The sequence below is a fragment of the Nocardioides sp. Soil774 genome (genome assembly GCF_001428125.1).
GTDB lineage: Bacteria > Actinomycetota > Actinomycetes > Propionibacteriales > Nocardioidaceae > Nocardioides.
Window position 1 is genome coordinate 112,125 of the sequence record NZ_LMSM01000012.1, and the last position, 44,342, is coordinate 156,466.

General features: G+C 73.7%; 43 protein-coding genes (1 of these 43 only partly in view). 12 read left to right on the plus strand and 31 right to left on the minus strand.

What is annotated here, in order from left to right:
* The 18 genes from ASG76_RS18395 to mraZ form a co-directional block, all read right to left on the minus strand.
* Positions 1-6 carry the 5' portion of a YggT family protein gene (locus tag ASG76_RS18395; protein WP_056607042.1) on the minus strand. Its footprint begins 288 nt before the window's first position, so only the first 6 of its 294 coding nucleotides appear in the window; it begins with the start codon at positions 4-6; its stop codon lies beyond the left edge, outside the window.
* A gap of 14 nt (positions 7-20) precedes the next feature.
* A complete protein-coding gene (locus ASG76_RS18400) occupies positions 21-506 on the minus strand; it encodes a cell division protein SepF (RefSeq protein ID WP_056607045.1) in 486 nt (161 codons plus the stop codon).
* Positions 507-567: 61 nt separating this feature from the next.
* On the minus strand, positions 568-1,269 hold the full coding sequence (locus tag ASG76_RS18405) for a YggS family pyridoxal phosphate-dependent enzyme (protein ID WP_056607048.1): 702 nt from the start codon (positions 1,267-1,269) through the stop codon (positions 568-570).
* Positions 1,266-1,976: a polyphenol oxidase family protein gene (locus ASG76_RS18410; RefSeq protein WP_082587674.1), complete on the minus strand. Its 711-nt coding sequence runs from the start codon at positions 1,974-1,976 to the stop codon at positions 1,266-1,268. The genes ASG76_RS18405 and ASG76_RS18410 overlap by 4 nt, the downstream gene beginning before the upstream one ends.
* 10 nt (positions 1,977-1,986) lie before the next feature.
* The gene (gene ftsZ / locus ASG76_RS18415; RefSeq protein WP_056607050.1) at positions 1,987-3,243 is read right to left on the minus strand and encodes a cell division protein FtsZ; all 1,257 of its coding nucleotides are present in this window, start codon (positions 3,241-3,243) and stop codon (positions 1,987-1,989) included.
* A 208-nt stretch (positions 3,244-3,451) separates the two neighbouring features.
* Positions 3,452-4,186, minus strand: coding sequence for a cell division protein FtsQ/DivIB (locus ASG76_RS18420; RefSeq protein ID WP_056607053.1), 735 nt, complete (start codon positions 4,184-4,186; stop codon positions 3,452-3,454).
* Positions 4,187-5,599, minus strand: a complete 1,413-nt coding sequence (gene murC / locus ASG76_RS18425; RefSeq protein ID WP_056607056.1) for a UDP-N-acetylmuramate--L-alanine ligase — start codon at positions 5,597-5,599, stop codon at positions 4,187-4,189.
* Positions 5,596-6,675, minus strand: coding sequence for an undecaprenyldiphospho-muramoylpentapeptide beta-N-acetylglucosaminyltransferase (gene murG / locus ASG76_RS18430; RefSeq protein ID WP_056607060.1), 1,080 nt, complete (start codon positions 6,673-6,675; stop codon positions 5,596-5,598). The genes murC and murG overlap by 4 nt, the downstream gene beginning before the upstream one ends.
* Before the next feature lie 10 nt (positions 6,676-6,685).
* Positions 6,686-7,987, minus strand: a complete 1,302-nt coding sequence (ftsW, locus tag ASG76_RS18435) for a putative lipid II flippase FtsW (protein WP_056607063.1) — start codon at positions 7,985-7,987, stop codon at positions 6,686-6,688.
* 38 nt (positions 7,988-8,025) lie between these two features.
* Positions 8,026-9,510, minus strand: coding sequence for a UDP-N-acetylmuramoyl-L-alanine--D-glutamate ligase (gene murD, locus ASG76_RS18440; protein WP_056607065.1), 1,485 nt, complete (start codon positions 9,508-9,510; stop codon positions 8,026-8,028).
* Positions 9,503-10,615 carry a phospho-N-acetylmuramoyl-pentapeptide-transferase gene (gene mraY, locus ASG76_RS18445; RefSeq protein ID WP_056607070.1) on the minus strand — a complete coding sequence of 371 codons (1,113 nt, stop codon included), beginning with the start codon at positions 10,613-10,615 and terminating at the stop codon, positions 9,503-9,505. The genes murD and mraY overlap by 8 nt, the downstream gene beginning before the upstream one ends.
* Positions 10,612-11,994, minus strand: coding sequence for a UDP-N-acetylmuramoyl-tripeptide--D-alanyl-D-alanine ligase (locus ASG76_RS18450; protein WP_056607074.1), 1,383 nt, complete (start codon positions 11,992-11,994; stop codon positions 10,612-10,614). Before ASG76_RS18450 ends, mraY begins: the two co-directional genes overlap by 4 nt.
* Complete coding sequence (locus tag ASG76_RS18455) at positions 11,991-13,457, minus strand: UDP-N-acetylmuramoyl-L-alanyl-D-glutamate--2,6-diaminopimelate ligase (protein WP_414858338.1); 1,467 nt, start codon at positions 13,455-13,457, stop codon at positions 11,991-11,993. The genes ASG76_RS18450 and ASG76_RS18455 overlap by 4 nt, the downstream gene beginning before the upstream one ends.
* Before the next feature lie 86 nt (positions 13,458-13,543).
* On the minus strand, positions 13,544-15,328 hold the full coding sequence (locus ASG76_RS18460) for a peptidoglycan D,D-transpeptidase FtsI family protein (protein WP_235529752.1): 1,785 nt from the start codon (positions 15,326-15,328) through the stop codon (positions 13,544-13,546).
* A 90-nt stretch (positions 15,329-15,418) separates the two neighbouring features.
* Complete coding sequence (locus tag ASG76_RS18465) at positions 15,419-15,985, minus strand: hypothetical protein (protein WP_056607080.1); 567 nt, start codon at positions 15,983-15,985, stop codon at positions 15,419-15,421.
* The gene (gene rsmH, locus ASG76_RS18470; RefSeq protein ID WP_056607083.1) at positions 15,982-16,986 is read right to left on the minus strand and encodes a 16S rRNA (cytosine(1402)-N(4))-methyltransferase RsmH; all 1,005 of its coding nucleotides are present in this window, start codon (positions 16,984-16,986) and stop codon (positions 15,982-15,984) included. Before rsmH ends, ASG76_RS18465 begins: the two co-directional genes overlap by 4 nt.
* 4 nt (positions 16,987-16,990) lie before the next feature.
* The gene (locus ASG76_RS19205) at positions 16,991-17,152 is read right to left on the minus strand and encodes a hypothetical protein (RefSeq protein ID WP_157559201.1); all 162 of its coding nucleotides are present in this window, start codon (positions 17,150-17,152) and stop codon (positions 16,991-16,993) included.
* 275 nt (positions 17,153-17,427) lie between these two features.
* Positions 17,428-17,856 (minus strand): division/cell wall cluster transcriptional repressor MraZ, encoded by a 429-nt coding sequence (gene mraZ / locus ASG76_RS18475; RefSeq protein ID WP_056607086.1) that lies wholly within the window; start codon positions 17,854-17,856, stop codon positions 17,428-17,430.
* A gap of 342 nt (positions 17,857-18,198) precedes the next feature.
* Between mraZ and ASG76_RS18480 the strand changes: the two genes are divergently transcribed.
* From ASG76_RS18480 to ASG76_RS18490, 3 genes are read left to right on the plus strand one after another with little or no spacing between them, the layout of a single operon-like run.
* On the plus strand, positions 18,199-19,197 hold the full coding sequence (locus ASG76_RS18480) for an AAA family ATPase (RefSeq protein WP_056607089.1): 999 nt from the start codon (positions 18,199-18,201) through the stop codon (positions 19,195-19,197).
* On the plus strand, positions 19,190-20,458 hold the full coding sequence (locus tag ASG76_RS18485; RefSeq protein WP_056607092.1) for a DUF58 domain-containing protein: 1,269 nt from the start codon (positions 19,190-19,192) through the stop codon (positions 20,456-20,458). The genes ASG76_RS18480 and ASG76_RS18485 overlap by 8 nt, the downstream gene beginning before the upstream one ends.
* Positions 20,455-22,821, plus strand: coding sequence for a transglutaminaseTgpA domain-containing protein (locus tag ASG76_RS18490; RefSeq protein WP_056607096.1), 2,367 nt, complete (start codon positions 20,455-20,457; stop codon positions 22,819-22,821). The genes ASG76_RS18485 and ASG76_RS18490 overlap by 4 nt, the downstream gene beginning before the upstream one ends.
* Before the next feature lie 69 nt (positions 22,822-22,890).
* Here the strand turns inward: ASG76_RS18490 and ASG76_RS18495 are convergent, their stop codons facing one another.
* The 7 genes from ASG76_RS18495 to ASG76_RS18525 form a co-directional block, all read right to left on the minus strand.
* Positions 22,891-23,331 carry a DUF3040 domain-containing protein gene (locus ASG76_RS18495; protein ID WP_056607099.1) on the minus strand — a complete coding sequence of 147 codons (441 nt, stop codon included), beginning with the start codon at positions 23,329-23,331 and terminating at the stop codon, positions 22,891-22,893.
* A gap of 131 nt (positions 23,332-23,462) precedes the next feature.
* Complete coding sequence (gene dinB, locus ASG76_RS18500) at positions 23,463-24,641, minus strand: DNA polymerase IV (protein ID WP_235529755.1); 1,179 nt, start codon at positions 24,639-24,641, stop codon at positions 23,463-23,465.
* 36 nt (positions 24,642-24,677) lie between these two features.
* Positions 24,678-25,415, minus strand: a complete 738-nt coding sequence (locus ASG76_RS18505) for a methyltransferase domain-containing protein (RefSeq protein WP_056607102.1) — start codon at positions 25,413-25,415, stop codon at positions 24,678-24,680.
* 37 nt (positions 25,416-25,452) lie between these two features.
* Positions 25,453-29,220 carry a DNA polymerase III subunit alpha gene (locus ASG76_RS18510; protein WP_056607105.1) on the minus strand — a complete coding sequence of 1,256 codons (3,768 nt, stop codon included), beginning with the start codon at positions 29,218-29,220 and terminating at the stop codon, positions 25,453-25,455.
* Between the two features lies 1 nt (position 29,221).
* Entirely contained in the window at positions 29,222-29,635 is a 414-nt protein-coding gene (locus ASG76_RS19465; RefSeq protein ID WP_056607110.1) for an SAV_6107 family HEPN domain-containing protein, read from the minus strand.
* An 11-nt stretch (positions 29,636-29,646) separates the two neighbouring features.
* A complete protein-coding gene (locus ASG76_RS18520) occupies positions 29,647-29,937 on the minus strand; it encodes a DUF6504 family protein (RefSeq protein WP_056607113.1) in 291 nt (96 codons plus the stop codon).
* Positions 29,938-30,152: 215 nt separating this feature from the next.
* A complete protein-coding gene (locus tag ASG76_RS18525) occupies positions 30,153-30,620 on the minus strand; it encodes a hypothetical protein (RefSeq protein WP_056607115.1) in 468 nt (155 codons plus the stop codon).
* Between the two features lie 46 nt (positions 30,621-30,666).
* Between ASG76_RS18525 and ASG76_RS18530 the strand changes: the two genes are divergently transcribed.
* The 3 genes from ASG76_RS18530 to ASG76_RS18540 are packed head-to-tail and all read left to right on the plus strand — an operon-like array spanning position 30,667 to position 33,055.
* A complete protein-coding gene (locus tag ASG76_RS18530) occupies positions 30,667-31,140 on the plus strand; it encodes a YbaK/EbsC family protein (protein ID WP_056607118.1) in 474 nt (157 codons plus the stop codon).
* The gene (locus tag ASG76_RS18535) at positions 31,140-31,730 is read left to right on the plus strand and encodes a DUF4126 domain-containing protein (RefSeq protein WP_056607121.1); all 591 of its coding nucleotides are present in this window, start codon (positions 31,140-31,142) and stop codon (positions 31,728-31,730) included. The genes ASG76_RS18530 and ASG76_RS18535 overlap by 1 nt, the downstream gene beginning before the upstream one ends.
* A gap of 23 nt (positions 31,731-31,753) precedes the next feature.
* Entirely contained in the window at positions 31,754-33,055 is a 1,302-nt protein-coding gene (locus ASG76_RS18540; protein ID WP_056607124.1) for a phytoene desaturase family protein, read from the plus strand.
* Positions 33,056-33,061: 6 nt separating this feature from the next.
* Here the strand turns inward: ASG76_RS18540 and ASG76_RS18545 are convergent, their stop codons facing one another.
* Both ASG76_RS18545 and metF read right to left on the minus strand, forming a co-directional pair.
* A complete protein-coding gene (locus tag ASG76_RS18545) occupies positions 33,062-33,664 on the minus strand; it encodes an SIMPL domain-containing protein (protein WP_056607127.1) in 603 nt (200 codons plus the stop codon).
* A 3-nt stretch (positions 33,665-33,667) separates the two neighbouring features.
* A complete protein-coding gene (gene metF, locus ASG76_RS18550; RefSeq protein ID WP_056607130.1) occupies positions 33,668-34,558 on the minus strand; it encodes a methylenetetrahydrofolate reductase [NAD(P)H] in 891 nt (296 codons plus the stop codon).
* Between the two features lie 64 nt (positions 34,559-34,622).
* Here metF and ASG76_RS18555 point away from each other — a divergent pair, with 64 nt between their 5' ends.
* Positions 34,623-35,687, plus strand: a complete 1,065-nt coding sequence (locus ASG76_RS18555) for a polyprenyl synthetase family protein (RefSeq protein WP_056607134.1) — start codon at positions 34,623-34,625, stop codon at positions 35,685-35,687.
* Between the two features lie 18 nt (positions 35,688-35,705).
* On the opposite strand, the gene ASG76_RS18560 is transcribed toward ASG76_RS18555, so the two are convergent.
* Genes ASG76_RS18560 through ASG76_RS18570 form a run of 3 tightly spaced genes read right to left on the minus strand, consistent with a single transcriptional unit; the run spans position 35,706 to position 36,972 of the window.
* Positions 35,706-36,140 (minus strand): barstar family protein, encoded by a 435-nt coding sequence (locus ASG76_RS18560; protein ID WP_056607137.1) that lies wholly within the window; start codon positions 36,138-36,140, stop codon positions 35,706-35,708.
* 2 nt (positions 36,141-36,142) lie between these two features.
* The gene (locus tag ASG76_RS18565) at positions 36,143-36,601 is read right to left on the minus strand and encodes a ribonuclease domain-containing protein (RefSeq protein ID WP_082587677.1); all 459 of its coding nucleotides are present in this window, start codon (positions 36,599-36,601) and stop codon (positions 36,143-36,145) included.
* Positions 36,601-36,972 carry an Rv2175c family DNA-binding protein gene (locus ASG76_RS18570; RefSeq protein ID WP_056607140.1) on the minus strand — a complete coding sequence of 124 codons (372 nt, stop codon included), beginning with the start codon at positions 36,970-36,972 and terminating at the stop codon, positions 36,601-36,603. Before ASG76_RS18570 ends, ASG76_RS18565 begins: the two co-directional genes overlap by 1 nt.
* A 154-nt stretch (positions 36,973-37,126) precedes the next feature.
* Here ASG76_RS18570 and ASG76_RS18575 point away from each other — a divergent pair, with 154 nt between their 5' ends.
* The 5 genes from ASG76_RS18575 (at position 37,127) to ASG76_RS18595 (ending at position 43,202) form a co-directional block, all read left to right on the plus strand.
* On the plus strand, positions 37,127-37,927 hold the full coding sequence (locus tag ASG76_RS18575; RefSeq protein ID WP_162254139.1) for a family 16 glycosylhydrolase: 801 nt from the start codon (positions 37,127-37,129) through the stop codon (positions 37,925-37,927).
* Between the two features lie 168 nt (positions 37,928-38,095).
* On the plus strand, positions 38,096-38,857 hold the full coding sequence (locus ASG76_RS18580) for a transglycosylase SLT domain-containing protein (RefSeq protein ID WP_157559203.1): 762 nt from the start codon (positions 38,096-38,098) through the stop codon (positions 38,855-38,857).
* A 140-nt stretch (positions 38,858-38,997) separates the two neighbouring features.
* Complete coding sequence (gene pknB, locus ASG76_RS18585) at positions 38,998-41,139, plus strand: Stk1 family PASTA domain-containing Ser/Thr kinase (RefSeq protein ID WP_056607149.1); 2,142 nt, start codon at positions 38,998-39,000, stop codon at positions 41,137-41,139.
* 17 nt (positions 41,140-41,156) lie between these two features.
* Positions 41,157-42,056, plus strand: coding sequence for a DMT family transporter (locus ASG76_RS18590; protein ID WP_056607151.1), 900 nt, complete (start codon positions 41,157-41,159; stop codon positions 42,054-42,056).
* Positions 42,057-42,128: 72 nt separating this feature from the next.
* Entirely contained in the window at positions 42,129-43,202 is a 1,074-nt protein-coding gene (locus ASG76_RS18595) for a zinc ribbon domain-containing protein (protein ID WP_157559204.1), read from the plus strand.
* On the opposite strand, the gene ASG76_RS18600 is transcribed toward ASG76_RS18595, so the two are convergent.
* On the minus strand, positions 43,180-44,181 hold the full coding sequence (locus tag ASG76_RS18600; protein WP_056607157.1) for a threonine aldolase family protein: 1,002 nt from the start codon (positions 44,179-44,181) through the stop codon (positions 43,180-43,182). The two genes, ASG76_RS18595 and ASG76_RS18600, sit on opposite strands and share 23 nt — an antisense overlap.
* Between the last annotated feature and the right edge of the window lie 161 nt (positions 44,182-44,342).

Below are 44,342 nucleotides of genomic sequence, written 5' to 3' on the forward strand. Positions count from 1 at the left end.
CTGCACGGGGAAAGAGTGCCTCAGCTCTGGTTGAAGAAGCCGTCCTCGGCGATCCGCTGCTTGTCCTCGGCGGAGACCGCGACGTTGGGCGGCGAGAGCAGGAAGACCTTGTTGGTCACCCGCTCGATCGTGCCCCGCGTGGCGAAGATGAGGCCGGCGGCGAAGTCGACGAGGCGCTTGGCGTCGTTGTCGTCCATCTCACTGAGGTTCATGATCACCGGGGTGCCGTCGCGGTAGTTCTCACCGACCAGGCGGGCCTCGTTGTAGTTGCGGGGGTGCAGGGTGGTGATGCGGCTCAACTCGGCCACGACTCCCGTCTGGACCGACGCCGGACGACGGCGCTCGGCAAGGTCGGACACAGGGGCAGGACGTCGCTCGCGAGCAACCGGACGCTGCTCGACGGCCTCCTGCGTGGAGGTCTCGGTGTCACCGTCGTAGTCGTCGTAGTGGCCGGTGTCCTCGAGCAGGCCGAGGTACTCGCCGATCTTGCGCATCGCGCCGCTCATGAGACTGATCCTCTGCTAGGCATGGCGTCCGGTTCCGGACGCCTGGTGACTGTCACTGACATTACTGGACCTCGGGCCTCGGACCGAGGACCGCGGACCCGACACGCACGTGTGTCGCGCCGTGGGTGATCGCCGCCTCCAGGTCGCCGCTCATGCCGGCCGACAGCACGGTGGCGTCGGGGTGCTCGCGCACGAAGTCGGCGCGCACGTCGGCCAGGCGCGAGAAGGCCGCCTCCGGGGCCTCCCCGAGCGGCGCGACGGCCATCAGGCCCCGCAACCGCAGCATCGGCGCCTCCTCCACCCGTCGGGCGAGGTCGGCGACGTCGGAGGGGACGGCGCCGGAGCGGTGCTCGGCGCCCGCCGGGTCGAGGCTGACCTGCAGCAGCACCTCGACGTCGCGCCCGCGGGCCTGCGCACCGCGCGACAGCGGGCCGACGAGCTTGGCGCGGTCGAGCGACTCGACGGTGTCGGCGTAGGACGCCACCGCCGCGGCCTTGTTGGACTGCAGCCCGCCGATGAAGTGCCAGCGCAGGCCGAGGTCGGCGCACTCGGCGACCTTGGCCTCCGCCTCCTGGTGCCGGTTCTCGCCGACGTCGGTGACACCGAGGTCGGCCAGCAGGCGCACGTCGGAGGCGGGGAAGAACTTGGTGACCACCACGAGCGACACGTCGTCCTGCGGCCGTCCGGCCTCGGAGCACGCAGTCGCGATGCGCCGGCGTACGACGTCGAGGTTGGCGGCGAGCTCGTCGCGCCGCGCCGTCACGGGTGGCTCCAGATGACCCCGGCGAAGCGGGTCGCGGCCGCACCGTCACGACGGTAGGACGGCCAGGTGGCGTCCTCCCGGGTGCAGGCGTCCACGACGCGTACGTCGGTGAGGCCGGCGGCGGCCAGCTGGGCGCGCACACCAGCGCCGAGGTCGAGCGCGGGGGTGCCCCACGACGTGGTGGAGCGGGCCTCCGGGACGATCGCGGCGACCTCGTCGCACAGGTCGGCGGGCACCTCGTAGCAGGAGCCGCAGACGTGCGGCCCGATCCACGCGACGCTCGGGTCGGAGCCCTGCTCGCGGAGGCGGGCGACCGCCGCCGGCACGACGCCGGCCACGAGGCCGGCACGGCCCGCGTGGGCCGCCGCGATCCAGCCGGTGGCCGGGTCGGCCAGCAGGACCGGCACGCAGTCGGCCGCGCGGGCGAGCAGAGCGACCCGCGGCGCACTGGTGAACAACGCGTCACATGTCGGTGATCCGTCCGGGTCGTGCAGGACGGACATCGACGAGTCCACCAGCGCCGTGTCCGCGCCGTGCACCTGGTGCATGAGGACCGGCATGGCGCCCGTCTCCATCGTGAGGCGTCGCAGCGCCGCGCTGCGCACCGCCTCGTCAGCTCCGTCGCCGAGGCTGAGCGAGACGTCGGTGAAGGCGACCTCGATCACGAGGTCGCCTTCGATCCGATCGCGGTGGCGCAGCAGGGTCACGTCAGGACGGTCACTTCAAGAAGTCGGGCACGTCGAGGTCGTCGTCGTCGAACTGCACCTGACGCGGCTGCCGGGGCTGGGCCGGGGCCGACTGCGACGCACCGGCCGGGGCGCCCTGGCCGGGCTGTGCCTGCTGGCCCGACTGCTGACCGGACGGGGCCGACGGCGCGAAGGTCGGGGCCGCCGAGGTGGTGGCGGGCCGTGCCGGCGCCGAGCCCGACGAGCCGCCCGCGAGCTGCTGGGCGGCGGCCCGGGTCTGCTCCTGCGTCTGCGCGGGCTGGCCCTGTCGCAGGACGTTGCCGTCGGAGCGACGCTTGGGCATGCCGCCGTCGAAGCCGGCGGCGATCACGGTCACCCGCACCTCGTCACCGAGGGCGTCGTCGATCGTCGCACCGAAGATGATGTTGGCCTCGGCGTGGGCGGCCTGCGAGACCAGCGCGGCGGCCTCGTTGATCTCGAAGAGACCCAGGTCGGAGCCACCGGCGATCGAGAGCAGCACGCCGTGGGCACCCTCGATGCTCGCCTCGAGCAGCGGGCTGGACACGGCCATCTCGGCGGCGGCGACCGCGCGGTCCTCGCCGCGGGCCGAGCCGATGCCCATGAGGGCGGAGCCGGCGTTGGCCATCACGGACTTCACGTCGGCGAAGTCGAGGTTGATCAGGCCGGGGGTGGTGATCAGGTCGGTGATGCCCGAGACACCCTGCAGCAGCACCTGGTCGGCCTGCTTGAAGGCGTCGAGGATCGACACGCTGCGGTCGGTGATCGAGAGCAGCCGGTCGTTGGGGATGACGATGAGGGTGTCGACCTCCTCGCGGAGCTGGCTGATGCCCTCCTCCGCGGAGTTGGCGCGACGACGGCCCTCGAAGGCGAACGGGCGGGTCACGACGCCGATGGTCAGCGCGCCCAGCGAGCGGGCGATGCGGGCCACGACGGGCGCACCACCGGTGCCGGTGCCGCCGCCCTCGCCGGCGGTCACGAACACCATGTCGGCGCCCTTGATGACCTCCTCGATCTCGTCGGCGTGGTCCTCGGCCGCCTTGGCGCCCACGTCGGGGTTGGCGCCGGCGCCGAGGCCGCGGGTGAGCTCGCGGCCGATGTCGAGCTTGACGTCGGCGTCGCTCATGAGGAGTGCCTGGGCGTCGGTGTTGATCGCGATGAACTCGACGCCCTTGAGGCCGACCTCGATCATCCGGTTGACGGCGTTGACGCCACCGCCACCGATGCCCACGACCTTGATGATCGCCAGGTAGTTCTGCGCTGCTGCCACGGCTCCGGGGCCTTCCTTGAGTGGTCTGCTGTGAGATCTGTGCTGTGAGATCTGGGGGACGAGTGTCGACCTGCTGCCCTCGGGACCGCGAAACCCTAACCGTGAACCTGAGGGTTATAGTTATGTCAACCTCGCCTTTCGCAAGACCTTAGGCAGGGCGCGCGCCGAATCGGTGGTGGACACGCCCGCGAGTTGCGCGAGTCGCGCCTCAGCGGACGGTCGGGTTGCCCGGGACGCTGACGTCGTAGACGCTCGCCTGCTGCGCGGCGAGCAGCGGGTCGATGACCTCGGCCTTGAGCGCGGACTCCTCCGCGCTCCCCCACATCACCTGGCGGCCGTCGCGCAGCACCAGGGTGATCTGGTCCACGGTGGCGACCTCGACGTGGTCGACGCGGGTGGAGAGGTCCTCGGGCAGTGCGGACACCACCGTGGCCGCCTCCTTGAGCGCGTCGGTGCCGGCGTCGGCGCCCGGGCGGATGCGCGGCATCCCGCGCGGCGCAGTGCGGTACTCGCGGAACACCACCCCGTCGGGGTCGAGCCCGCGCAGGCTGCCGGCGATCTCGACGACCGCGACGGCGGTGCGCTCGACCACCTCGATGCGTACGGCGTCGGGCCAGCTGCGCGTCACGTCGACCGACTTGACCTCCGCCATCGACCCCACCCGCGCGTCGGCGCGGTCGAGGTCGACGAGCGCGAGCTGCTCACCGAGCGGGACGTCGGCGATCTCGCGCACCCGGGCGTCGCTCAGCAGCTCGTTGCCCACGACCTCGACCCGGGCGACCTGGAGCCGGGCGGAGAAGAAGACGAGGTAGACCGAGGTGGACACGAGGGCGAGGACGACCAGCACGACCAGCACGTAGCGCAGCGAGAGCCAACGTCGTGCCCACTGGCGGCGCGCGAAGCGGCGCCGGGTGCGCAGGCTGGTGCGCTCGTCTTGCTCCACTCACGCACCCCCGAGCAGGTCGAGGACCTGCGGGCCGACCGTCGTGATGTCGCCGGCACCGAGGGTGATGACGAGGTCGCCGGGCCGCGACCGCTCGGCGAGCACCTGCGCCGCGGCGCCGAGCCCGTCGACGTAGGTCACCCGCTCACGCGGCAGCGGCACCGCGTCGGCGACGAGTCGTCCGGTCACTTCTGGGTCGGGGTCCTCGCGCGCGACGTAGACGTCGAGCACGACGACCTCGTCAGCGGCACCGAGCGCGACGCCCATCGCCTCACCGAAGATGCGCGTGCGCGAGACGAGGTGCGGCTGGAAGGCCGCGACGACGCGCCCCTCCCCCGCCAGGGCGCGTGCGGCCTCGAGGTCCCCGTGGATCTCCACTGGGTGGTGGGCGTAGGAGTCGTAGACGCGCACGCCCGCGGCCTCTCCCTTGCGCTCCATGCGGCGGCCCGTGCCGGTGAACGCGCCGAGCCCCGCGACGAGGTCGTCGAAGGCGCAGCCGAGCCGCAGGCCCATGGCGAGCGCAGCGACGGCGTCGAGGACGTAGTGGCGCCCGGGGATCCGCAGCCGCAGCTCACCGAGGTCGGTGCCGTCGCGCGCGACCCGGCACACCGAGGTCGAGCCGTCGAGGGCGAGGCCGCTGATGCTCAGGTCGGCGTCGGCGGACTCACCGACGGTGATGACCTCGAGCCCCTGGCTCCGCGCGTGGCGGGCCAGCTGCGCGGCACCGGGGTCGTCGACGACGCAGACCAGGAAGCCGTCGCGGTCGACGGTGGCGGCGAAGTCGTCGAAGGCGCGGTGGTAGGCCTCCTCCGTGCCCCAGTTGTCGAGGTGGTCGGCCTCCACGTTGGTGACGATCGCGGCGTGGGGGCGGTAGACCAGGAAGGCGCCGTCGCTCTCGTCGGCCTCGGCGACGAACAGGTCGTCGGTGCCGGCGTCGGCGTTGCGTCCCGTGGCGGTCAGCACGCCGCCGACGGCGTACGACGGGTCGCGGCCGGCGGCGAGCAGGGCCGAGGTGAGCAGCCCGGTCGTCGTGGTCTTGCCGTGCGTGCCAGCGACCGCGAGGACGCGCGAGCCGGCCATCACCGCGGCCAGCCCGGCCGAGCGCGGGAGGATGCGAAGTCCGCGGCGGCGGGCCTCGAGGACCTCGGGGTTGTCCTCGCGGGCGGCCGTGGTGACGACGAGGGTGTCGGCGTCGCCGACGTGGGAGGCGTCGTAGCCGAGGTGGCAGGTGACGCCGAGCTCGCGCAGCGCCGGCAGGAACGGGGTGTCGTGGTCGTCGCTGCCGGTCACGGTGAGACCGCGCGCCGCCATGATGCGGGCGATGGCGGAGATGCCGGCGCCGCCGATGCCGACGCAGTGGACCCGGCCCAGCTCGGCGGCCGGGAGGATCTCGTCGGGGACCGCGATCCTCACGAGGCCGCGCCCGCGGCGTCGAGGACCATCCGGGCCAGCTTGTCGTCGGCGTCGAGCGGGACGACGCCACGCGCGGCAGCGCCCATCGCCTCGAGCCTGGCCGCGTCGGTGAGCAGCCCGGGCACGCTGGCCGCGACCCACTCCGGGGTCAGCGCGGAGTCGGACACCAGCAGGCCGCCGCCGGCGTCGACAACCGGACGGGCGTTGAGCGCCTGCTCACCGTTGCCGATCGGCAGCGGGACGTAGATCGCGGGCAGCCCGACGCCGGAGACCTCCGTGACGGTGTTGCTGCCCGAGCGGCACAGCACCGCGTCTGCGGCGGCGTAGGCCAGGTCCATCCGGTCGACGTAGTTGACGACGATGTAGGGGACCTCGCCCGACGGCACGGCCAGCTCGTGCTTGGGGCCGACGACGTGCAGCACCTGGACGCCCGCGGCGGCCAGGTCGGGCGCCGCACCGGAGACGGCGGCGTTGATGCGGGCCGCGCCCTGGGAGCCGCCGGTGACCAGCAGCGTGGGCAGGTCGTCGCGCAGGCCGAAGGCGGCGAGCGCCTCGGCGCGCAGCGCGGCGCGGTCCATGGTCGAGATCAGCCGGCGGATCGGCAGGCCCGTGCACACGGCGCGGGGCAGGTCGGTGCCGGGGAAGCTGGTGGCGACGTGGTGGGTCATCCGCGCGCCAAGCCTGTTGGCGATGCCGGGGACCGTGTTGCCCTCGTGCACCACGATCGGCACGCCGCGCTTGCGGGCGGCGAGGTAGGCGGGGACCGAGACGTAGCCACCGAATCCCACGACGACGTCGGGACGCACCCGGTCGACGATCGCGAGGGCGGCCGCGCGTGCGGCGCGCAACCGGGTCGGCGTACGCAGCAGGTCGCGGCCCGGGCGGCGCGGGAGGGGCACCCGCGGGACGACCTCGAGCGGGAGCCCGGCCTCGGGCACCAGCCGGGCCTCCAGGCCCTCGCGGGTGCCGAGGCAGGTGATCTCGGTCGCGGGGTCGAGCCGCCGCAGGGCGTCGGCGGTGGCGAGCAGGGGCGAGGTGTGGCCGGCGGAACCGCCGCCGGCGAGGAGGACGCGCATCAGGGAGAATCTATCGACTGGTGGTGGACGTGCTGGCGGACAGGCCGACCGAACGGTTGCGCCGACGTGCCGCGAGCGCGGCCGCGGCCTCGGGCTCGCGGCGGGCGAAGCCGATCACGAGCCCCAGCGCGACCAGCGAGGGCAGCAGCGCCGAGCCGCCGTAGGAGACGATCGGCAGCGGGATGCCGATGACCGGCAGGACGGCCAGCACCATGCCGACGTTGATCATCATCTGCCCCAGCAGCCAGACCACGATGCCGAAGGTGGCGTAGCGCACGAACGGGTCGGCGGTGCTGTGCGCCACCCGGATCGCGGCGTAGGCGACGGTGAAGAACAGCCCGATGACGAGCAGCGTCCCCACGAGGCCGAGCTCCTCGCCGAGCACGGCGAAGATGAAGTCGGTGTGGGCCTCGGGCAGGTCACCCCACTTCTGCGTGGAGGCGCCGATCCCCTGGCCGAACCACCCGCCGCTCGAGAGCGCGTAGAGCCCGTGGGCAGGCTGCCAGCCCGCGTCGTGGTAGTCCTTGAACGGATCGGTGAAGTGGGTGATGCGCTGCAGCCGCTCGCCGTCGGTCGCGGCCAGCGCCACGCCCGCCACGCCGAGGACCGACAGGCTCAGGCCGAACAGCCGCAAGGGCGCGCCCACCACCCACAGCATCCCGAGCAGGATCGCGGCGAGGACCATCGCCGTGCCGAGGTCACGACCCACGAGCACCAGGCCGATGACCGCGAACAGGCCCGGCACCACCGGGACGAGCAGGTGGTGCAGCTCGCGCAGGCGACGCTCCTTGTGGGCGTAGATGTTGGCCGCCCAGATCACGATCGCGAGCTTGGCGATCTCGGCGGGCTGCATCGTGAAGGGACCGACCGCCAGCCAGTTCTTGTTGCCGTTGACCACGACGCCGAAGCGGGCCACGAGGGCCAGCAGCACGAGGGTCAGGATGAAGCCGGGGTAGGCCAGGCGGCGGACGTGGCGCATCGGGAGGCGCGAGGCGACCCAGGCGCACGGCAGGCCGATGGCCACCCAGAGCAGCTGGCGCTTCACCACGGCGTAGGAGTCGTCGTAGACGAGGTAGGAGCGCACGCTCGAGGCGCTGAGCACCATGATCAGCCCGATGGTCAGCAGCAGCGCCGAGGAGCCGAGCAGCAGGTAGTAGGACGCGAGCGGCTTGTCGAGCGCGTCGCGCACCGATCGCCAGCCCGCGGCGAGGCCCGAGCCCAGCGGGGCGCGGCGAGGGGTGTCGGACGCGACCGGCAGGGCGGTGCTCGTGACGGTGCCCGTGGCCACGTCCCCGGGGTTCGCGGTGGTCATCGGCGCGGCTCCCCTCCGGTGGGCTCTCGGGTCTGCGGTCAGGTCTGGTCGGTGCGGTCGATGTGGGCGTGCACGGCTGCCGCGAACGCGTCGCCGCGCGCGCCGTAGCTGCGGAACATGTCCATGGAGGCGCATCCCGGCGCCAGCAGCACGGTGTCACCGGACCTGGCGAGCCCGGCGGCGGCGTCGACCACGCGCTCCATCGGATCCCCAGTCTCGTCGGCGCCCACATCGATGACCGGCACATCGGGCGCGTGTCGCGAAAGAGCGTCGGCGATGACCTGGCGGTCGCGCCCCAGCAGCACGACCCCGCGCAACCGGTCGCGCGCGGCGAGGACGAGGTCGTCGAAGCGGGCACCCTTGGCCAGGCCGCCGGCGACCCACACGACGGGGTCGAAGGCGCTCAGCGAGGACTGTGCGGCGTGGGGGTTGGTGGCCTTTGAGTCGTCGACCCAGACCACTCCGCCGGACTCGGCCACGTGGGCGATGCGGTGCCCGTCGGGCCGGAAGTCGCGCAGCCCGTCGCGGACCGCCTGCTGGCTGACGCCGTGGGCGCGGGCGAGCGCCGCGGCCGCGAGCGCGTTGGCGACGAAGTGCGGCGCCGGCGAGGCGAGGTCGGCGAGGGTGCAGAGCTCGGCGGCGCTGGTGGCGCGGTCGTCGATGAAGGCGCGGTCGACGAGCAGGTCGTCGACCAGGCCCACGTCGCCCGACGACGGGGTGCCGAGGGTGAAGCCGACCGCGCGGGCGCCCTCGACGACGTCGGCCTCGCGCACCATCGCCTCGGTGGCGGGGTCGGCCAGGTTGTAGACGCAGGCCCGCTGGACCCGGTCGTAGACGCGCGCCTTGTCGGCGGCGTACTGCTCCATGCCGGTGGGGCCACCGGGCTCGTCGACGTACCAGTCGAGGTGGTCCTCGGCGAGGTTGAGCACGACCGCCGACTCCGCCGACATCGAGTGCGTCCAGTGCAGCTGGAAGCTGGAGAGCTCGACGGCGAGGACGTCGTAGGGCTCGGGGTCCATGACGGCCTCGACGATCGGCAGCCCCACGTTGCCGACGGCGACGGCCCGGAGCCCGGCCGCCCGCAGGATCGACTCGAGCATCTGCACGGTCGTGGTCTTGCCGTTGGTGCCGGTCACGGCGAGCCACGGGGCGGGGTGCTCGGGGTCGCGCAGGCGCCAGGCCAGCTCGACCTCGCCCCAGACCGGGACCCCGCGCTCCGCGGCCTGCACGAGCAGCGGTGCGCGTGGCGTCCACCCCGGCGAGGTGACCACGAGGTCGACGTCGTCGGGGAGCACCGCCGTCGCACCGGGCTCCAGACGGACGGTGGCCCCGAGGGTCTCGAGCAGCTGGGCCTTCTCGGCCTTCTCCTCGCTCGAGGCTTCGTCGAGCGCCGTCACGTCGGCGCCGAGGAAGAGCAGGTTGTCGGCGGCCGCGAACCCGGAGACGCCGAACCCGGCGACCACCACGCGTACGCCGGACCAGTCGCTCGTGCGACCGAGCGAGGCGACGTCCTCCTCAGCCAATGCCGGCGACCCACTCGGCGTAGAAGATGCCCAGGCCGATCGCCACGGCCAGGCCGGTGACGATCCAGAAGCGGATCACGATCGTGACCTGCTCCCAGCCGAGCATCTCGAAGTGGTGGTGCAGCGGGGTCATCCGGAAGACGCGGTGCCCGGGCTGGACCTTGAAGATGCTGCGGAAGAGCCCGCTCGCGCGGCTGGCCTTGAACACCGAGACCTGGATCATCACCGAGAGCGTGATCACCACGAAGAGCCCGCCGATGACGAGCAGCAGGAGCTCGGTGCGGGTCATGATCGCGAAGCCGGCCATGGCGCCGCCCAGGGCGAGCGAGCCGGTGTCGCCGAGGATGATCTGCGCCGGCGAGGCGTTCCACCACAGGAACCCGAAACAGGCACCGGTGAGGGCCGCGGCGACGACGGCGAGGTCGAGCGGGTCGCGGACCTCGTAGCACTTCGGACCGGCCTCGAGGGCGCAGGACTGGCTGTTCTGCCAGATGTTGACGAGCGTGTAGGCGGCGAAGATCAGGATCGACGCGCCGGTCGCGAGGCCGTCGAGGCCGTCGGCGAGGTTCACCGCGTTGCTGAACCCGGTGACGATGAACCAGATGAGCACCAGCACCAGGACCGCCGGCAGCGCGAAGCGCTCGTAGTCGCGGATGAAGGAGATGTGGTCCGACGCCGGGCGCCAGCCGCGGTCGTCCTCCAGGATCGGCGACAGCGCCAGCACACCGAAGACGAGCGCGACGACGGTCTGGCCGATCATCTTGGCGCGGCTGCGCAGGCCGGTGCTGTGCTGGCGGCTGACCTTGAGGAAGTCGTCGAGGAAGCCGACGATGCCGAGCCCCACCAGCAGGAAGATCAGCAGGAGCGCGGACGCCGTCGGGGCCTGTCCGGTGAAGAGCTTGGCCGCGAAGTAGCTGACGACCGTGGCGAGCACCACCACCGCGCCGCCCATGGTGGGCGTGCCGCGCTTGACGTGGTGGGTGGTCGGGCCGTCGTCGCGGATCGGCTGCCCGAAGCCCTGACGGGTGAAGAAGCGGATCGCGTAGCGCGTGCCGAGGAGGGAGATCAGCAGGGAGAGTCCTCCTCCGACCAGGATGGCTCTCATCGGTTGCTGTTCCCTTCCTCGAGGAGTTCGTCGGCGATCACTTCCAGCGCCGCCCCCCGCGATGCCTTCACCAGGACGACATCGGCAGCCGAGACATTGTGCCGCAGCCACTCGGTGGCCGCGTCACGCCCCGCCGTGGGGATGGTCACGCCTCGCGCACCCGCACCGGAGTGGCCCTCGGCGATCGCCGCGGCGGCCGGTCCGACGGTGACGAGGAGGTCGACGCCGACCTCGGCGGCGTAGGCTCCGACCGCACGGTGTGCCTCCACCGCGCCGTCGCCGAGCTCGAGCATCTCGCCGAGCACCGCGACCGTACGTCGCCCGCTGCGCGCGCCGATGCCCGCGAGCGTGTCGAGGGCGGCGCGGACCGACTCGGGGTTGGCGTTGTAGGAGTCGTTGAGCACCACCAGGCCGTCGGAGCGCTCCCCCGGCTCCATGCGCCAGCGGCTGGCCGGGACGGCGTCGGCGAGGGCGTCGGCGACCGTGTCGAGGTCGAGGCCGGCCGCCAGCGCCATCGCGGCGGCGGCTGCGGCGTTGCGCCACTGGAAGGAGCCGACCTGCGCGAGGTGGACGGTCGCGAAGGAGCCGCGGTGGGCGAGCTCGAACGACTGCCGGCCGAGGTCGTCGGTCGTGATCTCGTCGACGGCGACGTCGGCGCCCGGCCCGCCGAAGGTCGTCACGGTCGCCCGGGTGCGCGACGCCATCGCGCGCACGAGGTCGTCGTCGGCGTTGAGCACCGCCGTGCCGTCGGGGGCCAGCGCCTCGACGATCTCGCCCTTGGCGACCGCGATCGCCTCTCGGCTGCCGAACTCGCCGATGTGGGCGGTGCCGACGTTGAGCACGGCGGCGATGCGCGGGCGTGCGATCCGGCACAGCCGGGCGATGTGCCCGACGCCGCGCGCGCCCATCTCGACGACGAGGAAGCGGGTCTCGGGCGTCGCGCGCAGCACGGTGAGCGGGACGCCGAGCTCGTTGTTGAAGTTGCCGCGCGTGGCGATGGTCGGGCCCTCCGCGGACAGGACGTGGGCGAGGTAGTCCTTGGTGCCGGTCTTGCCCTGCGAGCCGGTCATCGCCAGGACGACGACGTCGGGCAGCCGGTCGAGCACGTGGCGCGCCAGCAGGCCGAGCGCCTCGGTGACGTCGTCCACGACCACGGTGGGCAGCGCGGTGGGGCGGCTGCCGAGCACGGCGACCGCTCCTGCCTCGCCGGCCGCTGCGGCGAAGTCGTGACCGTCGACGTGCTCCCCCGCCAGCGCCACGAAGAGGCCGCCGGGCTCGGGGGTGCGGGTGTCGAGGAAGGCGCCGCCGGTGACGGTGGCCTCACCGTGGGCGACGCCGCCGACGACGTCGGCGACCTCGTGCAGCGACATCTCGATCATCGCGAGCCTCCGAGGGCGTGGATCTCCTCGGCCGCGACCACGCGGTCGTCGAAGGGGTGGACGGTGCCGGCGACCTCCTGGCCGGTCTCGTGGCCCTTGCCGGCCAGCAGCACCACGTCGCCGGGCGCGGCACGGCGTACGGCCTCGCGGATGGCACCGCGCCGGTCGCCGACCTCCAGCACCTCGGCGCGACCCCCGCGGGCACCGTCGAGGACGGCCGCGCGGATCGCGGCGGGGTCCTCGGTGCGCGGGTTGTCGTCGGTGACGACCACCACGTCGGCCATCCGGGCCGCGATCTCGCCCATGAGGGGCCGCTTGAGGGTGTCGCGGTCGCCCCCGGCGCCGACGACCGCGATGAGCCGCCCGTCGGTGAGCGGGCGCAGAGTGGCGAGCACGGCCTCGAGCGCGTCGGGCTTGTGGGCGTAGTCGACGACGACGGTGAAGTCCTGTCCCGCCGACACCTGCTCGAGGCGGCCCGGGACGCCGCCCGCGCGCGCGATGCCGTCGGCCACGGCGCGCGGGTCGAGGCCGGCCAGCGCAGCCGAGGCGATGGCGGCCAGGGCGTTGGAGACGTTGAACTCACCGGGGATGGCGACCCCGGCCGGCACCTCGACCCCGGGCCCGACCACCGTGAAGGTGGCACCCGTGGGCGTCAGCTCGATGTCGCGGGCGCTCCAGTCGGCCTCCGCCCCGCGGGTGGAGTACGTCGCCATCGGGACGGTGGCGACGTCGAGGAGCCGGCGTCCGAACTCGTCGTCGGCGTTGGTGAGGCCCTGCCGGGCGCGCTCGGGGGTGAAGAGGCTGGCCTTGGCGGCGAAGTAGTCGTCGACGTCGGCGTGGAAGTCGAGGTGGTCGCGACCGAGGTTGAGGAAGACCGCGACGTCGAACACCACCCCGTCGACGCGTCCGAGGACCAGCGCGTGGCTGGAGACCTCCATCGCGCAGGTGTCCACCCCGCGCTCGCGCATGACCGCGAACAGCCCGTGGAGGTCGGGCGCCTCAGGAGTGGTGAGCTGGGTCTTGACGTCCTCGCCCGCGATGCGGGTGCCGACGGTGCCGACGACCGCCGACACCGTGCCCGCCGCGGTGAGCCCCTGCTCGAGGATCCGGGTGGTGGTGGTCTTGCCCTGCGTGCCGGTCACGCCGATCACGCGCAGGGCGCGGGCCGGGTCGCCGTAGACCCGTGCCGACAGCCGGCCCAGGACGGCGCGGGGCTCGGCGACGACGAGCGCCGGCGTGCCGGGCGGGAGCAGCGCGAGCCCGGTGGCGTCGGTCAGCACCGCGACGGCGCCCGCGGCGAGTGCCTGGGCGGCGTACGCCGCTCCGTGGGCGCGGGTGCCCGGGAGCGCGGCGTAGAGGTCGCCGGGCTGCACGCGCCCGGTGCTGAGCGAGATCCCGCGGACGGCGACGTCGAGGTCGCCGTGGACCGCCACCTCGGTGTCGGCGCCGAGCCAGTCGGTCAGCTCGGCGGCGGACGTCGACACGGCCTGACGGGGTCGCGTGGCGACCACGGGCTCCACTTGCTCCTCCACCGAGGGAGCGTATCGACTCACCACTCGACGGGGAGACGCGACGGCTTGCCGCCGGTTGGCTCCACGCCGTAGCGGCCGAGCACGTAGCCCATGATCCGGGAGAAGACCGGGCCGGCCGTCGAGCCACCGCCCGCCTCGCCCTTGGGGGCGTGGATGACGACGTAGACGGTGAACCTGGCGTCGTCCGCCGGGGCGAAGCCGCCGAAGGAGACCGACGTGCTGCCGTCGTAGAGGCCGGTGTCGGGGTTGACCCGCTGGGCGGTGCCGGTCTTGCCGGCGACGAGGTAGCCGGGCACCTGCGCCCGCGGCGCGACGCCGTCCTCGGGGTCGACGACCTTCTCCATCATCTTCGCGGTCGCGCGGGCGGCCTCCTTGCTGATCACGCGGGTGCGGGTCGCCACGTCGGTGCCGACGGTGGTGCCGTCGTCGGTGACCGCGCTGCCCTCGATAAGGCTCGGCGAGACGCGGACGCCGCCGTTGGCGACCGTGTTCACGGCCGCGGCCATCTGCGCCACGTTGACCGAGAGCGACTGGCCGAAGGCGACGCGGTCCTTGGTCTGCGAGGTCATGACCTCCCCGGGCGTCAGGATGCCGGGGGTCTCGCCGCGCACGCCGATGTTGGTCTTCTGCCCGAGGCCGAAGCGCTGGAGGTAGGACACCAGCTGCGGCGGCGAGAACGCGTCGGCGGCCAGCACGGTGCCGATGTTGGAGGACTTCGCGATGATGCCGGCCAGCGTGAGCCGGATCATGCCGTGGTCGAACCAGTCGCCGATCGGCCGGTCCTGGCGCTGCAGGACGCCCGGCACCTTGAAGCGCTGGCGCGGGAAGGCCTTGCCCGCGTCGATGAGCGAGGAGGCCGTGAGCACCTTCTCGACCGACCCCGGCTCGTAGGTGTCGTTCATGGCGCGCGAGCCGAGGTCGTCCTCGTCGGCCTCGCCCGGCTTGTTGGCGTCGAAGGTGGGCACGTCGGCCAGCGCGAGGATCTCGCCCGTGCGGGTGTCCATCACGATCGCGGAGCCGCTCGCAGCGCTGTACTGCTGGACGGTCTGGGCCAGGACCTTCTGGGTGAACCACTGCAGGTCGCGGTCGATGGTGGTGCGCAGCGCGGTGCCGTTCTGCGCGGCCCGCAGCGTGCTCTCGCGCAGCGGGATGCGTACGCCCCGCCCGGAGGTCGACTGCCAGGTGGCCTCGCCGTCGACGCCGGCGAGCTGCTTGTCGAAGGTGCGCTCGAAGCCACCGAGGGGCTCGTCGGTGCCCATGTAGCCGAGCAGGTTGGCCGCGACGTCGCCGGCCGGGTAGTCGCGGATGGGGTCGTCCTGCAGGCTGATGCCGGAGAAGCCGGCCGCGTCGAGCTCGTCGAGGGTGTCGGACGCCAGGGTGCTCGGCACCCGGCGGGCGACGTACTCGTAGCGGCTGCCCTCGTTGCGCCCGCGCAGCGCGTTGAGCGTCTTGAAGTAGTCGATCGACAGCCGGTCGGACAGCAGGCGCGCGATCTCGGGGGCCCGGTCGGCGGTGAGGCTCGGGTCGGCGATGACCATCTTGCCCTTGATGGAGTCGGCCAGCGGCACGCCGTTGCGATCGAGGATGTCGCCGCGCTCTGCCACGAGCGTGACCCGGGCGGCGCCCTCGGCGGCGGCGCGGACGGCGTAGGACTGCGGGTCGACGCCCTGCAGCTGGACCAGCCGGGCGCCGAAGAACGACAGGACCATCGCGATCAGGACGAACCCGACGCGCAGGCGCATCATGGGCGCCCCCCGCGAGGCGCCGCGCTTGGCACTGCCGGTGGCGCGGGTGCTCGGCACTGGTATCCCTCTTTCCGTGCCCCGGCGCTTACTCCGGAGCCTGTCGACCAAACTAGGTGGGGTGCGGCGCAGATCGGTGCGCGCGCGCCGTCACCGGTTGCGGTTCTTGCGGGCCTGCTTCTGGGTGGCGGTGGAGTCGGTGGCCGGCGTCGTCGGCTGCTCCGCAGCACTCGGGGCCGGCACGACGACCGTGGTCGGTGCGGGCGCCAGGACGGCGGGCTTGACGGGGGCCGGCGGCAGCAGCCGGAGGGCGTCCTCGCGGGTGGCGGGGGTGCGCACGCCGCTGGTCTTGCCCGTCTGGAGGTCGAGGAAGACCGGCGCGGTCGGGATGACCATGCCCATCTCCTGTGCCTGCTGCGCGACCCGCTGCGGGTTGCGCAGCTCGTCGAGCTCCATGCGCAGCGTCTGCTCGCGGGCGGCCAGCGTGTCGGCCTCACCCTCGAGGGCGGAGGCGGTGAAGGACGCCTGCTGCATCGAGGTGTTGAACAGGAGCAGCCCGACGATGCCGCCGACCAGCACCAGGCTGACCAGGGTCACGAACGGGACGCGCGGGGCGCGACTGCGCACCCGCGGCACCACGGTGAGCCGGGCCCGGTCGACCGCCTCCTGGGCGATCCGGGTGACTCGGGTGCGTGGCTGCAGGACGGGACTGCTCATCGGACGGCTCCAGGGGGAAGGAAGCGGGAGGCGGATCGGGAGGCGGGTCGTGAGGCCGGCAGCACACGCTCGACGGCGCGCAACCGGACGGATGCTGCTCGGGGGTTCTCGGCGATCTCGTGCTCGTCGGCGCGCTCGGCCCCCCGGGTGACCAGGCGCAGCGCGGGCTCGGCCCCCTCGGGGACGAACGGCAGGTCCGGGGGCACGTCGAGGCGGGTGGCGTCGGCGAACGCGCGCTTGACCAGGCGGTCCTCCAGGGAGTGGTAGGACTCCACGACCACGCGGCCGCCCACCCCGATGGCCTCGATCGAGGCCGGGATCGCGCGGCGCAGCACGGCGAGCTCGTCGTTGACGGCCATCCGCAGCGCCTGGAAGGTGCGCTTGGCGGGGTGTCCCCCCGTGCGGCGGGCCGGGGCCGGGATGGTGGCGTAGAGCAGCTCGACCAGGTCGGCGCTGGTGCTGAACGGCGTCGTCTCGCGACGGCGTACGACCTCGCGGGCGATCTTGCTGGCGAACTTCTCCTCGCCGTACTCGCGCAGGATGCGGGTGAGCTCCTGCGCGGTCGCGGTGTTGAGGAGGTCGGCGGCGGTCTGGCCCGTGGTGGGGTCCATGCGCATGTCGAGCGGGGCGTCCTCGGAGTAGGCGAAGCCGCGCTCGCGGACGTCGAGCTGCATCGAGGACACGCCCAGGTCGAAGAACACCGCGTCGACGTGGTCGAGCCCGAGCGAGCCGATCACCTCGGGCAGCTCGTCGTAGACCGCGTGCACGGCCGTGAAGCGCTCGCCGTGCGCGGCCAGGCGCTCGCGCGACATCTGCAGCGCCGCCGGGTCGCGGTCGATGCCGATGACGCGTGCGTCCGGGAGGCGCTCCAGGACGGCCTCGCTGTGGCCGCCGAGCCCGAGGGTGCAGTCGACGTAGACGGAGCCGGGCTCGGACAGGGCAGGCGCCAGCAGGGCGACGACCCGGTCGAGCAGCACCGGGGCGTGGCTGGGAGTGATCATCGAGTCAGCCCTGGGAGCCCAGGTGCGTCAGCAGCAGCAGCGCGAGGGCCAGCGAGGAGGCGGTGGCCGCGGAGAAGGCGATCAGGGCGGCGGCGTCGCGGGCCTGGTCGCGCACCCGCAGCGGCGCGGATGCCGTCGTGCGTCCCAAGGGCTGGGTGGTGCTCATGGTCTCGACCCCACTGGTTGCTGTGCTCATGACGTGCTCGGCTGGTGCTGGCGGTGCTGGTCTGTGTTGGCGGTGCGGCTGACACTCCCCACGCCTGACTGGCACGGGGCGAGCCGCCGCACCAGGTCCCTGCCCGCTCCCAGGTGTTGGGGAAGGCCCTCTGGTGCCGGGGAAGTGCCCCAGATGGCCACGCGAGGGAGCGGGCTCGAGACCTGGTGATGCGGGTCGCGATGTCAGCTGTGGAGTTGTCGGGCGGTGGACCAGGTGCGGGTGGATCAGATGCCGGGGAAGACCTCGTCGCTCAGCTCGGAGAACTTCTGCTCCTGCTCCTCGGAGTAGGTGGCCCACGCGGTCGGGTCCCAGATCTCGATGCGGTTCATGGAGCCGATGACGACGCACTCCTTGCGGAGCGAGGCGTACTCCCGCAGCGGGGCCGGGATGTTGATGCGTCCCTGCTTGTCCGGCACCTCCTGGCTGGCGGCGGCGAACAGCATGCGGACGTAGTCACGGGTGTTCTTCTGCGTGACCGGCGCCTCGCGGAGCCGATCGGTGAGCCGGCCGAAGTCCTCCAGCGACCAGACGGTGAGGCAGCGCTCCTGCCCCCTGGTCACCACGAGTCCCTCCGTCAGCTCGTCCCTGAACTTCGCCGGGAGGAAGAGCCGTCCCTTCTCGTCGAGCTTGGGCGTGTAGGTGCCGAAGAACATCCGGCACCTCCACTGGCTCGGCGGGCAGATCGACCCTGTCCCCCACTTCGCACCACACTACTCCACTTCACTCCACCGTCAACCAGAACGAGCGTGTTTCGCGGTCGTTTTTCGCCCGTGCCGCGCTTCTCCGGTCCCGGGTGGTGCGCCGCTCGTCGAGCGCGGCGAGCGTCGATCCACGCTCAGCGGCGCCTGCGGGGACCCGGGGTGGAGCGCCGGTGGGGGACGTACGCCGCCACTGGTGGGGGGAAGTGGGGCATCCGGGCGCGAGCGAGCGTTCGCGTGGGCTGTGGACGGGTATGTTGCGCGCACCACATACCGTGGGGTGGAACGAACGAGGGGATGGCAAGCGTGACCACTGGGCCAACCGAGCGGGCATCCGGACCGGCACCCGACCTGGACACAGTGCGCAGGGTGACCAGCGCCGTCCGCCACAACATCGAGCGCGTGATCGCCGGCAAGCCCGACGTCGTCAACGCCGCCCTCGTGGTGCTGCTCGCCGAGGGCCACCTGCTGATCGAGGACGTCCCGGGCGTGGGCAAGACCCAGCTCAGCAAGGCCCTCGCGCGCAGCATCGACTGCACGGTGCGCCGCATCCAGTTCACCCCGGACCTGCTGCCCTCCGACGTCACGGGCGTGTCGGTGTTCAACCAGGACACCCGTGAGTTCGAGTTCCGTCCCGGCGGGGTCTTCGCCAACATCGTGGTGGGCGACGAGATCAACCGCGCCTCCCCCAAGACCCAGTCCGCCCTGCTCGAGGCCATGGAGGAGCGCCAGGTCACCGTCGACAACGCGACCTACATGCTCGAGAAGCCGTTCATGGTCATCGCCACCCAGAACCCGATCGAGATGGAGGGCACCTACGCCCTCCCCGAGGCGCAGCGCGACCGCTTCATGGCGCGGGTCTCGGTGGGCTACCCCGTCGAGTCCGCGGAGATCGCGATGCTCGAGGGCCACACAGCCCACAACCCCCTCGACGAGCTCGAGCCGGTCACCAACGCGGGCGAGCTCCGCAAGGTCATCGAGATCGTCGGCCGGGTCCACGTGTCGTCGGCCGTCCACCGCTACGCCGTCGCGCTCACCACCGCCACCCGGTCGAGCAACGACCTCCACCTCGGCGCCTCGCCCCGCGCGACCCTGCACCTCGTGCGCGCCGCGAAGGCGGTGGCCGCGACCCAGGGCCGCGACTACGTCCTGCCCGACGACATCCACGGGATCACCTCCCCCGTGCTCGCCCACCGCCTGCTGCCCAACGTGGAAGCGACGATGAGCGGGCGCACCACCTCGGCGATCCTGTCCGGGATCGTCGAGTCGGTCCCCGTCCCCGACGCCCGTGCGTGAGGCGCTCGCTGCCCTGACCGTCCGCGGACGGGCATTCCTCGCCGCCGGCACCACGACGATCGTCGCGGCGATCGTGGTCGGCCACTCCTCCGTCGTACGGATCGGGGTGCTGGTCGCTGTGCTGCCGCTGCTGACGGCGTGGTGGGTCGGCCGCGCGCGCTACCGCCTCGCGCTGGTGCGCACCGTCTCCCCCCAGCTCGTCGTGGCCGGTCAGCCCGCCACCGTCGAGCTCACCGTCTCCAACGAGTCGCGCACGCCGACCGGCGTGCTGCTGCTCGAGGAGCGTCTCCCCTACGTCCTGGGCACCCGTCCGCGCTTCGTGCTCGAGGGCTTGGGACACGGGTGGCGCCGGCACGCGACCTACCAGGTGCGCTCGGAGCTGCGGGGGCAGTTCGACATCGGTCCCATGTCGGTGCGCGTCACCGACCCGTTCGGCCTCGTCGAGCTCGGCCGCACCTTCCACGCCACGACCCGGCTGACCGTCACCCCGAGGACCATCGCGCTGCCCAACATCCCGCTGGGCGGGGCCTGGACCGGCTCGGGCGACAACCGCCCGCGCGCCTTCGCCAGCGGCAGCGCCGAGGACGTGACGGTCCGTGAGTACCGTCGCGGCGACGACCTGCGTCGCGTGCACTGGCGCAGCTCGGCGCGCACCGGCGAGCTGATGGTGCGTCGCGAGGAGCAGCCCTGGCAGTCGCGCGCCACGGTCTTCCTCGACAACCGCGGCACCTCGCACCGCGGCCAGGGTGCGGCCAGCTCGCTCGAGGGTGCGGTGTCCGCGGCGGCCTCGATCGCGGTCCACCTCGCCCACCACGGCTACACCGTGCGTCTCGTGACCGCCTCCGGCGACAGCCGCGAGACGCAGTGGCACTCCCATGCGGCCGACGCGAGCACCGTGCCGCTGCTGGAGTCGCTGGCGGTCGTGCAGCTCGACCACTCCCCCGCGCCCGACACCCAGTGGCTGGCCGAGCCCGGCCACGGCGGCCTCGTGGTCGGGGTGTTCGGCGCGCTGGTCGACCACGACCTCCCGTTCCTGCGCCGGCTCCAGCACCACGCGTCGTCCAGCCTGGCCATCGCCCTCGACGTCGACGCCTGGGCGCCGCACCTCCCGCCCCAGCCCGGCGCCGGCGCGGCGGCCCACCTCACCTCGGCCGGGTGGCGCTCGGTCACCCTCGGCCCCCGCGACCGGCTCGACACCGCCTGGCAGGAGCTCGGTCTCATGTCGAGCCGAGCCACCGCCTCGACGGGGGCCGCGCGATGAGGTCGTCGTGGAGCACGCTGCCGCACCAGCTGCGGGTCTCGGGCATCGCGCTGCTCGCGTCGTGGGCGACCGTGCTGTCCTGGAGCGGGCTGACCGAGGGGTTCGCCCGTGTCGGCATCCCGCTGCTGATGATCGGCGTGGTCGTGTGCGGCCTCGGCGCGCTCGGTCGCTGGGCACGGTTCGCGGCACCTGCCGTGGTGGCCGGGCAGCTCGTCCTCGGGGCGCTCCTCGTGCTCGGCACCACCACCGGCTCCCCCATCCCCACCCCGGGCAACGTCGATGCCTTCCTCGCCGCGCTCGACGGTGCGCTCGAGAGCTCGCGCAGCTACGCCGCCCCGGTGCAGCTGGGCGTGCCGCCGGTGCACCCGCTGCTGCTGATCGGTGGCACGCTGGTGGTGGTCCTCGTCGACGCGATCGCCTGCACCCTGCGCCGGGCACCGGTGGCGGGCCTCGTGCTGCTGGCGGCGTACACCCTGCCGGTGGCGGTGACGGGCGACGCGGTCTCCTGGTGGCTCTTCTGCGTCATCGCCGCGCTCTTCCTCACCCTCGTCTTCATCCAGCACAGCGACCACGTGACCAGCTGGGGGCGCGCGCCCGACGGTGAGAAGGGCGCGTTCTCGGTGCGCACCGGAGCGATCGGCAACACCGCGGTCGCGCTCGGAGCGAGCGCGATCGCGCTCGCCGTGCTGGTGCCCGCGGCCGTCCCGACGATGAGCATGAGCGTCTTCGACGGCAACGGTCCCGGCACCCGCGAGGTCGAGGTCAAGGACCCGATGGTCGACCTGCGCCGCGACCTCAGCCGCGGCCGGGACATCCCACTCCTCTGGGTCACCACACCCGGTCCCAAGCCCACCTACCTCCGCCTGTCGGTGCTCTCCCGCTTCAACGGCAGCTCGTGGACTCCGGGCGACCGCGAGATCCCCGACTCGCAGACCGCCACCGGCGCACTGCCGCCCCTCGACGGGGTCAGCACCTCGGTGCCGCGCAAGGAGTACAGGTACGACGTGCGCATCGGCCCCGACTTCGCCTCCAGCTGGCTGCCCACGACCGCCCAGGTCACGCAGATCGACGCCGGCACCGACTGGCGCTACGACGTCAACACCCGCGACTTCATCGGCGCCCGCGACGACGTGACCACAACGGACCGCACCTACGACTTCACGGGTGTGCAGCTGACCTACGACGCGGAGTCGATGAACGAGGCCGTCTCCGGAGCCGGCTCCGTCGCCGGCATCTTCACCGACGTCCCGCCCGGGCTCAACGGCGAGATCCGCCGCCTCGCGGCGAGCGTCACCGCCGACGCCCCCACCCGCTTCCAGAAGGCGCAGCTGCTGCAGCAGTGGTTCCGCGAGGACGGCGGCTTCCGCTACGACCGGGCGCAGGTCGAGTCGGCCGGGAGCGGCGGGGCGGACCTGATGGCCTTCCTGGACGACCGGGTGGGCTACTGCGAGCAGTTCGCGGCATCGATGGCGATCATGGCGCGCGTGATCGGCATCCCGAGCCGGGTGGCGGTGGGCTTCCTCGAGCCCGACAAGGCCACCAACGGCTCGTGGGAGTTCTCCGCGCACGACCTGCACGCCTGGCCCGAGCTCTACTTCCCCGGATCGGGATGGGTGCGCTTCGAGCCCACGCCGCAGGACCGTGCCACGGAGGTCCCGGGCTACACCAACGCCGAGTTCGAGGCCGTCACGGAGAGCCCCACCCCCAGCGTCAGCAAGTCCACCGAGCTGCTGCCCGATCGCGGTGCGTCACCGAGCGCCGACTCCGGCTCCGCGGACGAGGACACCAGCTCCGTCCCGTGGGTGGCGGTCGCGGCCGGCCTCGTGGGGCTCACCGTCGTCGCGCTGCTGCTGCTGACGCCCCGGCTCGTGCGCGCCGCCCGTCGTCGTCGCCGGCTCGCCGGTGGCATCGAGGACCTCTGGGACGAGCTGCACGACACCACGCGCGACCTCGGCCACAGCTGGCCGTCCGGCAGGTCACCGCGACGCGTCGGCGACTGGCTCGGACGACTGCTCGCCGCGCCGGTGGAGGGCAGCGCACGACCCGACCGTCCCCGTCGCGGCCGCGACCAGGCGCCCGAGGCGGCGCAGGCCCTCGACCGGATCGTCGTCGCGCTCGAGCGCAGCCGCTACGCGCGCGATCCCGAGTCCTTCACCGCCGAGCAGCACGCCGGCGATGCCGTCCTGGTGGAGGAGGCGCTGGCCGCGGGGGTCACGCCTCGCGACGTGCGTCGGGCCGCCTGGTGGCCCGCGTCGGTCGTCGGACGGCGTACGACGTGGCGTCCGCGCTCGCGCTCGGGTCGGGCACAGGCCGAGACGCCGGGCCACGAGTCGGCGCGGACGGTCGACGAGCTCATCGGCTGACCGGCGCGACGGGCATGACGTGCCCGGTGCGCGGGCGTGAGGAAGCGCCCGGTCAGCGGGGAGGAAGCGTCAGAAGCCGCGCTCGCGGCGGCGGCGCCACCGCTCCTCCATGCGCTCCATGAAGGGGCTGCCGGAGCGCTGGCGGCGGGGCCGGTGGGCGCGCCCACCGTCGACGACGCCGAAGCCGGACCTGCCGGAGGCGCGGACCTTGGGAGACACCGGGTGGCCGGGGCTGCGCGCCGACGTCAGGGCGAGGATCGCGCCGCCGAGCATCACGACGAAGCCCAGGACGCCCATCACGGTGCGGACCACCTGGTTCTCCCCGATGAGCACGGCTGCGATGAGCAGCGCGACGCCGACGACGAGGATGACGCCGCCGAGCACCATGCGGCGACGGGCGGCGCGCTGGAAGGAGGTGCCACGCAGGGTCGAGGCCAGCTTGGGATCCTCTTCGACGAGGGCGCGCTCCATCTGCTCGAGCAGTCGCAGTTCTTCCTCGGAGAGCTCCACAGTTCCTCCTCCACCTCGTGCCTCAAGTCTAGGCACGCTCCGGTGCCTACGGTAGGCGTCCTGTCGAAATTCACCCCGGTGGGGAGGCCTTCGACCCCTATGGGTGGGCCGGTGGACCCGGACAGCCGGCCTCACCGGCGTCGGACCAGGCTCGCCGGCCGCACGGCCGACGAGCCGAACCGGCGTGCCGCGCGGTCGACGGCACGGTCGGCCTCGGCCCACCCGCGCTCCGGCTCGCCCAGCTCGAGCTGGTGGTGGACGGTGGTGCGCGGCACCAGTCCCTCGACCCGGACACCGACCAGGCGCAGGCGCGCGCGCTGCAGGCCGAGCGCGTCGTAGAGGCGGGTCACCGTGCGGTGGACCTCCACCGTCACGTCGGTGGCCTCGGGGAGGGTGCGCGAGCGCGTGATCGTGGTGAAGTCCGCGAAGCGGACCTTGAGGGTGACCGTGCGACCCGCCACCCCGGCCGAGCGCATCCGGCCGGTGACCCGGGCGGCGAGGCGCAGCAGCTCGCGCACGACCACCTCGCGGTCGTCGGTGTCGCGGGCGAAGGTCTCGTCGGCCCCCATCGAGCGCTCCGGCTCGTGCGGCCCGGCCCGCGGCACCAGCTCGCCGCGGTCGGTGCCCCACGCGAGGCGGTGGAGCTCACGACCGAGGTGGACACCCACCGCGCGCTGGAGCGTGTCGAGCGGGGTGTGCGCGACGTCGCCGACGGTGACCAGGCCGAAGCGGTGGAGCAGCGCCTGCGTGCTGGCGCCGACGCCCCAGAGCTCACCGACGTCGAGGGGGTGGAGGAACGAGGTGACCTCCGACGGCCGCACCACGACCACGCCGTCGGGCTTCGCACGCCGGCTGGCGAGCTTGGCCACCGACACCGACGCCGCCACCCCGACCGAGCAGGTGATGCCCTGCTCGTCGTGGATCGTCGAGCGCAGCCGCTCGGCGATCTCGCGCGGGGTGCCGAGGCGGCGCAGCGACCCGCGCACGTCGAGGAAGGCCTCGTCGAGCGAGATCGCCTCCACCTGCGGGGTGACCTCGCGGAAGGTCTCCATCACCGAGGCCGAGACGGTGCTGAACGTGGCGTAGTCGGGCTCGAGCACGACGACGTGGGGACACAGGCGGCGTACGCGCGTCATCGGGAGCGCCGAGCGGATGCCGTAGGTGCGCGCGACGTAGTTGGCCGCCAGCACCACCCCGCGCCCGCTCCCGCCGACGACGACGGGCTGGTCGACGAGGTCGGGGCGCTCGCGCAGGGCGACGGAGGCGTAGAACGCGTCCATGTCGACGTGCAGGAGCGGGGTGTCAGTCACCGGGACCACCCCGGCAGGGACCGGCCGGCGGCGCGGTCAGCGCTGGGCGATGACGTGCACCTGCGCGGCGAGGGGCAGGTATTCCGGGCGGGTCGCGACAGCCCGCTCGAGCTCGACGAGGGCAGCCGTGGCACCCGGCTCGAGGTCGAGGAGGCTGCCGGGCACGAGGTCGGCGAAGACCCGCACGGCCTGGACCGACCGCGGCCGCAGGCCGGCAGCCCCCAGGAGGTCGGCGACCTCGTCGTGGGTGAAGCGTCGACCGCCCCGCCCGCCCGTCTGGTCGCCGTCGAGCAGCTCGCGAGCGGCCTGGAAGTGGCCGGCCATGGCGCGTGCCACGACGGCCGCGTGGCGCTGGGCCACGAGGAGGCTGAGGTGACCGCCCGGACGCAGCACACCGGCGATGGCGGCCAGGGCGGCCGCCGGGTCGTCGACCATCTCCAGCACGCCGTGGCACAGCACGAGGTCGGCCTCGTCGACGAGCGCCGGGAGGTCGGAGAGGTCGCCCTGCTGACCGGTGACCCGGTCGGCGACGCCGCGCTCGCGCGCGCGACGGTCGAGCGAGGCGAGGGCGTCGGGGCTGGGGTCGATGACCTGCACGCGGTGGCCGAGCTCGGCCAGCGGCACCGCGAAGCCGCCGGTGCCACCGCCGATGTCGACGATGCGGGCCTGCTGTCCGTCACCGTCGAGCACGTGGCGTACGCCGTCCCAGACCACGCCGGTGCGCACGGACTGGCGACGCTCGCTGGCAGAGGGGCTGGCCGAGGGCTGGGACATGGGACCAACCCTAGTGGGCGCGCAGGGACTCCCGACGTCATCCGGGGCTCCCCGGGCTGCGGTGCCACAGCGAGCGAGGGACGGCGCCGGGGTCGTCGCCGGGCGGCCTGAGGTCGGCGTAGGGCGAGACCCGGAACCCGGTCGGGTGGACCAGCACGCGGAGCCGTGCGGGCTCACCGGGCGCGGGCTCCGGCGCCCGGGCCAGCTCGGCGCGCACGAGCGCGAGCCCGTCGTCCGCCGTGCGGGCGCGCTGCCACAGCTCGTGCAGCGCCGGCAGCTCCCAGGCCCCGGTGGCGCGCAGCGAGACGCCTCGTCGGCCGGTGCGGCGCAGCTCGCCGCGCACGAGCAGCAGCCACGAGGAGAACACCGTGGTGGCGAAGCGACCCTGCACGTCGTCGAAGAAGGTCGCGTCGACCGGACCGGTGCCGTCGTCGAGGGTGAGGAACACGACGCGTCGCCCGGAGCGGACGGGCGGTGTCTGGGTCGCCACCTTGACTCCCGCGACCAGCAGCTCGGCACGGCTGCGGCGGCGCAGCAGGTCGCGGCTGCGGGTGATGCCCAGCGCGTCGAGGAAGGGACCGAAGGGCGCCACCGCGTGCTGGCTGACGTCGAGGCCGAGGATCTCCAGCTCCGCGCGCATCCGCTCCAGCGTCGTCATCTCGGGCAGGCCGGCGGGCCTCTCCCCCGGCTCGCCCGGCTCGTCGCCCAGCCGCAGCGTCAGCTGGACCGACTCGGCGCGGACCACGGGCCGCGCGGCCTGCGACTGGGCGGCGGCCCGGACGGTGGGGTCGGAGCTGTTGCGCCCCGCGGCCGTGGCGGCGGCTGCCGCGGCCCGCGCGGGTGGCGTACGACGCAGCCCGCGACCGCGGGAGGCGCGGTCGACCGCACGGGCGTGCTGGTCGAGCTCGGCCACCTGCAGCAGCAGGTCGCGGCGCGTCACCCGGCCGCGGTGCGTCACCGCGACCTCGCCCGACCCGATGCCGTAGACCCCGTCGAAGGCGCCCGCCAGCACCAGCCTCTCGAGGACGGGGCGCGAGACCCGCGCACGGTGGAAGAAGTCGGACAGCGAGGCGTAGGGCGTGCCCGCGCGCGCCTCGACGATGCGCGCCACCTCGGCCGCGCTGATGCCCTTCACGTCGCTCAGCGAGAGCCGGATCGCGTGGCCCTCCCCGGTGGTGCCGCGCTCGACGGCGTACGTCGACGAGCTGGCGTTGACGTCGAGCCCCAGCACGCCCACGCCGAGCTGGCGGGCGTCGTCGAGGATGAGCCGCTTGGGGTACATCCCGGGGTCGTGGGTCAGCACCCCGGAGAGGAAGTGCGCCGGCCAGTGCGCCTTGAGCCAGGCCGACTGGTAGGTCGGCAGGGCGAACGCCGCGGCGTGGGCCTTGCAGAACCCGAACGAGCCGAAGGCCTCCAGCACCCGCCAGACCTCCTGGACGACAGCCGGGTCGTAGCCCTGGGCGAGCGCGCGCGGGAAGAACCACGCCTTCGTCGCGGCCATGCCGTCGGGGCTCCCCAGGGCGCGGCGCCTCTCGTCGGCCTCGGCGTTGGACACGCGCGCGAACCGCGCGACGACCTCGATGACCTGCTCGTGGAAGACGACCACCCCGCGGGTCTGCTCGAGGATCGGGCGCAGGTCGTCGTGGAGGTAGCGCGCGCTCCGCCAGCCCTGCTTGACCTCGAGGTAGGGGGTGATCATGTCGCTCTTGACCGGGCCGGGCCGGAAGAGCGAGATGTCGGTGATGATGTCGTCGAAGGACTCGATGCCGGACTTGCCGACCAGCTCGCGCTGGCCGGGCGACTCGACCTGGAACACGCCGAGGGTGCGCGCACTGCTGATCAGCGCGAAGGTCGCCGGGTCGTCGAGGGGCACCTGTGCCTCGTCGTCGAGGTCGACGCGCACGTCGTCGACGCGCGCGATCTCGGCGACCGCGTGGGCCATCGCCGACTGCATGCGGATGCCGAGCACGTCGAGCTTGAGCAGCCCGAGGTCCTCCACGTCGTCCTTGTCGAACTGGCTCATCGGGAACCCCGCCCACGACGCCTCGACGGGGGTGCGGTCGAGCAGGGTGGCGTCGGACAGCAGGATCCCGCAGGGGTGCATCGCGACGTGGCGCGGCAGCCCGTCGAGGCTCTCGACGAGGCCGAAGAACCGGTCGAGGCCGCCGTCGCCGAGACCGCTCGCCCGCAGCTCGGGCAGGTCGCGCAGCGCGGCCCGCGCGTCGCGCGCCCGGACGTGGGGGAACGCCTTGGCGATGGCGTCGACCTCGCCCGGCGGCATGCCGAGCGCGGCGCCGACGTCGCGCACCGCGTGGCGGACGCGGTAGGTGTCCATCATCGACACCGTCGTGCACCGCTCACCGCCGTAGCGCTCGAGGACCGCCCGGTAGACCTCCTCGCGCCGTGCGGACTCGACGTCGACGTCGATGTCGGGCAGCGAGGCCCGGCGCGTGGAGAGGAAGCGCTCCATCAGCAGGCCGTGGCGCAGCGGGTCGACGCCGGAGATGCCGAGCAGGTAGTTGACCAGGCTGCCGGCACCGGACCCGCGCGCCGCGCGCCGGATGCCCATCTCGCCCATGAGGTGCGTGACGTCGGCGACGGTGAGGAAGTAGGAGGCGTAGCCCAGGGCCCGGATCGTCTCGAGCTCGTCGTCGAGGCGCTTCCACAGCAGCACCTTGGGGGCATTGCCGTAGCGGCCACCGATCGCTGCCTCGCACCGCTGTCGCAGGACGACGTCGGCGGAGTTGGCCGGGTCGGCCGAGACGTCGGAGAGCGCGAGCTCGGGGAAGTGCACCTCCCCGATGCCCAGGTCGGTGCGCGGGTCGAGCGCGCACCGGTCGGCCACCGTCCGGGTGCGGGCGAGCAGGCGCCGTGCCGCGCCTGCGCTGTCGTGCGCCAGCCCGGACAGGCGGCAGACCTCCTCGGCCACCTCGAGCATCTGCTTGCCGGACTTGAGGAAGCCCTCGGCGTTGCCGCGGCCGCCGTCCGGGCCCCGGTCGCGCAGCTGGGACGAGCCGAGCGGCACCAGGCGCCGCGCGGCGTCGAGGACGTCCACGGTCGGGGCGTCGAGGCGGTCGGCGTAGCGCACGGCGTTGGTCAGCACCGTGACCAGGCCCGCCGTGCGTGCGATCCCGGCCATCCGCGCCGCGTGGGGCGAGGTGCCCGGACCCCAGTCGCCCGAGCGTCCGCCGAGACGGTGCGAGACCAGCTCGACGACGACGTTCTCCCGTGGCACCACCGCCAGCCACGGCGCGAGCGCGGCCAGCCCCAGGTCGTCGCGTCGTCGTGTCGCGGCGAGCCCCAGCTCCGAGGCGGGACCGAGCAGCACCAGCACGTGGCCGCCGGCCAGGTGCGGGGCCAGCACGTCGAGCGTGCCCACCGGGCGACCGCGCTCCCCCGACAGGTGGACCGCGGACACCATCCGGCACAGCGCCGCCCAGCCCGCCTTCCCGCTGGCCAGGAACGTCACCCGGGGACTGCCTCCCTGCTGGGACGAGAGCCCGCGCACCTCCCCGCCGCGCACCGGCGTACGACGTGGGGCTGGGCGGCGGGGGCCATCGGCCGCGCGGTCCAGCGAGCCGGTCGGCGCCACCGCCAGGTCCACCCCCAGCACGGGGCGTACGCCGGCCGCGCGGGCGGCCCGGACGAACTTCACCGCGCCGTAGGTGCCGTCGCGGTCGGTGAGGGCGAGGGTGTCCATCTCGTGCTCGACCGCGCGCTCCACCAGCGTCGACGGGTGGGACGCGCCGTAGCGCAGGGAGTAGCCGGAGGCGACGTGGAGGTGGACGAAGGGGTCGCGCGACACCTCACGCCACGCTGGCGTGCGGCACCAGGCCGAGCGACTGCTCGACCACGGCGAGGAACCGGTCGGCGTCGCGGACCAGGTCGTCGGCCTCGCGCTCGGTGACGGCCCGCGTCGATCCGGCCTCGGCGGCGGCCCGCTTGGCCGCCCCCGCGGCGAAGAAGCTCGCCCACTCGGTGAGCTCGGGCGCCACGTCGGCCAGCAGCACCCACGCGTTCTTCTGGCGCCGGCCCCGGGGTGCGGGGCGCGCCCGCGCCGCGAGCAGGGCCGCTGCGGCGCAGAGCGCCGCGACGTGGGCGCAGGCATAGCGCGAGGGGACGTCGCGCGCGGTGATGGCGTCGTGGAGCGACGTCGCCGAGCGCTGGAGGTAGGAGTGGGAGGTCGCCGGGAGGAGGTGGGGGTTGACGGTGCGGTCCATGTCGCTCCCCCTCAGTCCAGGCAGCCGACGAGCTGCCAGCGCCCGTCGGTCCAGTCGAAGGACAGGTCGAACACGCCGTGGCCCTGCTCGCCTCGCCCGGCCTCGACGCGCCACAGCTCGCGCTCGGCGAGCAGGTCGGGCGCCGCGCCGCCGGCACCGCCGCTCCCCTGCCACCACGGGCCGGTCTCCACCCAGTGCGCGACCACCGCGCGCACCTTCCACAGCGTGCCCCGCCACAGGAACTGGTCGGGGTCCTCCGCCTCACCGCGTCGCACCTCGACAGGGTCGTCGTACTGCCTCATCGCGCCTCCTCCACTGCACCCTCTGGCAGGCTCGGCCTGCGCATCCGTCGACCCCGGGCCGACCCGGGCGGAGGTGGGGGTCGAGGTCACCGCCACCCGGGTCGCATCGAACACGTGTTCGAACACTCCGAACGGTACTCCCTGCCACCGACAGCGCGTCAAGGGGCGAGCGCCCCCTGTGGAGTGGGAACCGAGGAGGAGGCGGCGGAGGAGGCTCAGACCTCGCGCAGGTAGGTGGTGGTCTCGCGGCGCCAGAGAAAGAACAGCAGCACCAGGCCCTCGAGGATCACGACCGCCGACAGCACCACGAAGATCGCGGGCAGGTGCTTGTCGAGGCACACCGCCCCGACGAGCACGCCCACGCCCGCGGTCGCGGACAGCACCAGGCGGGTCCAGCCGTGGCCGCCGAGGAAGAACGACCCGAGCACGAGCGCCAGCAGCGCGAACCCCACGAAGGCCACCAGCGAGAGCGCGACGAAGCCCGGCACGATCGGGCTCTCGCGCAGCTGGTCGATGCCTCCCTGGGCGAGGATCTCCTGGGCCGACGGGTTGCCCTTGGCCCAGCCGAGCACGACCTCGTCGTGCATCAGCCAGGTCAGCAGCGTGATCACCCCGGAGGTGGCCACGATCAGGCCCAGCACTCGCACGCTGTTGACCACGGATCCCGGCACGTCGCGCGCCATGCATAACCCCCTGAGGCTCGTCGTTCGTCGTCGCTAGGCTCGCACCATGTCGAGCGAGCACGCATCCATCACCTCGTTCCGAGGCGAGCTCACCCGGCGCGGCGGGACGGGTGACGTGGTCATCCTGCCCGACAGCGCCCACACGGCGGCACTCGCCGCGGCCGCGCTGGGGTGTGAGGTCGGCGCCATCGCCAACAGCCTCCTCTTCGACGCCGACGGCGAGCCCGTGCTGATCCTCACCTCCGGCGCCCACCGGGTGGACACCGCGGTCGTCGCCGGGCGCATCGGCGTGGTCCGGCTGCGCCGCGCCGCGCCCGACTTCGTGCGCCAGCACACCGGACAGGTCATCGGCGGGGTCTCCCCCCTCGACCACCCCGCCGCCATCCGCACCTGGATCGACCCGTGGCTGCGGCAGCACCCCGTGGTCTGGGCGGCCGCCGGCCACCCGGCCGCGGTCTTCTCCACGACGTACGACGAGCTGGTCGCGATGACCGGCGCCGTCGAGGTCGAGGTCGAGTGATGGACGCGCTCGCGCTGACGTTCTCCAGCGGGTGGGCGAGCGGCATCAACGCCTACCTCGTCGTCCTCGTGCTCGGCGTCGCCGACCGCGTGGGCTCGCTGACCGAGGTCCCCGACGTGCTCGGCCGCTGGGACGTCCTCGCCGTGGCGGGCTTCCTCTACGCGATGGAGTTCATCGCCGACAAGATCCCCTACATCGACTCGACGTGGGACGCCGTCTCCACCGCCATCCGGCCCACGGCCGGCGCGGTGATCGGGGTGCTGCTCGCCGGCGACGCGTCGTCGCTCGACCAGGCGGTCCTCGGCGTGGTCGGCGGCGGCACCGCCCTGCTGAGCCACCTGGCCAAGGCCGGCGGCCGGCTGGCGCTCAACTCCTCCCCGGAGCCGGTGACCAACGTGGTGGCCAGCCTCACCGAGGACGCCGCCGTGCTGGGCGTGGTCTGGTTCTCCCTGGAGCACCCCCGCACCGCCGCCGCGGTGGCCGGAGTGCTGCTCGTGCTCGGCCTGGTCGTGCTGGCCCTCGTCGCACGCCTGGTCCGTCGCGGGTGGCGGCGCTGGCGCAGCCGGGGACCGGTGCAGCACACGGCGTAGGCCCGACGCCCTAGGGTTCCCCCGTGGCGCGCGTGGTGGTGGTCGGTGGTGGCTTCGGCGGCATGGCCGCCGCCGCCCGGCTGGCCAAGCTCGGCCACGACGTGACGCTGCTGGAGGGCTCCGACCGGCTGGGGGGCGCCCTGACCACCGTCGAGCGCGACGGCTTCGCGTGGGACGCCGGACCGTCCACCACGCTCCTGCCCGCCGTCGTGCGCGACCTGTTCCGCAAGTCCGGTCGCCCGCTGGAGCGCGAGGTGGACCTGCAGCCGCTCGACCTGGTGCGCGAGCACCGCTTCGAGGACGGCACGTCCGTGGGTCTGCCGGGTGGGTCCCGGGCGGCCCAGCTCGCCGCCTTCGACACCCTCGGCCCGGGGCTGGGGCAGCAGTGGGTCGACCACGTCGCGTCCTTCGGCGAGACCTGGGAGCTGCTGCGCAAGGAGTGGTACGAGCGGCCCCACGACGCCGACGTCGCCCCCCGCGCGCTCACCGACCTCCTGGGCAGCCGGGAGTCGCTGCACAAGCGCCTGCGACGCTCGCTGCGCGACGAGCGGCTCCGGCTGGTCGCCGGGCACCGCGTCGTGATGGACGGCCACGAGCTGCGCGACGCCCCGGTGCTCGCCGGCGTCGAGGTCTACCTCGAGCAGCGCTTCGGCACATGGACCGTGCCGGGCGGGCTAGCGGCGCTGGGCACGGCGATGGCCGAGCGGCTGGCGCTGCGCACGGTGGCCGTGCACACCGGCACCCCGGCGAGCGACCTCGTCGTCCGCGACGCCCGCGTGGTCGGCGTACGCACCCCGGCGGGTGACGTGGACGCCGACGTCGTCGTGGTGGCGATCGACCCGCGGCGCCTGCCCACGCTGGCGCCGTACGTCCGGCGCACCGTGCCGGCCATGCCCCCCGTCGTGTGCCACGTGGGCCTCCGCGGGCCCGTCCCCGACCTGCCGCACGAGGTGGTGCTGCACGGCGACCCGCTGCTCGTGGTGCGGACCGGCGGCCGCGCCCCTGAAGGCGACGCCGCCTGGACGGTCCTGGCGCGGGGTCGGATCGCCGAGGACGTGCTCACCGCCCTCGCCCGCCACGGCGTCGACGTGCGCAGCCAGGTCGTCGTCCGGGTCGACCGCAGCCCGCGCGACCTCGTCGAGGCGTGGGGCGGCTCGCCGCACGGCGTGCTGTGGCAGGGGCCGCGCACTGCGCGCACCCGGCTCGGTCCGCGCACGCCCGTCGCCGGCGTGCTGACCGCGGGCGCCCACGCGACGACCGGGTCAGGCCTGCCCTTCGCGGGGCTGAGCGCCGCGCTGGTGGCCGACCTGGTCGGACGGGCATGAGAGCCCTCAGGCCAGCAGCTCCCACACCACCGTGAGCGTGGTGCTGACCGTCGCCTCTCCCGGCTGGAGTCCGGCGTCGCGCAGCATCGCGGCCTTCACCACCGGGGACGGGCCGTCCGCGGCGTCGCCCTCGACGATGCTCTGCACCTCGCCGAGCCCGGCGCCCGCCATCCGCGCCAGCTGGGCGGCACGGTCGCGGGCGTCGTGGAAGGCGGCCTCGCGGGCCTTGTCGCCGGCGCCGTGGTCGTCGACGACCTCGAGGCCGACGCTGTCGACGGCGAGGTGGTCGCCCACCTCGTCCGCCAGGTCCGCCAGCATCGCGCCGGCACCGACCAGCTCGGCGCACGCGATCGCGAAGGAGTGGCGCGCCTCGTAGCCGCTCTCGCGACCTTCGTGGTCACGGGTGGGCCACACGGTGATCCCGGTGGAGGCCACCCGGCGGGCCTCGGTGTGGCGCCCGGCGACTGCGACCACCGACGCGGCGGCCTGCACCATGGCGTCGTACGCCTCGGCGACACGCGCACCTCGCGCGACGGCGGCGACCCGGACCATCGCGGTGTCAGGTGCGACCGAGCTCGAGCCGGTCCCGGTGACGGTGATGGTGCGCACGGCTCAGGCCGTGATGCGCAGGTTGGCGAAGATCTCGCGCGTCGCCTTGGACCGGTTCAGCGTGTAGAAGTGCAGGCCGGGCGCACCGGCGTCGAGCAGCGCCTCGCACAGCTCGGTGGCGATGGCGATGCCTTCCGCGCGCAAGCCTGCCGGGTCGTCTGCGAGGGGCGCGAGCCGGTCGACGATCTCTGCAGGCAGCTGGCGGCGGGAGAACTCCACCATCCGCTCCATCGAGCGCAGGTTCAGGATGGGCATGATGCCCGGGATGATCGGCAGGTCGGCGCCGACGGCCGCGGCCCGCTCGAGCAGGGCGACGTAGTCGGAGGCGCGCAGCACCATGTCGGTGACCGCGAACTCCGCGCCCGCGTCGTGCTTCGCCTTCAGCACCCGCGCGTCGTGGTCGAGGTCGATCGCGTCGACGTGACCCTCGGGGAACGCCGCGACGCCGATGCGCATGTCGGCCCGCCCGCGGATCAGCGCGACGAGCTCGTTGGCGTAGGTCAGCCCGCCCTCGGTCGGCGTCCACGGCGACCCCGGTCCGGCCGGCGGGTCACCGCGCAGCGCCATCACGTGGCGTACGCCGGCGCTGCTGAGGTCGTCGAGGATCGCGCTGATCTCGGCGGTGGTGTGGCCCACGCACGTCAGGTGCGCGACCGGGAGCAGTCCGGTCTCGCGGGCGATGCGCGCGGTGATCGCGACGGTGCGGTCGCGGGTGGTGCCTCCGGCGCCGTAGGTGACCGAGACGAACGTCGGGCCGAACGGCTCCAGCTCCGTGATCGCCTGCCACAGCTGCTGCTCACCGGCCTCGTCCTTGGGAGGGAAGAACTCGAAGGAGAACGACCGCTCGCCGCGCTCCAGCAGCTCGCGCATGCTCAGGCCCCGTCCGTCACTCATGGGGGCAAGCCTACGGAGCGCCACGATGCGTGGGCGGCCTTGTCCACTGACTAGGCTCCTGGACGTGACGACCTGGGACCCCGCACCCTTCCGCGACCAGGTCCAGACGGTGCTGGACTCCTTCCTCGACGAGCGCGAGGCCGAGCTCGCCGCACTCGGACCCGACGCCGGGCGGCTGATCGCCGAGGCGCGCACCGCGGTGCGCGGGGGCAAGCGCTTCCGCGCGGCCTTCTGCCACTGGGGCTACCGCGCGATCCGGCCCGAGGTCGCCGACCCGGCCGCGCTGGCCCGCGCCTGCGCGTCGCTCGAGCTGCTGCACGCCAGCGCGCTGGTGCACGACGACTACATGGACGCCTCCGACACCCGCCGCGGCCGTCCGGCGACCCACCGGGCCTTCGAGGCCGAGCACCGCGCGGCCGGCTGGCGCGGCGACCCCGAGCAGTACGGCGCGGCTGCGGCGATCCTGCTCGGCGACCTCCTCCTCGGCTGGGCCGGCGACCTCCTGCGCGGGTCGGGCTTCACCGCCGCCGAGGTGGCTGCCGGCATGGCGATGTTCGAGCTGTGCCGCACCGAGGTGATCGCCGGGCAGTTCCTCGACGTCTCGGTGCAGGCGCGCGGGCACGCCGACGTCGACACCGCGATGACGGTGCTGCGCTACAAGTCCGCGAAGTACTCCATCGAGCGCCCCCTGCACATCGGCGCCTCGCTCGCGGGCGCCGACGACCGCCAGGTCGGGCAGCTGAGTCGCTTCGGCCTTCCCCTCGGCGAGGCCTTCCAGCTGCGCGACGACCTGCTCGGCGTCTTCGGCGACCCCGCGGAGACCGGCAAGCCGGCCGGCGACGACCTGGTCGAGGGCAAGCGCACGGTGCTCGTCGCGCTGGCCCTCGACGCCGCTCCCCCGGCGAGCGCGCGGCGCCTCGACGACTGCCTCGGCACACGCCTCGCGGCCTCCGACGTCGACGAGCTGCGCGCCATCATCGAGGAGTCCGGGGCCCGCGCCCAGGTCGAGGCGGTCATCGGCTCGCTCGCCGACCGCGCGGTCGACGCCCTGGGCGCAGCGGAGGTCGACGACCACGCCCGCGTCGTGCTCACCGAGCTGGCCGCGGCGGCCACGCAGCGCACCGTCTGAGGCGGGCGGCGTACGACCTCAGTCGAGGCTGGTGACCCCGGGGACCGGCGGTCCCTCACCGCGCAGGAGCACCGAGAACGGCACCCCACGGTCGGCGTGGACCCGCGAGCCCAGCACGCTGAGCGCGATGCTGAAGGCCTTCTCGTCGGCGCGCGCCAGCGTCGCCCAGCCGTCCCACAGCAGGACCACGCCGTCCACGCCGGCGCCGATGTCGTGCAGGCAGTCGGCCAGCGCGTCGAAGTTGTGCCCGTAGTGGTCGGGGAAGGCGAGCGCCTGGCCGACCGCGGCGAGGAAGGCGGCCTTGGTGTCGCCGCGGGTCCAGCCGTCGACGTGGCCGAAGCCCCAGCCGGCGTGCTCGACCGAGTGGCGTACGTCGGCGACGTCGAACGCCCCGTGCCACAGGTGGATGCCCGGCTCCTCACGCCCCGACAGCACAGCAGCCAGTCCGCTCATGGTCACGACCTCGCGATGCGTGAGAAGGAGGTGTAGTGGTCGGCGGTCCAGTAGAGCTCCCCGCCCTCACCGGCCACGATACGACGCGCGCCGCGGTCGTCGGAGCCGGGCGTGGGCACGGTGTACTCGCGGTAGTAGCCGAGGGGCTGGTCGGGCAGCAGCTCCTCGCGGTTCTCGAAGGTGACGCCGTCGCGGTCCTCCGGGAACGGGCCGCCGGCGTCGATCAGCTCGAGCGTGCGTGCCGCCTCCGGCGGCAGGTCGGCGAGGAGCACGACGGGCAGCCCGCTCGACGGGTCGGTCTCGCTCCCCCGGTCGGGCTCGGTCGTCCCCGTCGACGGCCGGGCGGGCTCCGGGGCGTCCTGCCCACCGCCCACGACCAGCCAGCCCACCAGCAGGACGGCCGCGGCGAGCAGGAGCAGCCATTGCTGACCGCCGCGGCCCGAGGCACGGCCGGCGGCCATCAGTACTCCAGCACCTGCGCGCGACGCTTGACCTCGCTGCCGCGGTTCTCCCGCAGGGCGTCGATCGGGCGACCCGGGAGGTCGTCGTCGGTGAAGAGCCACGCGATGCACTCGCGGTCGTCGAAGCGGTGGTCGTGCAGGAGGGTCAGCAGGCCGGGCAGCCCCTTGACGATGAGGCCGTCCTGGAAGAAGGCCGCCGGCACGCGCGGCCCGGCACCGGGCTCGGACACCGCCGCGGCGAGCTCGTGGTCGCGGATCATGGTGCGGACCTTCGCGGGGGTCACGCCGAGCAGCTCGGCGACCTCGAACCAGTCGAGCCACTCCGGGACGAGGGCGGCCAGGTCACGGTCGGCGAGGGGGGTGTCACTCATGCGCGTACTCGCTTCGCTCCGTGCGCGCACGAGGCACGTGTCACGCTGTGTTGGACGATTCGCTCGCTGCGCTCACTCATGCGCGCAGCGTACGACGCCGGAGCGGGCGTCACCGAAGTTGTCGCCCCGGCGCCGGGTCCGTACCGTGTCGCGGATGCACCCCCTCAGAACTGCCCTCGCCGCAGCCCTCGTGGGCCTGCTCGCACTCACCCTGTCCCCGTTCGCCTCCCCCGCGTCGGCCGACCACTACCACGGCGTGCCGGGGCCGGTCCACGCCGGCAACACGTTCGGCTGGTACCAGTACGGCGTGTTCCGCCAGGAGTTCGTCGGCCCCAAGCCGGCCTTCTGGAAGCAGAAGGGCCGCGGGATCGTCCGCACCCAGCACGGCATGCTCACCCTGATGAGCACCCAGCGCGGCAGCGTCTCGGCGACCCTCGACCTCACGGGCCACACCTACGGTCGCTGGGAGATCCGGATGCGCGCGCGCACCATGTCGAAGGTCAAGGGCGGCACGCCCTACAAGGTCGTCACCGAGCTGGTGCCCGGCGGCACCCGCGACCAGCACTGCGGCGGTCGCGACATCGGCCTGGAGAACTTCACGCTGGGCTCCAACACCGTGAAGTCCTACGTCCACACGCTGCCCAACAGCTCATACCGCGGCTTCCTGGGACGGCACCTGCGCAACGACCGCTGGCACACCTACGCCGTCGAGGTCGCCCCCGACCACGTCTCGTGGTTCGTCGACGCCCACGTGATCAACACCGAGCGCCGCACCGAGGCCCTCGACCCGGTCACCCGGCAGCTGAAGTTCGAGCTGCGCGCGCGGGACGGCAAGAAGATGCACCCGGCGCGGATGCAGATGGACTGGATGCGCTACTGGGGCCCCCGGGCGCGCAACGAGAAGTCGATCAAGGCCCCGCAGCTCGAGCTCAGCACCTACAACGGCGCCTGCTGACGCCGACTGACGGCCCACTCACGAGGCGGCGGCCGGTCGCGCGACACGCCGACCCGGCCGCCGCCTCGCGTCGTCGGGGGGTCGGTGCGTAACGTCGAGTGCTCGTTCGCGCGCTTCCCCCTCGCGACCACGAGTCGCGGGCGCTGCGGACCAGACGAGGAGCGTGCCGTGCCCCGACCAGCCTACCCCCCGACCCGTCCCCCGCGTCGCGCCGCCCGCATGGCGGTCCTCGCGGCCGCAGTCGCCGCGACGCTCGTGAGCGCCCCCGCCCACGCCGACCACCAGCGGCTGCCCGACGACCGCACCCCGACGGCGTACGTCGTCAGGTCCGGCGACACCGTCTCCGGGCTCGCCGTGCGCTTCCACGCCTGGACGGCCGAGATCGTCTCCCACAACCACCTCGGGCGCAGCGGCGCGCTGCAGGTCGGGCAGCGGATCGTGATCCCCGTCGTCGGCGCCGACGACCGCGGTGGCGCCGGGGGCGGCGGGCGCGCGACCACCATGTGGCAGCACCCCGACGCCGACCGCGAGAAGGTCCGGCGCGTGATCGCCGGCGCCGCACGCCGCCACCACGTCGACCCGCAGCTCGCCCTCGCGGTCTCCTGGCAGGAGTCGGGCTGGCAGATGGGGGTGGTCTCCCACGCCGACGCGGTCGGGGCGATGCAGGTGCTGCCGTCCACGGCCCGCTGGATGGAGCACTACGCCGGGCGGCGGCTGCGGCTGCACCGCCTCGGCGACAACGCCACCGCGGGCGTGCTGCTGCTGCGCGTGCTCGCCACCCAGACCGACCGTCGCCGGCACAAGATCGGCGCCTACTACCAGGGCCTCGGCGCCGTGCGGGAGCACGGGCTCTACGACGAGACCCGCACCTACGTCGCCAACGTCGAGGCCATCAAGCGGCGCCTCGAGGACGGCCGCCCGCCCGCCTGAGCGCCCGCGCCTCGTCGTCAGGCGCCGGTGCGCCACGCCGGGGTCCCTGCCTGAGCAGGGCTCCCGGGCACGACGTCCGTACGATGGTGGCGCCGGATCCTTCCCCGTCCGCCCTGCGGGTCCGGCGCGGAGGTCGACCAGTGGAGCCACCCGAGCACGCCCGCGCAGCCGCGCCCGGCGCTGCCGGCGACCCCTTGGTCGGTCGGCTGCTGGACGGGCGCTACCGCATCGGCTCCCGCGTGGCCCGCGGCGGCATGGCCAGTGTCTACGAGGCCACCGACACCCGTCTGGACCGCACCGTGGCCGTCAAGGTGATGCACCCCGGCCTGGGCGACGACCAGGAGTTCGCGGAGCGGTTCGTGCGTGAGGCCCGGGCCGCGGCGCGGCTCAACCACCCGCACGTGGTCGGCGTCTACGACCAGGGCGACGACACCTCCGACGGGCAGGACACGGTCTTCCTCGTCATGGAGTACGTCCCGGGCCACACCCTGCGCGACGTGATCCGCAAGGAGGCGCCGATGCCCCCGGCGCGCGCGCTCGCGCTCCTCGAGCCCGTGGTCTCCGCGCTCGCGGCCGCCCACCGCTCCGGGCTGATCCACCGCGACGTCAAGCCCGAGAACGTCCTGATCGCCGACGAGGCGCACGGCGGCCGGGTCAAGGTGGCCGACTTCGGGCTCGCCAAGGCGGTCAGCGCCGACACCCAGCACACCGCGACGGGCGGTGTCCTGATCGGCACCGTGTCCTACCTCGCGCCCGAGCTCGTCGTCGACGGCCGCGCCGACGCGCGCGCCGACGTCTACGCCGCCGGCGTCGTGCTCTTCGAGCTGCTCACGGGGCGTAAGCCCCACGAGGGCGAGTCGCCGATCCAGGTGGCCTACCGCCACGTCCACCACGACGTCCCGATGCCCTCGACCCTGCGTCCCGACATCCCCGACTACGTCGACGCGTTGGTCGCCCGCGCCACCTCGCGCGACCGCGGCCAGCGCGCGGCCGACGCCGGCGTCCTGCTGCACCAGCTGCACCGGGTGGAGCAGGCGCTGCGCGAGGGCCTGGCCTCCGACCCCGAGCTGAGCGCCGACCTGCTCCCACGGCGTACGCCGGTGTCCGACGAGGCGGCCGGCCCCGACGACACCACCCCCGAGCCGTTCGACGCCGGCGCGCTGGCCCTGCTCACCGAGGTCGACCCCCGTGACTCCGGGCTCGTCGACGACGGCAGCCCCGACCGCACGACGGCGCTCGAGCGCCACCCGGTGGCGGCAGCGCCGACCGCCATCCCCGCGCCGCTGACCGAGCCGATGACCACCGTCGCTCCGGGCACGCGCGAGACCGACCGGCCGACGGCGCCGTCCCGCGCACCCTCGCGTCCCGCGCCGGTCGCGACCGCCGGGCGGCACCGCTCGGTGAAGGGTCCGCTCGCGCTGGCGCTGGCCATCCTGCTCGTCGCCGGCATCGGGGTCGGCGCCTACTGGTTCGGGTGGGAGCGCTACACGACCACTCCCGGGGTGCTGGGGCTCGACGAGGCGGCGGCCACCGCGGAGCTCCAGGACGCCGGTCTCGAGGCCGAGGCGGGCGAGGGCGCCTACAGCGAGAGCGTCGCGGCCGGCCTGGTCGTCGCGACCGACCCCGGCCCGGGCGGCAAGGTGCTCGACGGTGGCACGGTCACGCTGGTCCTCTCGCTCGGGCCCGAGCGCTACGACGTCCCCGACCTCGCCGGCAGGACCGAGGACGAGGCGCAGGACGCCCTCGCTGCGACCAGGCTGGACTTCGGGGAGAGCAAGGGCCGCTGGAGCGAGACCGTGCCCGAGGGCCAGGTGATCCGCACCTCCCCCAAGGCCGGCACCACGCTCAAGCCGGGGGCGGTCGTCGACCTGGTGCTCAGCCGCGGTCGCAAGCCGATCGAGGTCAAGGACTTCACCGGGAAGTCGTTCGCCGACGCCCGCGAGGCGCTCGAGGCCCGCGGGCTCGAGGCCACCGTGGCCTCGCAGGTCTACAGCGACACGGTGCCCGAGGGCGTCGTCATCTCCCAGGACCCGACCACCGGCACCCTGTTCCGCGGCGACGCCGTCTCGTTCGTCGTCTCCCGCGGCCCCGAGCTGGTGGAGGTGCCACGGGTGGAGGCGATGGGCATCGAGGCGGCCACCGAGCTGCTGGAGGGCCTCGGGTTCACGGTGAAGACGAAGCAGGCCGAGATCTACCTCGGCCTCGGCTACGTCTCGAGCTCGGACCCCGGTGAGGGCGAGCGCGTCGCCAAGGGCTCGACGATCACGTTGTCGGTGGTGTGAGGTCCTAGCCTCTCCCCGTGAGTGCTGATCACACGCGTCGTACGACGCTGCTGGCCGCGGCCGCGCTGCTCGTCCTGGCCGCCTGCTGGGGCTCGACGTTCTTCCTCATCAAGGACCTGCTCGACCGGGTGCCGACGCTCGACTTCCTGGCCGTGCGCTTCACGATCGCCTCCCTCGTGCTGCTGCTGGTCGCCCCCCGCGCGCTGGGGCGCCTGTCCCCCGCCGTGCGCCGGCACGCGGTCGTGCTCGGGCTGCTCTACGGCGTGGCGCAGATCCTGCAGACCGCGGGCCTGGCGCACACGCCGGCCAGCATCAGCGGCTTCGTGACCGGCCTCTACGTCGTGTGCACCCCGCTGCTCGCCGCCGCCATCCTCCGCACGTGGATCCCGCCGATCACTTGGGCTGCCGTGCTCCTGGCGACGGTCGGCCTGGCCGTGCTGGCGCTGCGCGGCTTCAGCATCGGCTACGGCGAGCTGATCACCCTGGCCTCCGCGGTGCTCTACGCGCTGCACATCGTCGGCCTCGGCGCCTGGTCGAGCGCCCAGGACGCCGTCGGGATGACGATCCTGCAGATCATGGTGATCGCCGTGGTGTGCACCCTGGCCACCGCCCACGACGGGATCGTGCTGCCCGACCGCGCGGGCGACTGGGCCTCGGTCGTCTACATGGCCGTCGTCGTCGGGGCGCTCGGGCTGCTCGGCCAGACGTGGGCGCAGGCCCACCTGCCGCCCACGCGCAGCGCGATCATCATGAGCATGGAGCCGGTCTTCGCCTCCCTCTTCGCCGTCTGGCTGGGCGGGGAGGACGTGACCGCGCGACTGCTGCTGGGCGGCTCGATGGTGCTCGTCGCGATGCTGACGGTCGAGCTCGCACCGCGCCGCGTCGTCGAGGGCGAGGTCCCGCACATCGCCGTGTGAGCCCGGCCCCGGCTGGGGTGCGTTCCCGCTTTCCCCGCGACGACCGCGGCCCGTCCGCCTATCGTGGCCCCCGTGGACAGGTGCGTGGCGTGCGGCGCCGAGCTCGGGGTGGGCCGGTTCTGCCTGAACTGCGGGCACCCGATCGGTGCGCCCGCCCCCGTGGTGCAGGCCCCGCCGCCCGCACCCGAGCCGGTCGCCGAGCCCGTCGCCCAGCCCGTCAGTGAGCCGCGCGCCCAGCCGGTCGCCGAGGACCCGCCGGCGACCGTCCCCGTGCAGGCGGCCGACCCCACCCCCGTCCCGCCGGCCGGCACCGCGCTCCTGACCGAGCCCGAGGTCGCGCCCGAGGTCGCGCCCGAGCCCGAGTCCGTACGCCCGCCGGGCGCGTCCGACTGGGACCCGAGCGTGGACCTGCTCCCCTACGAGGAGGTCGACGAGACCGAGGTGGACGACCCGGTCCCCGGCCGCGCCTGGATCGCCTGGGTGGTGGGTGCCGTCGCGCTGGTCGGCCTCGTGCTCGTCCTGCTGCGGGTCTTCGCCACCGACGACGACGCCCTCGCCACCGGACCGGACGAGACGTCGTCCAGCGAGGCCGCGCCCACCGGTGCCGCCGACGACGGCGCCGACGACGGCGCCACAGCGGCGCCCGAGGCCCCGCGCGGCGTCGGCAAGCGGCTCGAGCTCGCCGAGGGCGCGTCCTTCGAGGTGCCGGGCACGGCGCCACCCACGACCGACCTCGACGGCAACCTCGTCGCCTACGAGGCCAGCCAGATGGGCGACGGCAACCCCGCCACGACCTGGCGCATCGCCGGCGACGCCACCGGCCAGCAGGTGGTCGTCACCCTCGCGGAGCCCGGTGTGGTCAACCGCGTCGGCCTCGTCAACGGCTACGCCAAGCAGGTCGCCGGTGTCGACTGGTACCCCAACAACCGCCGCATCCTCGCGGTGACCTGGCGCTTCGACGACGGCACCGAGGTCGAGCAGACCTTCGCCGAGCGCGAGGCGATGCAGCTGCTCAAGGTGCCCCCGGTCGAGACGTCGTCGGTGACGATCACCGTCACCGCGGTGACACCGCCCGGCGGCGGGAGCCTGGGCCGCGACTACACCGCGATCAGCGAGGTGTCGCTCATCGGTCGCCGAGCCGGCTGAGCACGACCGCGGCCCGCTCGGCGTCGGCCCGCGTGACGTCGAGGTGCGTCACGAGGCGTACGGCGCGGGGACCGACGGCGGCGATCCGCACGCCCTCGTCGGCGGCCCGCGCCACGAACGACGCGGCGTCGGGGCGGTCGACGACGACGATGTTGGTGTCGACGGCCGCGGGGTCGAGGCCGAGCGCCTCACCGAGCAGCCGGGCGTGGGCGTGGTCGTCGGCCAGCCGCTCCACGTGGTGGTCGAGGGCGTACGCCCCGGCTGCGGCCAGGACACCCGCCTGGCGCATGCCGCCGCCCATCCGCTTGCGGCTCACCCGGGCCCGGTCGATCGCGTCGGCCGAGCCGACCATCAGCGAGCCGATGGGTGCGCCGAGCCCCTTGGAGAGGCAGACCGCGAGCACGTCGGCTATGCGGCCGTAGTCGGCCAGCAGCGTGCCGGTCGCGACGTGCGCGTTCCACAACCGGGCGCCGTCGAGGTGGATCCGGGTGCCGGTGGTGTCGGCCCAGGCGCGCAGCTCGCGCAGGTCCTCGATCGGGAGCACCGCTCCGCCGGCGAAGTTGTGGGTGTTCTCGACCGAGACCGCCGCCGTACGCACGAAGAACGGGCCCATGTCGGGGGCGTGCATCGACTCGATCGCCGGCAGGTCCACCTGCCCGCGCGGGGCGGTCCAGGTGCGCATCGTGATCCCGCTGATCGCGCCGTGGGCGCCGAGCTCGGCGCGCGCGATGTGGGCCGACGACTCGCACAGCACCTCCTCGCCCGGGGAGACGACGGAGGCCACGGCCAGCACGTTGGCCATCGAACCGGTCGGGGTGAACAGCGCCGCCTCGTGGCCGAACATCTGCGCCACCCGCTCCTGCAGCGCGTTGACGGTCGGGTCCTCGCCGTAGACGTCGTCCCCGACCTCCGCGCGGGCCATCGCCTCGCGCATCGCCTCGGTCGGACGGGTCAGGGTGTCGGAGCGCAGGTCGATCACGCGCCGAACCTACCCGGGGGCGGTCGGGCTGGCATGAGCGGTGGTCCAGCCACATTTCCGGCGCCTTGGGTTCAAGGTCTGGATGCAACACCTCGTAGTGAGGGGTGTTTGCGATGGCGGCTCGGCGGGTGTTTCCCCAGCAGGTACGTCGCGAGTTCTGG

Coding starts and splice junctions, on each gene's coding strand:
- ASG76_RS18570 (WP_056607140.1), bottom strand. CDS start 36,972: ATGAGTGACACCCCCCTCGCCGACCGTGACCTGGCCGCCCTCGTCCCG.
- ASG76_RS18520 (WP_056607113.1), bottom strand. CDS start 29,937: ATGAGGCAGTACGACGACCCTGTCGAGGTGCGACGCGGTGAGGCGGAG.
- mraY (WP_056607070.1), bottom strand. CDS start 10,615: ATGAGAGCCATCCTGGTCGGAGGAGGACTCTCCCTGCTGATCTCCCTC.
- ASG76_RS18535 (WP_056607121.1), top strand. CDS start 31,140: ATGGACGCGCTCGCGCTGACGTTCTCCAGCGGGTGGGCGAGCGGCATC.
- ASG76_RS18565 (WP_082587677.1), bottom strand. CDS start 36,601: ATGGCCGCCGGCCGTGCCTCGGGCCGCGGCGGTCAGCAATGGCTGCTC.
- rsmH (WP_056607083.1), bottom strand. CDS start 16,986: ATGATCACTCCCAGCCACGCCCCGGTGCTGCTCGACCGGGTCGTCGCC.
- ASG76_RS19205 (WP_157559201.1), bottom strand. CDS start 17,152: ATGAGCACCACCCAGCCCTTGGGACGCACGACGGCATCCGCGCCGCTG.
- ASG76_RS18400 (WP_056607045.1), bottom strand. CDS start 506: ATGAGCGGCGCGATGCGCAAGATCGGCGAGTACCTCGGCCTGCTCGAG.
- ftsW (WP_056607063.1), bottom strand. CDS start 7,987: ATGACCACCGCGAACCCCGGGGACGTGGCCACGGGCACCGTCACGAGC.
- murG (WP_056607060.1), bottom strand. CDS start 6,675: ATGCGCGTCCTCCTCGCCGGCGGCGGTTCCGCCGGCCACACCTCGCCC.
- ASG76_RS18560 (WP_056607137.1), bottom strand. CDS start 36,140: ATGAGCGGACTGGCTGCTGTGCTGTCGGGGCGTGAGGAGCCGGGCATC.
- ASG76_RS18505 (WP_056607102.1), bottom strand. CDS start 25,415: ATGTCCCAGCCCTCGGCCAGCCCCTCTGCCAGCGAGCGTCGCCAGTCC.
- ASG76_RS19465 (WP_056607110.1), bottom strand. CDS start 29,635: ATGGACCGCACCGTCAACCCCCACCTCCTCCCGGCGACCTCCCACTCC.
- ASG76_RS18480 (WP_056607089.1), top strand. CDS start 18,199: ATGGCAAGCGTGACCACTGGGCCAACCGAGCGGGCATCCGGACCGGCA.
- mraZ (WP_056607086.1), bottom strand. CDS start 17,856: ATGTTCTTCGGCACCTACACGCCCAAGCTCGACGAGAAGGGACGGCTC.
- ASG76_RS18490 (WP_056607096.1), top strand. CDS start 20,455: ATGAGGTCGTCGTGGAGCACGCTGCCGCACCAGCTGCGGGTCTCGGGC.
- metF (WP_056607130.1), bottom strand. CDS start 34,558: ATGAGTGACGGACGGGGCCTGAGCATGCGCGAGCTGCTGGAGCGCGGC.
- ASG76_RS18530 (WP_056607118.1), top strand. CDS start 30,667: ATGTCGAGCGAGCACGCATCCATCACCTCGTTCCGAGGCGAGCTCACC.
- ASG76_RS18575 (WP_162254139.1), top strand. CDS start 37,127: ATGCACCCCCTCAGAACTGCCCTCGCCGCAGCCCTCGTGGGCCTGCTC.
- ASG76_RS18450 (WP_056607074.1), bottom strand. CDS start 11,994: ATGATCGAGATGTCGCTGCACGAGGTCGCCGACGTCGTCGGCGGCGTC.
- ASG76_RS18465 (WP_056607080.1), bottom strand. CDS start 15,985: ATGAGCAGTCCCGTCCTGCAGCCACGCACCCGAGTCACCCGGATCGCC.
- ASG76_RS18525 (WP_056607115.1), bottom strand. CDS start 30,620: ATGGCGCGCGACGTGCCGGGATCCGTGGTCAACAGCGTGCGAGTGCTG.